The 53,249-nt window shown below is 69.9% G+C and carries 60 protein-coding genes and 2 tRNA genes (2 of these 62 running past the window's edge); 28 read left to right on the top strand and 34 right to left on the bottom strand.

Going from position 1 to position 53,249, the window contains the following annotated elements:
* The 6 genes from A2790_RS14975 to A2790_RS14950 form a co-directional block, all read right to left on the bottom strand.
* On the bottom strand, positions 1-1,187 hold the 5' portion of the coding sequence (locus A2790_RS14975) for an amidohydrolase family protein (RefSeq protein ID WP_293393200.1). Its footprint begins 184 nt before the window's first position; the window shows 1,187 of its 1,371 coding nt (coding positions 1-1,187); it begins with the start codon at positions 1,185-1,187; its stop codon lies beyond the left edge, outside the window.
* Complete coding sequence (locus A2790_RS14970) at positions 1,184-2,203, bottom strand: CoA transferase (RefSeq protein WP_293393198.1); 1,020 nt, start codon at positions 2,201-2,203, stop codon at positions 1,184-1,186. Before A2790_RS14970 ends, A2790_RS14975 begins: the two co-directional genes overlap by 4 nt.
* Entirely contained in the window at positions 2,200-3,177 is a 978-nt protein-coding gene (locus tag A2790_RS14965) for an enoyl-CoA hydratase/isomerase family protein (protein WP_293393196.1), read from the bottom strand. Before A2790_RS14965 ends, A2790_RS14970 begins: the two co-directional genes overlap by 4 nt.
* A gap of 4 nt (positions 3,178-3,181) precedes the next feature.
* Positions 3,182-4,678, bottom strand: a complete 1,497-nt coding sequence (locus tag A2790_RS14960; protein WP_293393194.1) for a fatty acid--CoA ligase family protein — start codon at positions 4,676-4,678, stop codon at positions 3,182-3,184.
* A 4-nt stretch (positions 4,679-4,682) separates the two neighbouring features.
* The gene (locus A2790_RS14955; protein WP_293393192.1) at positions 4,683-4,991 is read right to left on the bottom strand and encodes a hypothetical protein; all 309 of its coding nucleotides are present in this window, start codon (positions 4,989-4,991) and stop codon (positions 4,683-4,685) included.
* A gap of 75 nt (positions 4,992-5,066) precedes the next feature.
* A complete protein-coding gene (locus A2790_RS14950) occupies positions 5,067-5,417 on the bottom strand; it encodes a metalloregulator ArsR/SmtB family transcription factor (RefSeq protein ID WP_293393190.1) in 351 nt (116 codons plus the stop codon).
* Positions 5,418-5,678: 261 nt separating this feature from the next.
* Here A2790_RS14950 and A2790_RS14945 point away from each other — a divergent pair, with 261 nt between their 5' ends.
* From A2790_RS14945 to A2790_RS14935, 3 genes are all read left to right on the top strand, one after another.
* Entirely contained in the window at positions 5,679-6,293 is a 615-nt protein-coding gene (locus A2790_RS14945) for a PEPxxWA-CTERM sorting domain-containing protein (protein WP_293393188.1), read from the top strand.
* A gap of 262 nt (positions 6,294-6,555) precedes the next feature.
* Positions 6,556-7,215 carry a PEPxxWA-CTERM sorting domain-containing protein gene (locus tag A2790_RS14940; RefSeq protein WP_293393187.1) on the top strand — a complete coding sequence of 220 codons (660 nt, stop codon included), beginning with the start codon at positions 6,556-6,558 and terminating at the stop codon, positions 7,213-7,215.
* Positions 7,216-7,385: 170 nt separating this feature from the next.
* On the top strand, positions 7,386-7,775 hold the full coding sequence (locus A2790_RS14935; RefSeq protein ID WP_293393186.1) for a hypothetical protein: 390 nt from the start codon (positions 7,386-7,388) through the stop codon (positions 7,773-7,775).
* A gap of 28 nt (positions 7,776-7,803) precedes the next feature.
* Here the strand turns inward: A2790_RS14935 and A2790_RS14930 are convergent, their stop codons facing one another.
* Positions 7,804-8,232 (bottom strand): hypothetical protein, encoded by a 429-nt coding sequence (locus tag A2790_RS14930; protein ID WP_293393185.1) that lies wholly within the window; start codon positions 8,230-8,232, stop codon positions 7,804-7,806.
* 199 nt (positions 8,233-8,431) lie between these two features.
* A tRNA-Gly gene (locus A2790_RS14925) sits at positions 8,432-8,506 on the bottom strand.
* Positions 8,507-8,614: 108 nt separating this feature from the next.
* On the opposite strand from A2790_RS14925, the gene A2790_RS14920 reads away from it, so the two are divergent.
* On the top strand, positions 8,615-9,208 hold the full coding sequence (locus A2790_RS14920) for an HD domain-containing protein (protein WP_293393183.1): 594 nt from the start codon (positions 8,615-8,617) through the stop codon (positions 9,206-9,208).
* A 21-nt stretch (positions 9,209-9,229) separates the two neighbouring features.
* Here A2790_RS14920 and A2790_RS14915 read toward each other — a convergent pair whose 3' ends face one another.
* The 5 genes from A2790_RS14915 to A2790_RS14895 all read right to left on the bottom strand — a co-directional run bounded on the left by A2790_RS14915 (position 9,230) and on the right by A2790_RS14895 (position 13,338).
* Positions 9,230-10,150 carry a glycosyltransferase family 2 protein gene (locus A2790_RS14915; RefSeq protein WP_293393181.1) on the bottom strand — a complete coding sequence of 307 codons (921 nt, stop codon included), beginning with the start codon at positions 10,148-10,150 and terminating at the stop codon, positions 9,230-9,232.
* Positions 10,147-12,123 carry a threonine--tRNA ligase gene (gene thrS, locus A2790_RS14910; protein WP_293393179.1) on the bottom strand — a complete coding sequence of 659 codons (1,977 nt, stop codon included), beginning with the start codon at positions 12,121-12,123 and terminating at the stop codon, positions 10,147-10,149. The genes A2790_RS14915 and thrS overlap by 4 nt, the downstream gene beginning before the upstream one ends.
* Positions 12,120-12,389 (bottom strand): membrane protein insertion efficiency factor YidD, encoded by a 270-nt coding sequence (gene yidD / locus A2790_RS14905; protein ID WP_293393177.1) that lies wholly within the window; start codon positions 12,387-12,389, stop codon positions 12,120-12,122. The genes thrS and yidD overlap by 4 nt, the downstream gene beginning before the upstream one ends.
* A 224-nt stretch (positions 12,390-12,613) precedes the next feature.
* Positions 12,614-12,904, bottom strand: a complete 291-nt coding sequence (locus A2790_RS14900; protein ID WP_293393175.1) for a hypothetical protein — start codon at positions 12,902-12,904, stop codon at positions 12,614-12,616.
* Entirely contained in the window at positions 12,904-13,338 is a 435-nt protein-coding gene (locus tag A2790_RS14895; RefSeq protein ID WP_293393173.1) for an iron-sulfur cluster assembly scaffold protein, read from the bottom strand. The genes A2790_RS14900 and A2790_RS14895 overlap by 1 nt, the downstream gene beginning before the upstream one ends.
* A gap of 93 nt (positions 13,339-13,431) precedes the next feature.
* On the opposite strand from A2790_RS14895, the gene A2790_RS14890 reads away from it, so the two are divergent.
* Positions 13,432-14,334 (top strand): alpha/beta hydrolase, encoded by a 903-nt coding sequence (locus A2790_RS14890; protein ID WP_293393171.1) that lies wholly within the window; start codon positions 13,432-13,434, stop codon positions 14,332-14,334.
* Positions 14,331-14,921, top strand: a complete 591-nt coding sequence (locus A2790_RS14885; RefSeq protein ID WP_293393169.1) for a TetR/AcrR family transcriptional regulator — start codon at positions 14,331-14,333, stop codon at positions 14,919-14,921. Before A2790_RS14890 ends, A2790_RS14885 begins: the two co-directional genes overlap by 4 nt.
* Here the strand turns inward: A2790_RS14885 and A2790_RS14880 are convergent.
* The 5 genes from A2790_RS14880 to cysS form a co-directional block, all read right to left on the bottom strand.
* Positions 14,918-16,150: a cytochrome P450 gene (locus tag A2790_RS14880; protein WP_293393167.1), complete on the bottom strand. Its 1,233-nt coding sequence runs from the start codon at positions 16,148-16,150 to the stop codon at positions 14,918-14,920. The genes A2790_RS14885 and A2790_RS14880 overlap by 4 nt on opposite strands.
* Positions 16,151-16,247: 97 nt before the next feature.
* Entirely contained in the window at positions 16,248-17,492 is a 1,245-nt protein-coding gene (locus A2790_RS14875; protein WP_293393165.1) for an aminotransferase class V-fold PLP-dependent enzyme, read from the bottom strand.
* 13 nt (positions 17,493-17,505) lie between these two features.
* Positions 17,506-19,740, bottom strand: a complete 2,235-nt coding sequence (locus A2790_RS14870) for an arylsulfatase (RefSeq protein WP_293393163.1) — start codon at positions 19,738-19,740, stop codon at positions 17,506-17,508.
* A gap of 100 nt (positions 19,741-19,840) precedes the next feature.
* Positions 19,841-20,413: an SRPBCC domain-containing protein gene (locus A2790_RS14865; RefSeq protein ID WP_293393161.1), complete on the bottom strand. Its 573-nt coding sequence runs from the start codon at positions 20,411-20,413 to the stop codon at positions 19,841-19,843.
* Positions 20,413-21,840 (bottom strand): cysteine--tRNA ligase, encoded by a 1,428-nt coding sequence (cysS, locus tag A2790_RS14860; RefSeq protein ID WP_293393159.1) that lies wholly within the window; start codon positions 21,838-21,840, stop codon positions 20,413-20,415. Before cysS ends, A2790_RS14865 begins: the two co-directional genes overlap by 1 nt.
* 167 nt (positions 21,841-22,007) lie before the next feature.
* Between cysS and folE the strand changes: the two genes are divergently transcribed.
* From folE to A2790_RS14840, 4 genes are all read left to right on the top strand, one after another.
* A complete protein-coding gene (folE, locus tag A2790_RS14855) occupies positions 22,008-22,637 on the top strand; it encodes a GTP cyclohydrolase I FolE (RefSeq protein ID WP_068874424.1) in 630 nt (209 codons plus the stop codon).
* 83 nt (positions 22,638-22,720) lie between these two features.
* Positions 22,721-23,113 carry a phosphoribosyl-AMP cyclohydrolase gene (hisI, locus tag A2790_RS14850; protein WP_293393156.1) on the top strand — a complete coding sequence of 131 codons (393 nt, stop codon included), beginning with the start codon at positions 22,721-22,723 and terminating at the stop codon, positions 23,111-23,113.
* Positions 23,110-23,739: a LysE family translocator gene (locus A2790_RS14845; RefSeq protein ID WP_293393155.1), complete on the top strand. Its 630-nt coding sequence runs from the start codon at positions 23,110-23,112 to the stop codon at positions 23,737-23,739. The genes hisI and A2790_RS14845 overlap by 4 nt, the downstream gene beginning before the upstream one ends.
* A 111-nt stretch (positions 23,740-23,850) precedes the next feature.
* Entirely contained in the window at positions 23,851-24,216 is a 366-nt protein-coding gene (locus A2790_RS14840; protein WP_293393153.1) for a hypothetical protein, read from the top strand.
* Positions 24,217-24,222: 6 nt separating this feature from the next.
* On the opposite strand, the gene A2790_RS14835 is transcribed toward A2790_RS14840, so the two are convergent.
* Entirely contained in the window at positions 24,223-25,884 is a 1,662-nt protein-coding gene (locus tag A2790_RS14835) for an alkaline phosphatase D family protein (protein ID WP_293393151.1), read from the bottom strand.
* A 64-nt stretch (positions 25,885-25,948) separates the two neighbouring features.
* Between A2790_RS14835 and A2790_RS14830 the strand changes: the two genes are divergently transcribed.
* Together A2790_RS14830 and A2790_RS14825 are read left to right on the top strand one after the other, a co-directional pair.
* Positions 25,949-26,266, top strand: a complete 318-nt coding sequence (locus tag A2790_RS14830; RefSeq protein WP_293393149.1) for a ferritin family protein — start codon at positions 25,949-25,951, stop codon at positions 26,264-26,266.
* Positions 26,256-27,257 (top strand): RluA family pseudouridine synthase, encoded by a 1,002-nt coding sequence (locus A2790_RS14825; RefSeq protein WP_293393147.1) that lies wholly within the window; start codon positions 26,256-26,258, stop codon positions 27,255-27,257. The genes A2790_RS14830 and A2790_RS14825 overlap by 11 nt, the downstream gene beginning before the upstream one ends.
* Here A2790_RS14825 and A2790_RS14820 read toward each other — a convergent pair.
* Positions 27,252-27,986, bottom strand: a complete 735-nt coding sequence (locus A2790_RS14820; protein ID WP_293393145.1) for a CPBP family intramembrane glutamic endopeptidase — start codon at positions 27,984-27,986, stop codon at positions 27,252-27,254. The genes A2790_RS14825 and A2790_RS14820 overlap by 6 nt on opposite strands.
* Positions 27,987-28,027: 41 nt before the next feature.
* A complete protein-coding gene (locus A2790_RS14815; RefSeq protein WP_293393143.1) occupies positions 28,028-28,504 on the bottom strand; it encodes a VOC family protein in 477 nt (158 codons plus the stop codon).
* Between the two features lie 301 nt (positions 28,505-28,805).
* Here A2790_RS14815 and rpoH point away from each other — a divergent pair, with 301 nt between their 5' ends.
* Together rpoH and A2790_RS14805 are read left to right on the top strand one after the other, a co-directional pair.
* Positions 28,806-29,693, top strand: a complete 888-nt coding sequence (rpoH, locus tag A2790_RS14810; protein ID WP_293393142.1) for an RNA polymerase sigma factor RpoH — start codon at positions 28,806-28,808, stop codon at positions 29,691-29,693.
* A 255-nt stretch (positions 29,694-29,948) separates the two neighbouring features.
* Entirely contained in the window at positions 29,949-31,514 is a 1,566-nt protein-coding gene (locus tag A2790_RS14805) for a family 43 glycosylhydrolase (RefSeq protein WP_293393140.1), read from the top strand.
* Positions 31,515-31,530: 16 nt separating this feature from the next.
* On the opposite strand, the gene A2790_RS14800 is transcribed toward A2790_RS14805, so the two are convergent.
* Positions 31,531-33,336, bottom strand: a complete 1,806-nt coding sequence (locus tag A2790_RS14800) for a DUF885 domain-containing protein (protein WP_293393138.1) — start codon at positions 33,334-33,336, stop codon at positions 31,531-31,533.
* A gap of 123 nt (positions 33,337-33,459) precedes the next feature.
* On the opposite strand from A2790_RS14800, the gene A2790_RS14795 reads away from it, so the two are divergent.
* Entirely contained in the window at positions 33,460-34,398 is a 939-nt protein-coding gene (locus A2790_RS14795; protein WP_293393136.1) for a DUF808 domain-containing protein, read from the top strand.
* Positions 34,399-34,403: 5 nt separating this feature from the next.
* Here the strand turns inward: A2790_RS14795 and A2790_RS14790 are convergent, their stop codons facing one another.
* Together A2790_RS14790 and A2790_RS14785 are read right to left on the bottom strand one after the other, a co-directional pair.
* Positions 34,404-35,708 (bottom strand): amidohydrolase family protein, encoded by a 1,305-nt coding sequence (locus tag A2790_RS14790; protein ID WP_293393134.1) that lies wholly within the window; start codon positions 35,706-35,708, stop codon positions 34,404-34,406.
* A gap of 32 nt (positions 35,709-35,740) precedes the next feature.
* A complete protein-coding gene (locus A2790_RS14785) occupies positions 35,741-36,319 on the bottom strand; it encodes a TetR family transcriptional regulator (RefSeq protein WP_293393133.1) in 579 nt (192 codons plus the stop codon).
* An 83-nt stretch (positions 36,320-36,402) separates the two neighbouring features.
* Between A2790_RS14785 and A2790_RS14780 the strand changes: the two genes are divergently transcribed.
* Positions 36,403-36,840, top strand: coding sequence for a tautomerase family protein (locus tag A2790_RS14780; RefSeq protein ID WP_293393131.1), 438 nt, complete (start codon positions 36,403-36,405; stop codon positions 36,838-36,840).
* A gap of 39 nt (positions 36,841-36,879) precedes the next feature.
* On the opposite strand, the gene A2790_RS14775 is transcribed toward A2790_RS14780, so the two are convergent.
* Positions 36,880-37,074, bottom strand: a complete 195-nt coding sequence (locus A2790_RS14775; protein ID WP_293393129.1) for a hypothetical protein — start codon at positions 37,072-37,074, stop codon at positions 36,880-36,882.
* A gap of 120 nt (positions 37,075-37,194) precedes the next feature.
* Between A2790_RS14775 and A2790_RS14770 the strand changes: the two genes are divergently transcribed.
* From A2790_RS14770 to A2790_RS14745, 6 genes are all read left to right on the top strand, one after another.
* Positions 37,195-37,665, top strand: coding sequence for a DUF5615 family PIN-like protein (locus A2790_RS14770; RefSeq protein WP_293393127.1), 471 nt, complete (start codon positions 37,195-37,197; stop codon positions 37,663-37,665).
* Positions 37,666-37,718: 53 nt separating this feature from the next.
* The gene (locus tag A2790_RS14765) at positions 37,719-37,856 is read left to right on the top strand and encodes an entericidin A/B family lipoprotein (RefSeq protein WP_068877573.1); all 138 of its coding nucleotides are present in this window, start codon (positions 37,719-37,721) and stop codon (positions 37,854-37,856) included.
* Between the two features lie 64 nt (positions 37,857-37,920).
* Positions 37,921-38,316, top strand: a complete 396-nt coding sequence (locus A2790_RS14760) for a DUF983 domain-containing protein (protein WP_293393124.1) — start codon at positions 37,921-37,923, stop codon at positions 38,314-38,316.
* Positions 38,317-38,394: 78 nt separating this feature from the next.
* A complete protein-coding gene (locus tag A2790_RS14755) occupies positions 38,395-38,553 on the top strand; it encodes a DUF3309 family protein (RefSeq protein WP_082765605.1) in 159 nt (52 codons plus the stop codon).
* A gap of 62 nt (positions 38,554-38,615) precedes the next feature.
* Positions 38,616-39,950, top strand: a complete 1,335-nt coding sequence (locus tag A2790_RS14750) for an MFS transporter (RefSeq protein ID WP_293393121.1) — start codon at positions 38,616-38,618, stop codon at positions 39,948-39,950.
* Between the two features lies 1 nt (position 39,951).
* Positions 39,952-40,671, top strand: coding sequence for a DUF599 family protein (locus A2790_RS14745; RefSeq protein WP_293393119.1), 720 nt, complete (start codon positions 39,952-39,954; stop codon positions 40,669-40,671).
* Here A2790_RS14745 and A2790_RS14740 read toward each other — a convergent pair.
* Together A2790_RS14740 and msrA are read right to left on the bottom strand one after the other, a co-directional pair.
* A complete protein-coding gene (locus A2790_RS14740) occupies positions 40,637-40,972 on the bottom strand; it encodes an MmcQ/YjbR family DNA-binding protein (protein ID WP_293393117.1) in 336 nt (111 codons plus the stop codon). The two genes, A2790_RS14745 and A2790_RS14740, sit on opposite strands and share 35 nt — an antisense overlap.
* An 11-nt stretch (positions 40,973-40,983) precedes the next feature.
* Positions 40,984-41,634 carry a peptide-methionine (S)-S-oxide reductase MsrA gene (gene msrA, locus A2790_RS14735; RefSeq protein ID WP_293393115.1) on the bottom strand — a complete coding sequence of 217 codons (651 nt, stop codon included), beginning with the start codon at positions 41,632-41,634 and terminating at the stop codon, positions 40,984-40,986.
* Positions 41,635-41,765: 131 nt separating this feature from the next.
* On the opposite strand from msrA, the gene A2790_RS14730 reads away from it, so the two are divergent.
* From A2790_RS14730 to A2790_RS14720, 3 genes are all read left to right on the top strand, one after another.
* Positions 41,766-42,692: a tetratricopeptide repeat protein gene (locus A2790_RS14730; RefSeq protein WP_293393113.1), complete on the top strand. Its 927-nt coding sequence runs from the start codon at positions 41,766-41,768 to the stop codon at positions 42,690-42,692.
* Positions 42,659-43,627 carry a hypothetical protein gene (locus A2790_RS14725; protein ID WP_293393111.1) on the top strand — a complete coding sequence of 323 codons (969 nt, stop codon included), beginning with the start codon at positions 42,659-42,661 and terminating at the stop codon, positions 43,625-43,627. Before A2790_RS14730 ends, A2790_RS14725 begins: the two co-directional genes overlap by 34 nt.
* A gap of 49 nt (positions 43,628-43,676) precedes the next feature.
* Positions 43,677-43,766 (top strand) — tRNA-Ser (locus tag A2790_RS14720).
* A 631-nt stretch (positions 43,767-44,397) separates the two neighbouring features.
* Here the strand turns inward: A2790_RS14720 and A2790_RS14715 are convergent.
* A complete protein-coding gene (locus A2790_RS14715; RefSeq protein ID WP_293393109.1) occupies positions 44,398-45,378 on the bottom strand; it encodes a FecR domain-containing protein in 981 nt (326 codons plus the stop codon).
* A 97-nt stretch (positions 45,379-45,475) separates the two neighbouring features.
* On the bottom strand, positions 45,476-46,021 hold the full coding sequence (locus A2790_RS14710; protein ID WP_293393107.1) for an RNA polymerase sigma factor: 546 nt from the start codon (positions 46,019-46,021) through the stop codon (positions 45,476-45,478).
* Positions 46,022-46,273: 252 nt separating this feature from the next.
* On the opposite strand from A2790_RS14710, the gene A2790_RS14705 reads away from it, so the two are divergent.
* The gene (locus A2790_RS14705; protein WP_293393105.1) at positions 46,274-46,840 is read left to right on the top strand and encodes an outer membrane beta-barrel protein; all 567 of its coding nucleotides are present in this window, start codon (positions 46,274-46,276) and stop codon (positions 46,838-46,840) included.
* Between the two features lie 121 nt (positions 46,841-46,961).
* Here A2790_RS14705 and A2790_RS14700 read toward each other — a convergent pair whose 3' ends face one another.
* Complete coding sequence (locus tag A2790_RS14700; protein WP_293393103.1) at positions 46,962-47,822, bottom strand: AraC family transcriptional regulator; 861 nt, start codon at positions 47,820-47,822, stop codon at positions 46,962-46,964.
* Positions 47,823-47,940: 118 nt separating this feature from the next.
* Between A2790_RS14700 and A2790_RS14695 the strand changes: the two genes are divergently transcribed.
* Entirely contained in the window at positions 47,941-49,521 is a 1,581-nt protein-coding gene (locus A2790_RS14695; RefSeq protein WP_293393101.1) for a GMC family oxidoreductase N-terminal domain-containing protein, read from the top strand.
* 128 nt (positions 49,522-49,649) lie between these two features.
* Positions 49,650-50,021 carry a response regulator gene (locus tag A2790_RS14690; RefSeq protein WP_293393099.1) on the top strand — a complete coding sequence of 124 codons (372 nt, stop codon included), beginning with the start codon at positions 49,650-49,652 and terminating at the stop codon, positions 50,019-50,021.
* Here A2790_RS14690 and fixJ read toward each other — a convergent pair.
* From fixJ to A2790_RS14670, 4 genes are all read right to left on the bottom strand, one after another.
* Positions 50,018-50,632, bottom strand: a complete 615-nt coding sequence (gene fixJ, locus A2790_RS14685) for a response regulator FixJ (protein ID WP_293393097.1) — start codon at positions 50,630-50,632, stop codon at positions 50,018-50,020. The two genes, A2790_RS14690 and fixJ, sit on opposite strands and share 4 nt — an antisense overlap.
* A 1-nt stretch (position 50,633) precedes the next feature.
* A complete protein-coding gene (locus A2790_RS14680) occupies positions 50,634-51,725 on the bottom strand; it encodes an ATP-binding protein (RefSeq protein WP_293393095.1) in 1,092 nt (363 codons plus the stop codon).
* Between the two features lie 108 nt (positions 51,726-51,833).
* Entirely contained in the window at positions 51,834-52,943 is a 1,110-nt protein-coding gene (locus A2790_RS14675; protein WP_293393093.1) for an S-(hydroxymethyl)glutathione dehydrogenase/class III alcohol dehydrogenase, read from the bottom strand.
* An 83-nt stretch (positions 52,944-53,026) separates the two neighbouring features.
* A protein-coding gene (locus tag A2790_RS14670) for a cytochrome P450 (RefSeq protein WP_293393091.1) crosses the window boundary here: on the bottom strand, positions 53,027-53,249 show its 3' portion. The gene runs 1,025 nt beyond the window's last position; 223 of the gene's 1,248 nt are visible here — the last part of the coding sequence; the start codon falls outside the window, past its right edge; its stop codon occupies positions 53,027-53,029.

Here is a 53,249-nt window from a genome sequence, read left to right as displayed (position 1 = left end):
GCGTCCACGCGCTCGGCCAGCCCGAGGTCCACCCCGCCCCGGCTGCGACGCGCGACGGCGGCGGCGATCCCGGCCCAGGGGTCGGGCGTGGCGTAGGGCGCGTCCGAGCTGGCCGCGACCGGCACGCCCGCGTCCAGCAGGCTCTTGAGGCGATAGAGATCCGGCCGGTCCTGCGGCGCGACCTCGGCGGCATAGCGGTCGCCGCGTTCGTGGATGAAGGCGGGCTGGGTGACGACGGCGAGCTCCAGGCGCCTCAGCACCGCGATGGCATCGGCCGGGATGACGCCGCCGTGCTCGATCCGGTCGCCGACGCGGCTTCCGGCGGTCTCGAAAGCGGCCAGGGTCAGGGCCAGCTCGCCCGCCGTGACGCAGTGGACGGCGACCGGCCGCCGCTGGACGCGGGCGGCGGCGATGCGGGCCACGAAGTCGTCCAGATCGGGCAGGCTGTGGTCGTCCAGCAGCACCTTCACGGGCCCGACCGCAAAGGCCCCGTCGGCCGGCGCGTCCAGCGCCCCGCCGCCCATCAGGGTCAGGCGCTGGGGCAGATGACCGGCGCGGTGGGCCTCGGCCAGCCGCTCCGCGCTCTCGGCGTCCATGGTGACGCTGGCGTCGGTGAGCGCAGTGATCCCGCAAGCGGCCAGGCGACTTCCGATCGGCGCGAGCGGCGGCGGGGACTCGCGGACGCGGCTCCGCAGCCAAGCGTCAGCGCGCCAGAGGCGCCCGGTCTCCCGGTCCAGGCCCGGCGGGTCCTCGCCCTCGCCCAGGGCCGCGAGCGCGAGGCTGTTGAGAATCCAGAGCGCGCCGGTCTGGTGCTGGATGCGCAGGGGGTGGCGCGGGGCAAGGCGATCAAGGTCGGCGCGGGTCAGATCGCCCGCCAGGGTTTCATGGTAGCCGGTGGCGCGGATCCAGGCTCCCGGCGGGCGCGCGGCGGCGGCCTGGGCGATGCGCGCAGCGAAGGCGGCTGTCGTTGCGGCGTCTTCGACCGGGACCGAGGCGGCCTGGGCGGCCAGACCGAAGAGGTGGATGTGATGGTCGCAGAGGCCGGGGATCAGCGCCCCGCCGCGCCCGTCCAGCACGTCCCCGACGCGTGGCAGCCGCGGGCCGATTTCCTCGATGCGGCCGTCCGCGATGCGCACGTCCAGGCCGGGCCGGCCGGCCACCTCCACGTCGCGGAGGGTCAGCGTCACGCGGCCCGCCGCAGGTGGCAGAGGTTTGCGGCCCGGGCGGCCGAACCCGCGAGGGAGACATCGACCAGCACGCCGCCGCCGGCTTCCAGGCCGTGCAGCGCCCCGGCCGCCGCGGCCAGGCCTGTGACGGGATCGGCCAGGGCGTCGCCCAGGAATCGGGGCCCGTCGCCCGTCCAATCGACCAGGCCGCCCGCCGCCGCCGCATCGTCGCCGAACGCCACCCGCTGGGCCGCGGGATCGGTCCAGCCGTGGCCGGTGACCGCCACCCAGACCAGGCCGGGATTGGCGGCGAACAGGGCGGCGGGGTCTAGGCCCAGCGACGGCAGGGCGCGGGGCCGGGCGCTGGTGACCAGGATGTCCGCGGCGGCGATGGCCCGGACCAGCCGGGCCTGGCCCTTCGGGGCCGAGAGGTCGAGCGGCAGGTCGGCCTTGGCGCCGTTGAGGGCGGCGAAAAAGGCGGGCGTGGACAGGCGCGTCAGGTCGGGGCGGCGGACGCTCTCGACCTTGAGCACCTCGGCGCCCATGGCCGCCAGGATCGCGCCGCACATCGGCCCGGCCCAGAGGGCGGAGAGGTCGACGACCCGGAGGGCGCCGCGCCGGGGCGCGCCGGAAGCCATGCGGATCAGGGCTGGGCCGGCGCCTTCGGCCGCGCGTTCGCCCACGGCCGCGGCGGGCAGGCCCAGCAGGGCGGCGCCTGCGACCAGCTCGCCGCAGGTCCGGTCCGCCGCGTGCGCCTCCACGAGGTCCCAGGGGTCGGCGCCGACGTCGCAGCCCAGCCAGGCCGGGATCAGGTCGCGGTCCTCCCCGCGGGCGAGGTTCAAGGCCATCCAGCCGTCGGCGGCGCGGAGGAGGCGGCAGGATCTGTTCGGGGAGACGAGCCCCGGCGGGGCGAGCGGCAGGTGGCCGGCGCGGTCCAGCACCCCCAGGGCCTGCGGCTCCACCCGGCGGCCGAACCGGGCCGTGAGCTCCGCAACCTCGGCGCCCAAAGCGTACAGGGCCGGCTGGATCGGGCTCACACCGCCACCTCGTCCACCAGGCCCCACGCGAGGGCCGTCGCCAGGTCCACCTCGGCGCCCGAAATGGCCATCCAGCAGGCGCGGCGGCGGCCGATGCGTCGGGGAATGGTCGCCGTGCCGCCCGCGCCGGGGATCAGGCCCATGGACACCTCGGGCAGCCGGAAATGCGCGCCCGGCCGCGCGGCGATGCGGGCCGCTGCGGCAGGTACCTCGATCCCCGCGCCGATGCAGGCGCCGTGGACCTCGACCGTCAGCCGATCGCCCAGGGCCTGCGCCAGGCGCGCGCTCGAGCGCAGGATGCGGACCAGGTGCGCCTGCCCCGGGTCCGGCGCGCGGCCGAACTCGTCCAGGTCGCCGCCGGCGCTGAACGCGGGGCCGGCGCCGGACAGGCGGACCGGAGGGGCGTCCGGGTGCTCCAGGGCGAAGGCCAGGGCCTCGCACAGCTCGTCGCGCATCCGGGCGTCGAAGGCGTTGCGGGCCGCGGGGCGGTCGAGCCGGATCGACAGGGTCCGGCCGGCGTCGATCCGCACGCGTGGGCCGGGTTCATCGTGGCGCTCGCGAGCCGGGTTGGCCGCCCGCCAGGCTCGGAAGCCCTCGGACGCCAGCAGCATGGAATAGGCCAGGGACTCGTTGACCACGGCCTGCTCGAAGGAGACCTCCAGGGACGTCCGAAAGACCTGGGCGGCGACGGCGGCGGCCACGGGCTGGCGAGCCACGGCTGCCTGCAGCTGCGCCAACGCCGCGTCCAGCCGCGCGGGCGGCACGCCCACCCAGGGGCCAGGGGCCGCAGGGTCGGCGCAGAGCAGGATGTCGAAGGGGTCCAGCGCCCCGCCCGGGACCGGCCCGCCGCGATGCACGCCCACCTGCACCACGCCGGGCGTGTGCGCGAGCGGCGGCGGGTCGACGCCGATCTCGGTGACCACCAGGCCGGCACCGGAGAGTTGCGTCAGGTCGGCGACGAGGCCGGTTCCCATCACGTCACGCCGCAGCGGGCTTGGCGGTCATCTCGGCCTTGAGCTGGCGGCGCAGCAGCTTGCCCGTGTCGTTGTAGGGCAGCGCCTCGCGGAAGGCCCAGACCTCGGGCGTCTTGGTGGAGCGCAGCCGCGCCCGGACCCAGGCGGCCAGGTCCTCGGGGCTCGGCGCCGGATCGCGCGCCACCACCACCGCGGCGACCTTCTCGCCCCAGTGGTCGTCGGGCACGCCCAGGACGGCGACATCGGCCACCCCCGGATGGGCGCGGAGCACGTCCTCGATCTCGCCGGGGCTCATGTTCTCGCCGCCGCGCACGATCACGTCGTCCAGACGGCCCTCCACGAAGAGGTAGCCCTCCTCGTCCAGCCAGCCGCCGTCGTTGGTGGCGAACCAGCCGTCGTCGCAGAGCATTTTCTTGTGCGCGTATTCGCCCGAGACCTGCTCGCCGCGCACGTAGATCTCGCCGGGCTGGTTGGGGCCCAGGACCCGGCCCTCCGGGTCGCGGATCTCGAGTTCGAGCGAGGGCAGGGGGCGGCCAACCGACCCCAACCGGCGCTGGGCCGCCTCGTCGTCGGAATAGATCGCCATGCGGTGGTCGTCCGGCCCCAGCACCGCGATGGTCGAGGAGGTCTCAGTCAGGCCATAGGCGTTGACGAAGTCCACGTGCGGCAGCATCGCCAGGGCCCGCTCGATCACCGGCAGCGGCATGCGGCCGCCGCCGTAGCTCAGCGCCTTCAGGGCCGGCAGGCTCTCACCTCGGGCCTCCAGGATGTCGAGGATCGCCCCCAGCATGGTGGGCACGACCATGGCGTGGCTGATCTCTTCGCGGGCCGCCGCCTCCACCCAGTCCTCGGCGGTGAACGCCTCGAGGTAGACGATCCGCCGACCGCCGTAGACGCCGGTCAGGACGGCCGAGATCCCGGCGATGTGGTAGGGCGGCACGGAGACCAGGGCCGCCTCGCCCTCCTCCGCACCGAGGAATTCGACGGTGGAAATCACATAGCTGGTGAGATTGGCGTGGCGCAGGATGGCGGCCTTGGGCTCGCCCGTGGTGCCGCTGGTGAAGAGAAGGACCGCGATGTCGGGCTGGGCGTCGGGCAGGTCGTCCGACCCAGGGCTGGCGCAGGCCGCCTCGAAGGCCGAGCGGGCGACCACGGTCACCCCGGCGTGCGGCTCCAGCCGCCCCAGCATGTCGTCGTCGACGATGGCCACCGAGGGCGCCGTGCGGGCCAGTAGCCGGTTCAGGTCGGCGTTCGGCAGGCGGTAGTTCAGCGGCGCGAACGGCCTGCCCAACAGGCCGGCGGCGAACACGGCGATGGGCAGGGCCGGCCCGTTAAGGCCGAGGAAGGCGACCGTCCCGTCGCCCTGCCCCGCCAGCCAGGCGGCGCCGGCCCGGGCCCGGCGGCGCGTCTCGTCGAAGGTGAGGCCATCGGCGCGGCCTCCCAGAGCCAGCCGGTCCGGCGCGGCGTCGGCCGCCATGTCGAGGAGGAGGGCGGTGTGCATCGCCTCAGTCCGACGACGGCAGCTTCTTGGCCTCCTGCGCGCCGATGGCGCGGCCGTCGACGCTGAGCGAGCCCTGACCGGCCTTGGAGCACAGCACCTCGAGGCCGCTCTCCGGATCGCTGTACCGCTTGCCGGCGGCGCTGCCGGCGGCGTGGGCGTCGGAGAGGGTCAGGTCGCCGCTCCGGGCTTCGGCGTGGGGGATCACCGGATGGCCGCCGCATTCCAGGCTGACCGGGGACTTGGGCGCCCGCACCACCACCAGCTCCGCGTCGCACACCGCGCTCTTCCAGCGCGACCCCGGTTTCAGGTCCATCGTCTGTTTGCTCCCTTTATGCCGGGAAGCTTAGCGCCCGCCCCCGCCCGCGTCGACGCGGACGCAAGGGGAGGGTCAGGCTTCGACAGGCGCGCGGGTGGGTGGGAGCACCGCGAAGAACGGCTCGCCGCAGCGAGAGGGATCGCCGCCGCAGCAGTCGTGGACGAGGAAGCCCAGCAGGTCGTTGATGTGGCGATAGTCGGCGCTGTAGATGATCGACCGCCCCTCGCGCCGCGACCGGACGACGCCTGCGTGCGCCATCACCGCCAGGCTGCTGGAGAGGGTGTTCTGCAGCATGTCGAGGCGCCTGGCGATCTCGCCGGCGGCGATCCCCTCGGGGCCGGCCTCGACCAGCATCCTGAAGATCGTCAGCCGGCGCTCGTTCCCCAGGGCGGACAGGGCGATGGCGGCGCGCGACACTTCCATGGTTCGAAATAACTCAGAGTTGCGAGACGATCCATCGCCGACCTCATCGCGTATTTGCGATTGAGAGCGACTATTAACGACGACCTTACCGCCGGTCAGCGGACCGCGTCGAGTGTCAGGCGGCCGAAAGTTCGCCGAAAGCCGTTGGCGACAGCCCTACTCGCGCGGTGAGCGAACCGCGTTGTTCCGCTAACCTTTCCGAGATAGGTGGCGTCTACGCTTCAGCGTGATGTGATCGAGGCAAGGGCCGAAGTTATGAAAATGCGTTCCGCCAGCAAGTTCGCGCTGGCCCTCTCCGCGGTCGCCGTGATGGCCGCCACTCCGGCTCTCGCCAAGAACGATAAGGACAAGGGTCCGCCTCCGCCCTCCGGCGGCACGACCTTCCTGCCGGTCTCCTGCGCGGCGGCGGGCGTGCAGCTGAACGCCCTGGACTGCAGCGGCTGGCTTCAGGACAACCTGAATATCGACAGCCTTGGCAACGGCACGCTGGACAAGCGGACCGCGCGGGCGGACGCCCTGAACGAGCTGGGCGCCGGCACGTTCGATGCAGCCACCCTGGTTCCGCTGGCGAAGTACAACACCAGCGGCCCGACCATCGACTTCGGCCAGACGCTGTACGGGATCACCATCGTGGGCTTCCACGTGGGTGGCGCGAACGGCGCGGGCGGCATCGGCTACAGTGGCACCGCCTTCTTCAAGTTCGACGCCGGCGCGGGCATGGACAGCTTCACGTTCGATATGCCGGGCCTGTCGAACGCGGCCCTCTACAGCACGGGCGTCGCTGTGCCGGAGCCGGCCACCTGGGCGATGATGATCATGGGCTTCGGCGCCGCCGGCGCGCTGCTCCGCCGTCGCCGCAGCAGCGCCTTCGCCTGAGAAATTCATCGCGTTTTGATCAAAGCCCCGGTTCGCCGGGGCTTTTTTCTTGCCTGCTTTGCTGGTCGGACACGGTAAATTTCGGACGCAATTTCAGATAGTTAAATACTCGTTACCCCCTGCAGGCGAAGCCCGGCCGCCCCCGGACACCCCTCGGTTGTTTGACGTATCATAGTTATTCGATGCAACGTTCAAGGGCACGGGGACGGTTGGTTCTAATGGCGTCCGTACGGACGACGGGAGTGGGGTACAGAAGATGCGAATGAAATCGGTTCTAGCCGCGGGCGCCGCGGCGATGGTCCTGGGTGCGGCCGGCACGGCCTCCGCCGCGGTCATCATCACGGACGGCAACCTCCCGGGCAACCTCGACACCATCCTCATCGATGGCGCGGACGACGGGACGGACAACGAGATCCTCGGGCTGAGCAACGACGGCTGGACCGTCAAGATCCTCGGCAACGAAGATATCTCGCCCAGCAACCAGGGCGGTGGCCAAGTCTGGGTCGTGGGCAGCGATGGCGGGCTGACCTTCCTCGACATCTACACGCCCGGCGGCACCTTCACCGAGGCCGAACTCAACATCAACGCGCCGCGGCAGACCGTCTGGTCGATCACCCTGCGGGGCTATGACGCCGCCGGCGTTGAGTTCACCCAGTACGTCGACAAGAACCTCGACCCGTACGACCCGGGTCCGGTGACCTTCGACGACATGACCAACAACAGCTTCTTCAACTTCAAGGCGACGGACGGCGATGTGTTCACGCACATCAGCTTCACGACCTCCGGCGACGTGGCGCTCGGCCAGCTTCGCCTCGGCGATGTCACGGCCGTCGTTCCCGAGCCCTCGACCTGGGCGATGATGATCATCGGTTTCGGCGGCGTCGGCGCTCTCATGCGCCGGCGGCGGACCGCGCTCGCCTGAGGGATCCCCGTACCCTGAGCGAGAAAAGCCCCAGCTCCTCAAGGCTGGGGCTTCGTCGTTCCTGAGCCGCCCCCGTTTCAGCGGCGCGCGCGGGGGCTGTCACGCTGCCCAGGCGGAACCTGGGCGCGTAGGGACGGTTTCCTCTGCCTAGAGGAACAAGGAAACGTCCCATGCGCATTCCGCTCTATGCGGCCAGCCTCAGTCTGGCGCTCGCTTGCGCCGCCCAGGCCCAGACGGCCGCCGGCCAGCCTGGCGCCGTGAACCCCACGCCCCCGACCTCCGCCGCGCCGACGGCGCCGGCGTCCCCGCCCGCCGTCGACACCAGCGCCACGACCTCGCCCTACAAGACTGGCATGCCGATCAAGGACGCCCAGGGCGCGACCATCGGGACCATCGCCCGGGTGATCCGCACGCCCGACGGCGCGACGACGATCTCGGCCAGCGTCGATGGCCGCAACGTGAACCTGCCGGCCTCGGCCCTGACCCCCAGCGCCGACGGCGGCGCCGTCAGCTCGATGAGCAAGGCCGACATCACCGCCTCGACCGTGCCGCCGACCTGAGCCGGCGGCGCGGCCGGAGCCCGGCGCCCTAGAACAGGTCGCCGTACTGGTATTCGGCCCCGCCGCCATAGCCGGCGTACTCGCGGGCCTGGACCAGGCCGCCGGTCGGGGCGGAGTCGAAGTCCGTGCTGTCGCCGTCGAGGTCGTAGTAGAATTCGCCGCCGCTTCCCGACTTGCCGCTGCCAAACTTGATGGCCGCGCCGACCAGTTCGCCGTCGGCCAGTTCCGGATTGCGCGCCAGGATCTCGGCCAGGGCGTCCTCGTACCAGGCGTCGAGGTCGTCGCTCACCGCGTCGGGCGTCTCGACCTTGACGAACGAGAACTCGTCGTCCTCCAGGTCGTCCGGCGTCAGGTCGAAGTAGAAGGTCACGTGCGAGATGTCCTTGGGCATCGTCGCGAAGCTGCCCCCATCCTTCTCGTCGTCGACGGGCGCATCGGTGATGATGTTCTTGGGCATGGCGTGTCTCCCTGCGAAACTTGAGGCCGCCACAAAGCCGCGAGCGCGGTGAAGAACGCTGGAACGATCAGGCTTAAATTGGGAGCAAGGTTACCGGCGCCGGTCTCGCCGACGCCGGGCGCGGCTCAACACAGGCGAGGTCATGGCCACGGCGCACGCGCGCGGCCGACACCCTTCATCGCGACAACTGTTGGAGATTTGGAGCGGGTGAGGGGAATCGAACCCCTGACATTCAGCTTGGGAAGCTGACGTTCTACCTCTGAACTACACCCGCACGCGGCGGCCTTCATAGCGGCGACGGGCGCGCGGGCCAAGGCTTTGAATTGACCTCGCTGTCGCAGGGCCGCACCATTTGGCGGAACACGATAGGCGGAGGATCATCATGGCCGACGGCACTACGCACGACCGGGCGACGTTCACGGCGATGACCGAGGGGACCGAGGCCGACTGGCAGGCCATCGTACGGGCGGGCCAAGCCCACCGGGGCGAGCATGTCGACAGGATCCTGGCGCACCTAAAGCTGCTGGACAACGACTATGGCGGCTTCAACGTCGACCGGCTGGAGCACAGCCTCCAGACCGCCACGCGGGCGTTCCGGGCCGGGCAGGACGAGGAATACGTCGTCTGCGCCCTGCTGCACGACATCGGCGACATCCTGCTCCCAGCCAGCCACGCCGAACTGGGGGCGGCGATCCTGAAGCCGTACATCTCGGAGCAGAACCACTGGATGCTGGAGAAGCACGGCATCTTCCAGGGCTACTACTTCTTCCACCACCTGGGCCTGGATCGCGACATGCGCGAGGAATGGCGTGGGCATCCGTGGTTCGAGTACACGGCCCAGTTCTGTCACCTGTACGACCAGAACTCGTTCGATCCGGCCTACGACAGCATGCCGCTGGAGGCGTTCGCGCCGATGATGCGGCGGGTCATGGAAACCCCGAAGTCGTCGATCTATCGCAAGCCGCAGGCGGCCTGAGCGCCGGGCGGCCGTTGGGGCTCAGCGCCGCAGCAGCGGGCGGGCCACGGCGGCCAGGATGACCAGGGGCGAGAGCGCCCAGGCCGCGGCCTTCTGGCCCGGGCTCTCGGCGCGCTTGCGGAAGTAGCGGGCGAGGCCGACGCCCTTGTGGAACTCGACCTTCAGAGGGCTGGTCTGGCTGGTGCCGCCGATATGGACCACCTCAGCCTTGGGGTGGAACAGCACCTCGCCGCCGGCCTGGCGCACCCGCCAGCACAGGTCGACATCCTCCACGTGAAGGAAGTAGCCCTCGTCGAAGCCGCCGACCTGGTCGAAGTCCTCGCGGCGCATGCAGAAGCAGGCGCCGGAAATGGTCGGCGCGGCGACGGCCGCGTCCGGCAGGCTCTCGCCTTCCCAGTGCACCTCGTAGCGGGCCCAGGCGGGCGCCAGGCGGGCTAGCCCGCTCATGGACATCACGGCGCTGAGCGGGGTGATCTCACCCCGCCGGGCGCCGCGCTGCTCGGTCCCGTCCGCGTTCAGCACCCGCCCGCCCACGAGGCAGGGCGACGCCCGCCCCTCGATCTCGCGCGCCAGGGCGGCGACGCATCCCGGCTGCAGGAAGGCGTCGGGGTTCAGGAAGACCAGCAGCTCGCCGCTCGCACTGGCCGCGCCCAGGTTGGCCCCGCGGGCGAACCCGATGTTGCCATGGCCGGTCTTCAGCACCACGCGGCGGTCGCCGGCGGCCAGGGCGCGCAAGCGTTCCGCCTCGACCGGCGTCGAACCGTTGTCGACCACCACGAGCTGGTCCACCAAGGGATCGGCCAGGACGCAGGCGAGGCTCCGCTCCAGAGCCTCGCCGGTCATGTAAACCACCATGACGACGGAGACGGTGCGCCGCGCCGACAGGAACTCGGGGGCGGCCACGGCTTCGGCGGCGAGGACCGGCGCGGCGATGCTGTTCATCCAGCCTCCAACCCGCCAGCCCCCTGGCTGGCGTTCGCGACGCTCCCCGAGCGGGCAAGATCGGGCGGAGTCGCCTCGCTGGCAAGAAGCTTCGCGGCCTCGGCCAGCGTCAGGATCTGCTGGCCGTCCGAGCCGAGGCGCCGGAGAGCGACCTTGCCCTCTTCCGCCTCACGCCGCCCGACCACGGCGATCACCGGCGTCTTGGCCAGGCTGTGCTCGCGGACCTTGTAGTTGATCTTCTCGTTCCGCAGGTCGGTCTCGACGCGCAGGCCCGCGGCGCGAAGCTGCGCGGCCGCCTTCAGCGCGAAATCGTCGGCGTCGGACGTGATCGTGGCCACCACGACCTGGGTCGGGGCCAGCCACAGGGGGAAGGCGCCGGCGTAGTTCTCGATCATCACGCCGATGAACCGCTCCATCGAGCCGCAGATCGCCCGGTGCAGCATCACCGGCCGCTGCTTGGAGCCGTCCTCGGCCACGTATTCGGCGTCGAGGCGCTGGGGCAGCACATAGTCCAGCTGCAGCGTGCCGCACTGCCAGGTGCGGCCGATGGCGTCCTTCAGGTGGAATTCCAGCTTGGGGCCATAGAAGGCGCCCTCGCCCGGCAGCATCTCGACCTGGGCGATCCCGGCGTTCAGCGCGGCCCGCTCCAGCTTCTTCTCGGCGGCGTCCCAGACCTCGTCCGTACCGAACCGCTCGTCGGGCCGCAGGGCCAGCTTCACCGCATGCAGTTCCAGGCCGCAGTCGCGGTAGACGCTCTCCAGCAGGTGGATGAACTTCGTGGATTCCGCCTCGATCTGGTCCTCGCGGCAGAAGATGTGGGCGTCGTCCTGGGTGAACGCCCGCACCCGGAAGATGCCGTGCAGGGCGCCCGACGGCTCGTAACGGTGGCAGGCGCCGAACTCGGCCATGCGCAGCGGCAGGTCGCGGTAGCTCTTCTGGCCGTGGTTGAAGATCTGCACGTGGCCGGGGCAATTCATCGGCTTCACGGCCAGGGACTCGCCCTCCTCCGTCTCGCAGGTGAACATGTTCTTCCCGAACTTCTGCCAGTGGCCGGAGCGCTCCCACAGCTCGCGGTCCATGATCTGGGGCGCCTTGACCTCCAGATAGCCGTCGTCGTCCAGCCGGCGGCGCATGTAGGCCTCGACCGAGCGGTAGAGCTGCCAGCCCTTGGGGTGCCAGAAGATCATGCCCTTGGCCTCTTCCTGCATGTGGAAGAGGTCCATGGCCTTGCCGATCTTGCGGTGGTCGCGCTTCTCGGCCTCCTCAAGGCGGTGGAGGTGCTCCTCAAGGTCCTTCTCGCTGGCCCAGGCCGTCCCGTAGATGCGCTGGAGCATCGGGTTGCGGTGGTCGCCGCGCCAGTAGGCGCCGGCCAGCTTCGTCAGCTTGAACGCCTTGCCCGCCGCCTTGGTGGACGGCAGGTGCGGGCCGCGGCACAGGTCCTTCCAGTTCCCCTGGCGATAGACGCTCACCTGCTCGCCGGCGGGGATGCCCTCGATGATCTGGGCCTTGTACTCCTCGCCGATCGAGCGGAAGTGGGCGATGGCCTCGTCCCGGTCCCAGACCTCGCGCTTGATGGGCTCGTCGCGGTCGACGATCTCCTTCATGCGCTGCTCGATCTTGGCGAGGTCGTCCAGGCTGAACGGCTCGTCGCGGGCGAAGTCGTAGTAGAAGCCGTCCTCGATCGCCGGGCCGATGGTCACCTGCGTGCCGGGGAACAGCTCCTGCACCGCCTCGGCCAGGATGTGGCTGACGTCGTGGCGGATCGTTTCGAGGGCCTCGGGGCTCTCCCGGGACAAGATCTCGAACTTGCCGCCCGCCTCGAGCGGCCGGTCCACGTCCAGCAGTTCGCCGTCGAGTTTGATCAGGATGGCCTTCTTGGCCAGCGACGGGGCGATGGAGGCCGCAACCTCCTTGCCCGTGACGCCGGGCTCGTACTGGCGTTTCGAGCCGTCGGGGAAAATCAGATCGATCATGTTTCACACTTCCAGTCGCGCGCCCGGCGCTCGGCCTTTGGACGCGGGGGCGGCGGCGGGTCGTATCCCGCGCCACCCCAGGGATGACATCGACACAGCCTGCGCACCGCGAGGGCTGAGCCGCGCACAGGGCCGTGGCCGATCAGGGCTTCGGCGGCGTACTCCGAACAGGTCGGGGCAAACCGGCACTGCCGCCCGATCAGCGGCGAAAGCGTCAGCTTGTAGGCGCGTAAGAGCCCCCTGACGCATCTCTCGTAGAAGCTCATGCCGGCTGCGGTTTGCGATTTGCAGGCCCCTGGTGGGACCCCGAGAGGTTCAAGCCGCGCCGGCGGGAGTAGTTCGCGCAGACGCGGTCGTCACCGGCCGCGGGACCGGGGCGAAGGGATCGGCGATGTCCGTCGGGCGAACCATGGCGAACCAGCGTGGAAACGAGGCGCGCCCTGTATCACAGGCGACCCGCGAACGGAACCTTGTCGAGGGCTCGAGCGCCCTAACCCAGGGGCAGTTCGCGGATCTCGACGGTTCCACCGGCTTCGAAGACGGGATTGCCGGACAGGAGGCCGCAGGCCTCGTCGAGGTCCTTGGCGGTGACGCGGACGAAGCTCGAAATGTGGGCGGTGGGTTCGGGCGCGGCGCCCGACTTCTTCACGCAATGACCCTGGCCGATGGCGCTGCCGCCCTGGAACACACCCGCCTCGCGCAGCCGGGTCAGGTAGGGGTCCCAGTCCAGCCCGCCGTCGCCCGAGGCGTCGTCGTGATGGAGGAAGATGAAGTCCGGCATCAGGTTCTCCGCTCGACCGCGTTGCGCACCGCCTCCGCCGCCGCCTCGAAGGCGAGCAGGGTGGAGGTGTGGCGAGCGGGATAATCCTTCACCGGCGCCAGCAACGCCAGATCGCCGAAGCGCCCCTCCGGCGCCGGGCCGCCCGCCTTCAGCATGGAGCGGAACGCATCACGGGTGGCTTCGAGTTCCTCCAGGCTGGCGCCGATCACGTGCGCGCCCAGCACGGACGCCGCCGCCTGGCCCAGGGCGCAGGCCTTCACGTCCTGGGCGAAGTCGGCCACGCGGCCGTCCTCGACCTTCACGTCGACGACAATACGGCTGCCGCAGAGCTTGGAGACCTTCTCCGACGTGGCGTCCGGCGCAGCCAGCCGGCCAGCGCGCGGCATCTCCGCCGCCAGCCGCAGAAGCTTCGCCGAATAGAGGTCGTCGATCATGCCTCCTAGGTCGGCATGGCAGGGGGTCTTGTCAAACGCTGCGCATCGACCATTTTCGATACATACATGCATTGTAATTCGCGAGGCGAGGAGATGAGAGAGCGTGTGGAGTTCGGCTCCGCCGCCGAGCGATGCGTCGGATACCTCTACCGGCCCTCCAACGCGGCCGATTGCTGCGTGGTCATGGCCCACGGGTTCGGCGGCACCCAGGAAGGCTCCATCGCCCGCAACGCCGCCGACATGGCGGCCGCCGGACTGCCGGTTCTCACCTTCGACTATCGATCCTTCGGCGAGAGCGGCGGCGAGCCGCGCCAGGTGATCGACATCGGAATGCAGCACCAGGACTGGCGCGCCGCCATAGCCTTCGCCCGCGCGCTGCCTGGCGTACGCGCCAATCGGGTGGCGCTGTGGGGCAGTTCCTTGGGCGGCGGCCATGTGCTGGCGCTCGCCGCCCAGGATTCCGCCATCGCCGCGGTGGTGGCGCAGGTCCCCTTCAACGGCTTTCCGAGGAAGGTGGAGGGTCGAAGCCGCCGCGACGGGCTGCGCCTGCTGCGCATCGCCTTGGCGGACTGGATAGCCGGCAAGCGCGGACGCCCGCCCGTCTACATCAAGGCAGTCGGCGAGCCCGGCGAGCTTGCGGTCATGGCCACGGCTGAAGCGGCTCGCACGATCGCGGCGATGGACAACCCCACCTGGCGCAACGAGGTGGCGCCACGAGCGCTGATCGACATGGCGTTCTGGTACCGTCCAGGCCGGCGCGCCCGCCGACTGGCCATGCCGGTGCTATTGTCGCTGGCCGAGCGCGACAAGGAGACGCCTGCGTCGCTGACGCGTCCCATCGCGCTGCGGGCGCCCCGAGGCGAGCTGCGCTGCTATCCGTGTTCCCATTTCCAGTTCTACGACGACGCCGTGCGGCCGACCGTGATCGCCGACCAGATCAGCTTCCTGCGCAGCCATCTGATCGGCTTCGGCCTGCCGGACAGCGCGACCCGGTGAGCGGCCGGGGCCGCCGCCGGAGCCCTGTCGCGGACAAGGCGATCATCGCCGCCGCGCTGGAGCTCTTCGCCGAGCGCGGGCTGGAGGGGTCGAGCATCGAGGAGATCGCCCGACGCGCCGGGGTGACGCGCGCCACCGTCTATCGCCGCTGGACGGACAAGGCGGCGCTGATCGCCCATGCCCTGTGCAAGGCGCGGGAGGGCGACGCCCCGGAGGTCCACGACTGGGGTCACGTCGGGGCCGACGCCTTCGTCCGCATCATGCTTGAGGATGTTCCCGAGACCCTGGCCAAGCCGGAGCTGGCGCCCCTCACCGCGCGCCTGCTGGGGTCGGCCCAGGCCCATCCCGAGTTGGTCCGCGCCTATTGGGACGGGTATCTGGTTCCGCGCCGGGCCGCATTCTCGCGCGCCATTGTCGCCATGCAAGCTGACGGTCGCCTCGCCGCAGATGTGGACCCGGAGGTCCTCCAGGACATGATTTCGGGCGCGCTCGTCTACCGGCTGCTGCTGTCTTCCGAACCGCGCTCCGTCGATGACTGGCGCGCCTACTGTCGGGCCCTGCTGCGAACCCTAGGCCTCACGGCCTAGGTCCGAACCGGCAGCCGCTCCATGCCGCGGAAGAACGGGAGGGTGCGCCAGGCGGGGGTCTCGTCCGGGTCGGCGAGCTGGAGGTCGGGGAACCGTTCAAACAGCTTCACCAGGGCGACCTGGGCCTCCAGGCGGGCCAGGGGTGCGCCGATGCAGATGTGGGCGCCGCCGCCGAAAGCCACGTGGGGCTTGTGCTTGCGGCTGACGTCGAACCGGTGCGGGTCCTCGTAGGCTTCGGGATCGCGGTTGGCGGCGCGCAGCGACACGGTCATCGCCTGGCCGGCGTGCAGCGGGCAGCCGCCCACCTCCATGTCGCCCGAGGCGATCCGGCCGGTGATGTCCACGGGCGGCTCGAAGCGCAGCACCTCCTCGACCACCGCATTGATGATCGACGGGTCGGCCTTCAGCTTGGCCAGCTCCGACGGGTTGATCAGCAGCAGACGCACGGCATTGCCGATCAGGTCCGTGGTGGTGAGGTTGCCGCCCACCAGCAGGGCCGTCAGGTTGATGCGGAGTTCGTCGTCCGACAGGTCGGCGCCGCTCATCTGGAGCTGGACCATGTCGCTGATCAGGTCGTCGCCAGCCGCCGCCCGCCTCGCCTCGATGGCCTCGCTGAAATAGGCGTTCAGCGCCACGCTGGCGGTCTCCATGGCGGCGGTCTGTTCGGGCGTGCGGAAGGGGTTCAGCCCCTGGATGATGCCTTCCGACCATTCGCGGAATTCGCGCAGCCGGTCGTGGTCGACGCCGAGGATCGAGGCGATCACGTCGATGGGGATCGGGACGCAGAAGCGGTCCATCAGGTCGAACGCCCGCTCGCCTTCCAGCCGGTCCAGGGTTTCGTCGACGATCCGCTCCACCCCGGGCCGGAACTTCGCGACGCGGGCATAGAGAGCCTGGGCCAGGGGCTGGCGCACGCGGGCATGGTCGGGGTCGTCGAGCATGAGGATGCTGGTGGTCGAGGTCCGCGGCAGGCTGGGATCGGTTTCGGCCAGCAGGCGGCGCTGCAGATGGGCGCCCTCCTCGGCCCGGGCGGGATCGCGCCAGAGCTCACGGTTGTTCACCACGGCGCGCACGTCGGCGTAGCGGCTGAGCACCAGGCTGCCCGAGACCGCGTCGCGGTGCGCAGGGCAGCGGCTGCGCAGGTCGTCCAGCATGGCGTGCGGATCGACGCGGTAGGTCTCGTTGAGCGGGGTCAGCTCGAAGATCGACGGGATGGGACGTTCGGTCATGGCCTGTTTCCTCGCGCCGGAGCGGTTCGCCCGCCTCTCGAAAATGACGCCTCCGTCACCTTCCGCCCGAACGCCGGGCGGCGCAACCCTTCCGCCCTCAGACCCTGGAGATCTCCCGCAGGGCGGCGGCCAGGGCATCCATCTGGGCGGGCGTGTTCACGAAGGACGGCGAGATGCGGATACAGGCGCCCTTGGCGACGCCGACCCGCTCCACGGTGAAGATGCGGTGGCGGTCGAACAGGAGCTTCTTGAGGGCCAGGTTGTCCTCGCGGCTGGTGCGGCCGGCGATGCGGAAGGACGTGATGCCGGCGTGCAGCGCCGGATCGTTGGGCGTCAGCACCTGGATGCGCGGCTCGTCCCGCAACGCCTCGGCCCAGCGGTCCCGCAGGTAGCGCAGGCGCCGCGCCTTGGCCGGCAGGCCCACCGCCTCGTGGGCGTGGATGGCGTCGGGCACGGACAGCACGGCGGCGAAGTTCAGCGTGCCCGTATGCACCCGCGGATCGATCCGGGGGCTGGGCCCCTCCAGGATCGAGACGTCGATGTCCGGGATCCGGTCCTTGCGGATGTAGACCAGGCCCACGCCCACGGGCGCGCCGATCCACTTGTGCAGGCCGAACCCTGCGAACTCCACGCCAAGGTCGCGCAGAGTGAATTCCGTCTGGCCCAGGGCATGGCCGCTGTCGAGCAGCACGTCCACGCCGCGAGCGCGGGCCAGAGTCACGATCTCCTTCACCGGCGGGATCAGGCCCGTGCGGTTGCTGAGGTGGGTGAGCAGCATCATCCGCACGTCGGGATTGGCCTTCAGCGCCGCCTCGTAGGCGTCGATGACGTTCTGGCGGTCCGCCGGCTCCGGCAGGTCGATCCGCACGACGCGGACCCCGCGCAGCTTGCCCAGGGCCGCCATGCTGGTCTTCATGCTGTCGTAGTCGAGGTCGGCGTAGAGCACCGCATCGCCCGGCTTCAGGCGGTTGTACCCCCCGATCAGGGTGACCATGGATTCGGTGCCGCCCCGGGTGAAGGCGATCTCGTCGGGGTCCACCTGCAGCAGCTTCGCGCACCGCGCCCGCACGGCGGCCATGTCGGCGTTGAAGGCGTCGCGGGCATAGATCGAGGTCTCGCGGTTCACCCGCGCGGTGTGGCGCTCGTAGGCCGCGCGGGTCGAGCGGGCCATGGCGCCGAAATAGCCGTTCTCCAGCTGGATCATGCCGGTCGGGGGGGCGTCGTACAGGGCTGCGACCTTGCTCCAGTGCGCCTCGTCGTCGGCGCGGACCTCGGCGGCCAGGGCGCCGCCGGCGGGCGCGGCGGCCCCGGCGGCAAGGATGGCGCGGCGCGACAGATCCATGGGCGAACTCCGGCTACTGGCGCGCCATCTCGGCCTCTCCGACGGCGTCGCCGTCAAGCGTCTGATCGGCGTCCATGACAACCGTTACCTTGCGCAGCGTCCCGGTGAACGAAAACGGGGCGGCGTAGTTCGCCACGGGGCTCCCGCGGTCGAGGCCGATGTCCAGGCCGGACCAGGAGATCAGGGTCAGGAAACCGGTGGTGGCCAGCCCTTCGCCCGCCGGCTCGCCGTCGATGGTGAGGGTGAAGGTGCGGTTCAGCCCCTCGCCCGTGGCGCGCGAGACGACGCCCAGGCGAGTGGCCGTGGCAGGAATGGGCCGGTCCGAGGTCACCGTGGTCTTCTGGCCGCCGATGTTGAGCGTGTGATGCAGCCGCCCGTCTTGGACGTAGAGGCTGTAGCCGCTGGTGGCGTCGCCGTGGGCCAGCAGCACCCCCTCCTCGCCGCCCTGGAGCCGCACGTCGGCCTCGATGCGATAGGTCCGGGCGCGGACGTCCGGCGCCACGTCGGTGGGCAGGTGCCCCATGCCGGCGTGGAACACGAACTTCCGCCGCGCCCCATGGAAGCGGGCCGAGTTCTCGGCGAAACGGGGGCCGAACCGGTCGTCCAGCGGCAGCACCTTGTTCGCCTCGGCCTGGGCCCACCATTCGTCGACGAGCGCCTTCAGCGTCTCCGGCTCCGTCTCGGCCAGGTCGTCGGTCTCGGAGAAGTCGCGGTCCAGGTGGAACAGCTCCCAGCGGTCGTCGTCGAACGGGGCGCCCGGCGGGTGAAACGCCACCGCCTTCCAGCCGTCCTTCCAGAGGCCGCGGTGGCCGAACATCTCGAAATACTGGGCGTTCTTGCGCGGCGGGGCGGCCGGATCGGTCAGGCTGGCGGCGAAGCTCTCTCCTTCTAGCGGCATCTGCGGCACGCCGTTTACGCTCGGCGGCGGCTCGATCCCGATCAGGTCCAGCAGGGTCGGGACCAGATCGCACGCGTGGGCGAAGTGCGGCCGCACCTCGCCGCGGGCCGGAAGCCGGTTCGGCCAGGAGATCACCAGGGGGTCGCGGATGCCGCCGCCGTGGGTGTTCTGCTTGTAGCGCCGCAACGGCGTGTTCGACGCCATCGCCCAGCCGTGCGGGAAGTTGGAGTGGGTGTCCGGCCCGCCGATGTCGTCGATCCGGGCCAGCTTCTCCGCCATCGGCTCGCCGCGGAAGTTGAAGGGTCCCATGGCGTTGACGAAGCCCAGCGGGCCGCCCTCCTGCGAGGCGCCGTTGTCCGACATCACGATGATCAGGGTGTCGTCGCGCACGCCGGCGCGCTCCAGGAAATCCACCAGCCGGCCGATGTTCTGGTCGGTGTGGTCCAGCATGGCGGCGAAGGCGCTCTGCAGGCGGGTGAAGACCCGGCGGTCGTCGTCGGAATAGCTGTCCCAGGCGCGCACGCCGTCGTTGCGGGGCGGCAGCTTCGTGTCGGGCGGCACGATCCCTAGGGCCTTCTGGCGCGCCAGCCGCTGCTCGCGCTCCACATCCCAGCCGTGCGCGAAGATCGGATCGTAGCTGCGGATCAAGTCGGCGGGCGCCTGGTGCGGCGCATGGCAGGCGCCGGGCGCGAACCACAGCAGCCAGGGCGTGTCCGGCGCGTCGGCGGTGTGGTCGGCGATATAGCGGATCGCCTGGTCGGTCAGGTCCTCGGTGAGGTGGTAGCCGGTCTGGAACGTACCCGGAGGCGTGATCGGCGTGTTGTCGCGGACCAGCTCGGGGGCGTACTGGTCCGTCTCGGCGTCCATGAAGCCATAGAAGCGGTCGAACCCGCGGCCCAGCGGCCAGCCGTCGAACGGCCCCGACGGGCCGGTCTCGGTCAGGTTGGTGACGTGCCACTTGCCCAGCATGTAGTTCCGGTAGCCGTGCGGCCGCAGCATCTCGGGCAGGGTCCCGGCCTCCTTGGCGATCTTGCCGCGATAGCCGGGGTAGCCGCTGTCGAAGTTGGCGAGGCAGCCCACGCCCACCGAGTGGTGGTTGCGGCCGGTCAGCAGGGCTGCCCGGGTGGTCGAGCACATGGCCGTGGTGTGGAAGCCGGCGTAGCGCACGCCCTCGGCGGCCAGCCGGTCGATGTTGGGGGTGCGGATCGGCGAGCCGTAGCAGCCGAAATCTGAGAAGCCGACGTCGTCGAACAGGATGACGAGGATGTTCGGCGCGCCCTTCGGCGGCCTCGGCGGATCGGGCCACTCTGGGATCGAGTCCGCCACGGTCCGCCCGATCCTGCCTGCCATCCGCCTCGCTCCCCGCTTGTGACAGGCGGCACCATGGCGAGGTGGGCGCGGCGCGCCAAGCCGCCGATCACTCAGTTTGCGTTGTGACGGGCGGAAGCGCTCAGCCTTTCCGCCTGGCCCACTCGGCCTCGGCGCGGGCCTTGAGCGCCTCGTTCATGGCCAGGAAGCCGCGGCGGACCGGGCCGCGCATGCGCTTGCCCAGGGACGGGCCCATGAGCCCCCCGAAGATCTCGCCGTTGTCGACTACGCAGCCGCTTTCGGCCAGCGGGGTGATCTCGATGTAGCGCAGGGTCTTGATCAGCCCGCCCAGGAACCTGAGCTCCCAGTGGAGCTGCTCGTTCGGCACCCAGTCGAGAATCCGGGGTTTGATCTCCTGGCGGTCTTGGCCGGGCAGCACCAGGTCCATGTTGAGGACGTTGCCGATCCGGATCTCGCCCTCGGCGCGCGGATAGGTCGGGTTCCACTCCGACCATCGAGGCAGGTCCTGGACGATCTCCCAGATCAGCTCGGCGGGAGCCTGGACGCCGATGCGGTCCTCGATCCGGTAGCCGCTGGGTCCCTTGGGCGGCGGCGGCTTGCCCTCGGTCTTGAGGTTCAGGGTCTTGGGTCCCAGCGCGCCGCCCTTGCGCTGGAAGGGGGCCGCCTTGAGCTCGGGGCCGGGCTTGAAAGGCATCAGGCCTGCTCCTTGATCCGCCAGGTGGCCCCGCTGGGGCCGTCCATCACCTCGACGTTCAACGCCGCGAGCTCGCCGCGGATGCGGTCGGCCTCGGGCCAGTTCTTCGCCGCCCGCGCGGCCTGGCGCTCGGCCAGCAGGCCCTCGACCCGGGTCTTCAGGTCGTCATCCGCTCCGCTCTGGAACCAGCTCTGCGGGTCGACCGTGAGGAAGCCCATGAGCTGACCCGCTTCGAGCAGCAGGCCGCGTGCGCTGGCGACGGCGCGCGCGTCCTTGGCCGTCACCGCCGCCCGAACCTTGTCGGCCAGCTGGAACATGGCGGCGAAGGCGCTGGGCGTGTTGAGGTCGTCGTGCAGGGCGTGGCGCACGTTGGCGTGCTCGGCCGCGGCCGCCGCGTTCTGCCAGCCGTCGGCCGCCGGCTCGCCCGCCAGGAACCGGCCGGCGTCGTCCAGCACGCGGTACAGCCGGTCGAGCGCGCTCTTGGCGCTTTCGATCAGGCCGTCGTTCCACTCCAGCGGCTGGCGGTAGTGGCCGCTGAGAAGGGCCCAGCGGATCGCCTCGCCGGGGTAGAGCTTCAGGAGGTCGTGGGCCAGGGCGACGTTGCCGACGCTCTTGCTCATCTTCTCCTCGCCCATGTTCAGGAAGCCATTGTGCATCCAGACGTGGGCGTACTCGCGGCCGTGGCCGGCGCAGACGCCCTGGGCCAGCTCGTTCTCGTGGTGCGGGAAGACCAGGTCGATGCCGCCGCCGTGGATGTCGATCGGCAGGCCCAGCGCCTGCTCGATCATCGCCGAGCATTCGATGTGCCAGCCGGGCCGGCCGGGGCCCCAGGGGCTCTGCCACTCGGGCTCGCCGGGCTTGGAGGGCTTCCAGAGCACGAAGTCGGCGGGGTGGTGCTTGTAGGGCGCCACGTCCACGCGGGCGCCGGCGATCATCTCGTCCATCGGCCGCCCGGAGAGCTTGCCGTAGTCGCTGAACGCCTGCGTGTCGAAGAGCACGTGGCCCTCGGCGGCATAGGCGCTGTTCTGATGGATCAGGTCGCCGATCATCTTCACGATGGCGTCCATGGTCTCGGTGACCCGGGGCTGGAACGTCGGCCGAAGGGCGCCCAGCGCCGCGGCGTCGGCGTTGTAGGCGTCGAGGTAGCGGTCGGTGATGACGGAGATCGGCACGCCCTCCTCGACGGCCTTCCTGTTGATCTTGTCGTCCACGTCCGTGACGTTGGCGGCATAGAGCACCGCGTCCTCGCCGTAGACGTCGCGCAGCACCCGGAACAGCAGGTCGAAGACCACCACGGGCCGGAAATTGCCGATGTGGGCGAAGTTGTAGACCGTCGGCCCGCACACATACATCGTCACCCGGCCGGGATCCTGGGGTGCGAAGGGCCGCTTCGAACGGCTCATGGTGTCGTAAAGGCTAAGGGTCATTGCTCACGGTGACGCTGCGGAACGGTTGCCCAGGCGGGCCTTGCGCCCATATACAGATCGCCCGGACGTGAGGCCACTCAAGCCCCGTCCGAAGTGAAAGGGTGGCACGCGTAATCTCCGGAACCCTCGTTCCGGCGCAACTCAGCCCTGGAAAGAAACGCTCTCTCATGGACGCTCCTGCCCGCGACCGAACCCTGATCGGGTCCGACGATGGTAACCTTGAGCCCTTCAAGCGCCCGACCCGCGAAGAAGCGATGGAAGCGGTGCGCACCCTGATCGCATGGGCCGGCGACGATCCGCGCCGCGAAGGCGTGATCGACACGCCCAAGCGCGTGGTCGACGCCTATGGCGAATGGTTCGAGGGCTACAACCTCGACCCGGCCAAGGAGCTGTCGCGCACCTTCGAGGACGTCCAGGGCTATGACGATATCGTCATGCTCCGCGACATCGAGGTCGAGAGCCACTGCGAGCACCACATGGCCCCGTTCCTGGGCAAGGCGTACGTCGCCTACATGCCGACGAACCGGGTGGTGGGGATCTCCAAGCTGGCCAAGGTGGTCGAGATCTTCGCGCGCCGTCTCCAGACCCAGGAGACCATGACCCAGCAGATCGCCGACGCCATCACCGACAGCCTGCGTCCCGCCGGCGTCGCCGTCCTCATCGACGCGGCGCACCAGTGCATGACCACCCGCGGCGTGCACCACCGCCACGTCTCCACGATCACCACCCAGTTCACCGGCGTCTTCAAGACCGACCCGACGCTGCGCCAGCGCTTCCTGGACTTCGTGAACCGGTAAATTCCGATCCCGCCACCCCCGTTGCGCCCGCGACGGGGGCAGGCGAGGTGACGCCGGCGGCTAGCGGCGCCATATGGTGTGCCATGACAGTGCCGCCAGCTTCCCCCGCCAACAATCCCCTCGAGACCGGCACGCGGCTGACGCCCCGCTATGACGCCGCCGGGCTGATCGCGGCCGTGGCGACCCACGCCGGCACGGGCGAGGTGCTGATGCTGGCCTGGATGAACGCCGAGGCGCTGGACAAGACCATGTCCACCGGCGAGGCACACTATTTCAGCCGCTCGCGCCAGGAGCTCTGGCACAAGGGCGCCACGAGCGGCCAGGTCCAGGTGATCGAGGAACTACGCATCGACTGCGACCAGGACGCGGTCTGGCTCAAGGTCTGGCCCCAGGGCGACGGCGGCGCCTGCCACACGGGCGCGCGTTCGTGCTTCTACCGCGCCATCGAAAACGGCAAGCTGGTGAAACGCCCATGACCATCGTCCAGGCCCTGTTGGCCTTCGGCGTCGCCGCGGCCCTCCTGACCATCACGCCCGGGCTCGACACCGCCTTGGTCCTGCGCACCGCGGCCGTCGAGGGCGCCCGCCGCGCCGCGCTGGCCGCCGTCGGCATCGTCAGCGGCTGCCTGGCCTGGGGCGCGGCGGTGGCGCTGGGCCTGGGGGCCCTGCTGGACGCCTCGACCCTAGCGTTCAACCTGCTGAAATGGGCGGGCGCGGCCTACCTCGTCTGGTTGGGCATCGGCCTGATCCTGAAACCGCGCGAGCGCTTCGATCTTTCCGCGCCGGCCGTCACCCACGCCGGTACCGATTCCGCCTGGATGCGGCGCGGCTTCCTGACCAACCTGCTGAACCCAAAGGTCGGGGTCTTCTACGTCTCGTTCCTGCCGCAGTTCCTGCCGCAGGGCGCGCCGGCCGGGCCGTTCATCTTCCTGCTCGCGGCCCTGCACGGGGTGATGGGCCTTGTCTGGTTTGCGGCCCTCATCGCGGCCACCCGGCCCCTGGCCGGCGTGCTGCAACGCGCGCCCGTCGTCCGCTGGCTGGACCGGCTGACCGGCGGCGTGTTCCTGGCGTTCGGCCTCAAGCTGGCCCTCGAGCGCCGCTGATCGCGAAAACACCTGTGGATCAACCCTCCTCGGAAAGACACCGCTAACCGCACCTGGGGTCAAATGCCGCCAGCACCGGCGAGAGAGGCGCCGGCAACGGCAGGGATCAGTATGCTTTTCCTACTCAACGCGGTGGTCGTCAGGGTCCCCCTGAAACTGGAGTTGCCCCGGGGCCTGGAGCCGCTCGTCTCGGCGCCGCCCGGCAGCGTCCTGACCGCCGGGGTCGAGCTCTACGCCAAGCATCCGCGCCTGGAGTACGATCGGCTGGATATCGCGCGCTGGTACTGCTGCCTGCTTCAGCTTCGCTTCCCCGACGCAGGCGCCGCGCGCTTTCGGCCCACGCCGCGAGGCTACGTGGGCGAATTGGCCAACGTGGCCCTGCCCGATCTCGTGCAACTGCTGAGCCTGCAGGACCGCGGAGTCTCGATCGCGCCCCAGGTCGACGAGATCTGGGCTCGCGTCAGCCAGCCCGCCTGAGCCGTCCTAGACTTCCTTCAGCGCCGACACGCCGGCGCCGTCCGGCACGGCGACAAAGGTCTTCACCACCTTGGTCGTGAAATCGCGGGCCACGATCGTGGAGACCGCCACCATCTCGCCCTTGGCCTGCTCGCGGGTCAGGGTGAGCAGGACGAAGCCCTTCGACACCTGGTCGTTGAACACGACTTCGGGATTGGCGTCGGCGATCAGGTCGCCGGCGTTGATGCCTGGGCTGATCTCACCCGCCCCGGGGCTGGTGATCCCGGTCGTGCCGAACTCGCAGGCCACCCGCTTGCCGGTCGCGTCATGCAGTTCGTTGGCCCAGAAGGAATGGCTGTCGCCGCTGAGGACGATCGGCCGGGCCTTGGCGGCCTTGAACCGGTCGTACAGCCGCTCGCGATCGGCGGGGTAGCCGTCCCACATGTCGAGGCCGACCGGCAACCCCAGGCCGGCGGCGGCCTCGTAGCGGGCGACGCGGCGCTTCGACGCTTCCGGGATCGCGGCGTACTGCGCGGGGGTCAGCTGCTTGCTGGGGACCGCCGGCATGACGCGGGCCATCACCACTTCGTTGCCGATCACCTGCCAGGCGTGGCCCGCCTGCACCGAGCGGGCGAGCTCGGCGCCGATCCAGGCCTCCTGCTTCGGCCCCATCATGCGGCGCTGCGGGTCGGTCAGCTTGGCCTTCAGCTTGGTCAGGTCGCGCTGGCCGTCGACTTCCGGCGCGTCGGCGTCGAGGCTGACCTGCTGGTCGCGGGCCGTCAGCCGGGTCTCGATCATGATCAGGCTGGCCAGGTCGCCGAAGTGGAAGCTGCGCATGGCCGCATCGGCCAGGGCGCCGCCCGAGGCGGGCTCGCGGATCGGCATCCATTCGAAGTAGGCCTTCAGAGCGGCGGCCTTGCGCACCGTCCAGTCGCCCTCGGCGCCGGGCGTGTGGTTCTGGGCGCCGTGCAGGAAGCTGTCGTTGGCCGTCTCGTGATCGTCCCACACCACCACCCAGGGGGCCTTGGCATGGGCGGCCTGCAGGCCCGGGTCCGACTTGTACTGCGCGTGGCGACGCCGGTAGTCGTCGAGGCTGACGATCTCGCGCGGCGGGTCGTGCGGCCGCTCGCCGGCCACGGTCGAGTCCATCCCGTAGCTGCCCGGCCCGCCGTACTCGTAGATGTAGTCGCCCAGGTGCAGCACCGCGTCCACGCGCGGCAGGTCGGCGATCGCCTGGTAGGCGTTGAAATAGCCGTTCGGGTAGAGCGAGCAGGAGGCCACAGCCAGAACTACGTCGTCGACCTTGCCCGCGGGCAGGGTGCGCGTGCGGCCCATGGGCGACTTCACACCCAGCACCTCGAACTCGAAGGTGTAGGCGCGGCCGGCGTCCAGGCCGGTCGCGTCGACCTTGATCGTGTAGTCGCGCGCGGGCCCGGTCACGCCCTGACCGCTTTTGGCGCCGCCGGCGCGGCGGTCGACGGGGTTGAGGGTCCAGGTGAACGGAACGTCCGCGCCGGGCTTGGACGGCGTCACCCGCGTCCACAGCACCACGCGGTCCTGGGTCGGATCGCCCGACGCCACGCCGTGGTTGAACGCCACGGTGAAGGCCATGGCGGAGCCTTGGGCCGCCGCAGGCGTTGCCGCTCCGAGGCCAAGCAGGGCCAGGGCCTTGCGCCGGTCGATCTTCATGGTCGTTGCTCCCCGCTTCCCGGCCCCGATATGACTGAGCCATACCACAGGAGCATGACAACCGATGTCCAGCGAAGTCCTCCACGTCGCCCGCGAGAAGCTGAGCCGCAAGACTATCGAGATGCACTATGCGATCACCTCGCTGATGGAGGAGTTCGAAGCCGTCGACTGGTATCGCCAGCGGGCCGACGACACCGAGGACCCGGAGCTGAAGGCCATCCTGCTGCACAACGCCCGCGAGGAACTGGAGCACGCCGCCATGGTGCTGGAATGGATGCGCCGAAACGACGCCGAGGTGGGCGAGCAGCTCAAGGAATACCTGTTCAAGGAAGGTTCGATCACCGGGCACGAGGAAGGCGCCAGCGAGAAGCATGGCCTCTGAGCCCGACGACCTCGAACTGGACGGCGAGGCGGACCAGGCGGCCGATGTCCGCCTGGTGACGCTGGAGGCCGGCGGGCGCTTCGACAAGGCGCTGGCCGCCGCCCTGCCCGAGTTCAGCCGCGCGCGGCTGCAGGCGCTGATCGCGGGCGGTCGCGTCAGCCGCGACGGGGCCGCCGTGACCGATGGCTCCGCCAAGGCCCAGGCCGGCGACTACCGGCTGGAGATACCGCCGCCGGTGGCCGCCGAGCCGCAGCCCGAGGACATCCCGCTCAGAGTGCTGTTCGAGGATGCGCACCTGATCGTGGTCGACAAGCCCCCGGGCATGGCCATGCACCCGGCGCCCGGCAGCGAGACCGGCACCCTGGTCAACGCCCTGCTGCACCACTGCGGCGCCAGCCTGTCCGGCATCGGCGGGGTGGCGCGGCTAGGGATCGTCCACCGTATCGACAAGGAGACCTCGGGCGTTGTGGTGGCCGCCAAGACGGATGCGGCGCACCAGGGGCTGTCCGCTCTGTTCGCCGCCCACGATATCGACCGCATGTACGTGGCGCTGACCCGCGGCGCGCCATCGCCGATCAAGGGGACCATCGAGGGCGCCATCGCCCGCTCCACCGCCGACCGCAAGAAGATGGCGCTGGTGAAGACCGGCGGCCGCCACGCGATCACTCACTACACCGTCGCCCGGGTGTTCGGCCCGTCGGAGAAGCCGCTGGCCGCGCGCGTCGCCTGCCGCCTGGAGACGGGGCGCACGCACCAGATCCGTGTCCACCTGGCCAGCAAGGGCGCCCCCTGCCTGGGCGACCCGGTCTATGGCTCCGGCAGCCCGTCCCAGCCCGTGAAGGAGGCCATCGCCGCAGCGGGTCTGAAGCGCCAGGCGCTGCACGCGGCCGTCCTGGGCTTCGCGCATCCGATCACGGGCGAGACCGTGCGCTTCGAAAGTCCCCTGCCCGCCGACATGGCGCGGCTGGAGGCGTTGCTGGAAAAGCTATGACGCGGGGCGGCGAACCGCGACGGCGAGCCACAGGGCCACCGCGACGACGATGACGGCCACGGCCGTGAACCGCGGATCGTAGGTCCCGCCGTACATGGGCAGGCCGAAGAACCCGACGTTGCAGAAGGCGTGGAATAGGGCCGTGGCGAAGACGCTGCGGCCGGCGCCGAAGTAGAGCCGGACCGTCACGACGCGCAGGGCGATTGTCATCGCCATGTGCCAGGCGATCCAGTCGGCCGCCCGGCCGGCCTGCAGGAACGGCACCAGGTGCCACATCGCCCAGACGACGCCGATCACCAGCGCCGCGGCCAGCTCGCCCCAGCGACGCGCCAACGGCTCCAGCAGGTACCCGCACCAGCCCAATTCCTCCCCGACGCCTGCGGCGAAGAAGGCCAGCAGCATGACTGCGAGTATCCAGAGCGCGGCGCCCGGCGAGGCGGGATCGTGGCCCTGGATCGCCCACGAAGCCGCCGCCGCGGCCGGGATGAGCAGCAGGAGCGGCGTCCAAAGCGCGTGTCCGCGCATCCGACCCCAGTCGAACGCGCGGGCGAGGAAGGCGCGCAAGCCGGCTCGCCCCTGGGCCCGCGCCACCAGGATGGCGGCCGCCACGGCGGGCATGAACGCCATGAGCCCGCTGAGCGGGAGGCCCGGCAGGGGTTCAACCTGGACCAGCTCCGCGAGCGCCCAGAACGGCAGCGTCAGGACCAGCAGGAGCAGGACGAAGCGCATGGCGCCTACGGTGACGCTCCGGCGGACGGCGCGCCAGAGGTTTATCCCTTCGCCGCAGCCTCCAGTTGGGCGATGTCCAGCTTGACCATCTGCATCATCGCGGCGGCCACGCGGTTCGCCGCATTCCGATCGGGGCTGGTCATCAGCTTGGCGAGTTGCGTCGGCACGACCTGCCACGACAGGCCGAAGCGGTCCTTAAGCCAGCCGCACTGGCTCTCCTGGCCGCCGTCGGCGAGGAGGGCGTTCCAATAGCGGTCCAGCTCGGCTTGGTTATCCACCTCAATCTGGAACGAGACCGCCTCGCTGAGGGTGAATTGCGGCCCGCCGTTGAGCCCGGTGAAGGACTTACCGTCCAGTTCGAACGCCACGGTCAGCACCTCGCCGGCGCGGTCGCCCGGCAGGTTCTCAGGATAGCGGGAGACGTCCGTGATCTTCGAGTTCGGGAAGATGGCGCAATAGAACTTGGCGGCGTCTTCGGCCTGGCGGTCGAACCAGAGGCAAGGGGTGATGCTCGGCATGGAACAATCCTTTTCGGATGCAGGTTTCCTGGGCCAAGGACGCGCCAGCCCCCTCGGCCCCGACACGTCCGGACGAACTTTCGTATGCAGCTCCGCTATCGAACGTATGAGAAACGGCGCCTTGTTGGCGCCACGCTCGGGGCGTAGAAAGCCCCACTAGAGAAGTCGGACATTCGAGCCGTCCTCCCAGCGTCTTTCGCAAGCGCCACCGCATACCTATCTAGGTCATAAGGGGGCGACGAAAGTCGAAGCGCGGAGCCGCGCGGCAGCTCGAAGTCCCGGAGAGTAAAGGGGATTTTTCATGGCCGTGAACGCGCTCGCCGTGATGTCGCCGGAAGGCGGCCTCAGCCGGTACCTCAGTGAAATTCGCAAGTTCCCCATGCTGCCGAAGGACGAGGAGTTCATGCTGGCCAAGCGCTGGCAGGAGCACCAGGACGCCGAGGCGGCCCACAAGATGGTCACCAGCCACCTGCGCCTCGTGGCGAAGATCGCCATGGGCTATCGCGGCTACGGCCTGCCGATCGGCGAGGTGATCTCCGAGGGCAACGTGGGCCTGATGCAGGCGGTGAAGAAGTTCGACCCGGACAAGGGCTTCCGCCTGGCGACCTATGCCATGTGGTGGATCCGCGCCTCGATCCAGGAATACATCCTGCGGTCCTGGTCGCTGGTGAAGATGGGCACGACCGCCGCGCAGAAGAAGCTGTTCTTCAACCTGCGCAAGGCCAAGTCCGAGATCGAGGCCTTGCAGGAAGGCGACCTCCGCCCCGACCAAGTGAGCCAGATCGCCACCAAGCTGGGCGTGCTGGACGAGGAAGTCATCTCGATGAACCGGCGGCTGGCGGGCGGCGACGCCTCGCTGAACTCGCCGATGCGCGCCGACAGCGAGAGCGAGTGGCAGGACTGGCTGGTCGACACCGACACGCCCTCCCAGGAATCGGTCGTGGCCGACACCCAGGAGATGAACGTCCGCATGAGCCTGCTCGAGGCGGCGATGACGGAGCTCTCGGACCGGGAGCGCCACATCCTGACCGAGCGCCGGCTGAAGGACGAGCCGACGACCCTGGAAGAGCTCGCCTCGGAATACGGCGTCAGCCGCGAGCGGGTGCGCCAGATCGAGGTCCGCGCCTTCGAGAAGCTGCAGAAGTCCATGCGGGCGGCGGCGATGGAAAAGAACTTGGTCGACGCCTGAGGCGCCTGGCCCTTCCTTAAGAATGCGGCGGCCGGGGCGACCCGGCCGCCCTTTTTCGTGGGCGAAACCGCGCCTTGACACCGGTGTCAGAGCCGGAAATGTTAGCGGTAGCAGGGGCCGAAGAGCCCTTCCGGGGAGGAGGACCGGGCGCGGGCGCGACGTGCGATTCCGGCCCGCCCGACATGCGCCGCGGAAGGCTTCACGCTCAGCAACAATGTCCGCCGCGCGCCGGCCCTTGAGACAGGTTCTGAAACCATGCAGGTCCCCACCCGCCGATGGACGCTCGGCGCAATGGCGGCAGCGGCGGGATCGCCCGCGCTCGCCGCGCCGCTGTCCTGGAAGCCCGGCGTGGAAGGCCAGCGGCAGGCCGACCTGGGCGACGGGACGTTCCTGAATCCCATCGTCGCCGGCGACCGGCCGGACCCGACCATCCTGAAGGACGGGGCCGACTATTACATGACCTTCTCGTCGTTCGAGGCCTATCCCGGCGTGGTGATCTGGCATTCCCGGGACCTGGTGAACTGGACGCCGATCACGGCCGCGCTGAAGACCCCCATCGGCTCGGTCTGGGCCTGCGAGCTGATCAAGCACAAGGGCCGCTACTACATCTACATCCCGGCCCGCTATCCGGACCGCCGCTCCACCTACGTGATCTGGGCCGACGACATCCGCGGCCCCTGGAGCGAGCCGGTCGACCTGAACCTGCCCGACCACATCGACCCCGGCCACGCGGTGGGCGAGGACGGCAAGCGCTACCTGTTTCTCTCCGGCGGCGATCGGGTGCGGCTCACCGACGATGGGATGGCCACCGACGGGCCGGTGGAGCACGTATACGATCCCTGGCGCTATCCGGTGGAGTGGGACGTGGAGGGCTTCGCGCCCGAGGGGCCCAAGATCACGCGGCGGGGCGACTGGTTCTATCTGATCACCGCCGTCGGCGGCACGGCGGGGCCGCCCACCGGCCACATGGTCATCGCCGCCCGCTCGAAGTCGATCCATGGGCCGTGGGAGCACTGCCCCCACAACCCCATCGTGCGCACCACGTCGAAGGACGAGAAATGGTGGTCGCGCGGCCACGCAACGCTCGTGGAGGGGCCGGCCGGCGACTGGTGGATGGTCTACCACGGCTATGAGAACGGCTACTGGACCCTGGGCCGCCAGTGCTTGCTGGACCCGATCACCTGGACGTCCGACGGATGGTTCAAGGCGAATGGCGGCGACCTTTCCAAGCCGCTCCGCAAGCCTCGGGGCGGCCAAGCCGGCCCCAACGGCCTGGCGCTGTCCGACGACTTTTCGACCTCGAAGCTGGGCGTCCAATGGGCCTTCGCCGATCCTGCGCCGGGGGAACTCGATCGGGTGCGGTACGACCGCGGCCTGGTCCTGACGGCGCGCGGGACCGCGCCCAAGGACTCGCCGCCGCTGACGTTCGTGGCGGGCGACCAAGCCTACGAGATCGAGGTGGACGTGGAGATCCCGGCCGACGGCACGGCGGGGATCCTGCTGTTCTACGACAAGCAGCTCTACTGCGGCCTGTCGTTCGACGCCCGCACCTTCATCACCCACCAGTACGGCCTGGAGCGCGGCCGGCCCGCCAACCCGAACGGGCGGCGGATGCGGATTCGGATACGCAACGACCGCCACATCGTCACCTTCCACACCAGTCCCGACAGGCGGACCTGGACCAAGTTCGACCGCCAGATGGAGGTCTCCGGCTACCACCATAACGTCCGCGGCGGCTTCATGGCCCTGCGGCCCGGGCTGTTCGCGGCCGGGCGTGGCGAGGCGCGGTTCAACAACCTCACCTACCGCGCGTTGCCCTGAGCCGGACGCGGTGGGCCTAAGCCTTCTGGCGGGCGATCCAGCGGTCCGTCCGCGCCTCCAGCACCGGCAGCGGCAGGGCGCCTGCGCCGACGAGCATGTCGTTGAAGGCGCGGATGTCGAACTTCGGCCCCAGCGCCTCCCGAGCCCGGGCCCTGAGCGCCAGGATCTTCACCACCCCGACCTTGTAGGACGTCGCCTGACCGGGATTGACGAAGTAGCGGCGGATCTCGGAGCGGATCTTGCCCGGCGGCTGGGGCGAGTTGGCGGTGTAGAACGCCACCGCCTGCGCCTCGCTCCAGCCCTTGGCGTGAATGCCGGTGTCGACCACCAGCCGGATCGCGCGCCAGATCTCGCGGCCCAGCCGGCCGAAGTCGCTGTAGGGGTCGACGTAGAAGCCCATCTCCTTGGCGAGCAGCTCCGAATAGAGTCCCCAGCCCTCGACGTAGGCGCCGTAGTTGTACTGGCCGCGGAACACCGGCAGGCCGGTCATCTCCTGAGCCAGCATGATCTGCATGTGATGTCCGGGCCACCCCTCGTGATACGCCGTGCCCTCCAGTTCGAAGGTCGGCGTCGCCGCCGTGTCGGCCAGGTGGACATAGAACACGCCGGGCCGTGAGCCATCGGGCGCGCCCGAGGAATAGTGCGCCGCGCCGCCAGGCTCCTCGCGGAAGCTCTCCACCCGCTTCACCACCAGGTCCGACTTGGGCAGCCGCCCGAAGACGGTCGGCAGCTTGGCCTTCATGCCGGCCAGGTAGCCCTCGGCCAGCTTGAGGTACTGCGCGCGGCCCGCGTCGTCGTTGGGCAGGAAGAACCGCTTGTCGGTGCGCATGAAGACGAAGAAGTCCTCCAGCGATCCCGCAAAGCCGATCTTCGCCTTCAGGGTCTCCATCTCGGCGCGGATGCGCTTCACCTCATCGAGGCCGAGTTGGTGGATCTGATCCGCGGTCATGTCGGTGGTGGTCTGGTCGCGCAGCATGGCGGCGTAGAAGGCCGCGCCGTCCGGCAGGGCGCCTGCGCCCTTGGGATCGGCCGCCGCATTGGCGCGGTCGGCCGCCAGCCAAGCCGCGAGACGGTCGTATGCGGGCTTCATCTCGCCCGTCATGGCGGCCGTCACAGCGCCCAGCATGCGGCCCTGGGTCGCCGCGTCGATCTTGCCCGCGGTCCGCAGCCCGGCGAGCTTGGCCGTCGCATCGGCGAACAGCGCCGAGTCGCCGTCGGTGGTGAGGGGCGCTCCGGTGGTTATGCGGCGCACCTCGTCCAGCGACTGGTCGTAGGAGAAGCGTGGCATCCGAACGCCGGCCGCAGCCGAGGCCTTGGCCCGCTCCAGCGACTGGTCCAGCGCCCGGCCGATGGCCGCGACACGGGCGATGTAGGCCTCCATGTCGGCGGGCGTCTCCACCCGGTGCTGATTGATCATGAAGTTGGGCAGGCTGGTGTGCGGACCGCTGCGGTCGAACACATAGCGGTGTCCGCGCCATCGATGCGCCGCCTCGGCGCGGTCCAGCTCAAGCGCCCAGATGTCGTAGGAAGTGCGGGCGTCCTCCGAGAGGCGGGCCGGGTCGAACTTCGCCTTCATCTGCGCCACGCTGGCGCGCCGCCAGCCAATGGCCCGCTCGGCGGCGGCGTCGCTGCGATCGGTAAGCTGGTCGTAGGCAGCCTTGCGACCCAGCCGCGTCAGGCGCTCAGGGCTCATCGCCAGCTCCTGCTCGAACTGGGCGTCCAGGTAGGCGGTCAGCTCGGCGCTGGCGTCGGCCGCGGTGGCGCTCGACGCAACAGCGGCGCCAGCCAGGCCCAGTCCGAAATCGCGGCGGGAAAGGCGCATGGGGTACTCCAACGGTTGCCGTCGAAGGCCTATCCGGGTTCGAGCCGTCTCGCCAGCGGCCCGCGCTTTACGTCACCGGCGACAGCCCGTAGGCAGGACGCTCAGACACAGGGACGTTCATCCATGGCTTCGGGCCTAGTCGCGCTGCTCGACGACGTCGCGGCGATCGCCAAGATCGCGGCCACCTCGCTGGACGACGTCGCCGGCGCCGCCAGCAAGGCCGGCACCAAGGCCGTGGGCGTGGTGATCGACGACGCGGCCGTGACCCCGGGATACGCGGTGGGCTTCACGCCGGACCGCGAGCTGCCCATCGTCTGGAAGATCGCGCTGGGCTCCCTGCGCAACAAGTTCGTCTTCCTGCTGCCCGGCGCCCTGCTTCTGAGCGCCTTCGCCCCCTGGGCCGTGACGCCGATCCTGATGGTCGGCGCGGCCTTCCTCTGCTTCGAGGCGACCGAGAAGATCATCGAGGCGGTCACGCATCACGAGGGGGCCAACAAGGTTGAAGAGCTGGCGCTCAGTTCCGCCGAGCTCGAGAAGGAGAAGGTCTCCGGCGCCATCCGCACCGATCTGATCCTGTCGGCCGAGATCATGGCCATCGCGCTGAACGACGTCACGGAGCGGCCGCTGATGATCCAGGCCGCGGCCCTGGCCCTGGTGGGCCTGGGGATCACGATCGGGGTCTATGGCGTCGTCGCCCTGATCGTGAAGATGGATGACATCGGCCTGCACATGAGCCAGCGCCGCCGCCCGTCGAGCCAGGCGCTGGGCCGCGGACTGGTGAAGGCGATGCCGGTGATCCTGGACGTCCTGACCAAGGTGGGCACCGCCGCGATGCTGTGGGTCGGCGGCGGCATCGTCATCCACGGGCTGGAGCACTTCCACCTGCCGCAGATCCCGCACCTGGCCCACGCGGCGTCCGAATGGGCGGCGCAGGTTCCGGGCGTCGGCGCGGTCACGGGCTGGCTCGCCTATGCCCTGGCCTCGGCGGTGGTGGGCCTGATCGTGGGCGCGATCATCGTCGGCGTCGTCCACCTGATCCCGAAGCGCAAGAAGGCCGCCTGAGGCCTTCAGCGCCCGACGAGACGCCCCGCCTTCACGACCCCTTGGACCTGCGTCAGGGTGGAGACGTCCGCCAACGGGTCGCCCGAAACCGCGATGAGGTCGCCCGCGAAACCCGGCGCGGCCTGGCCGAGCTCGCGCTCCAACCCCAGCGCGGCGGCCGCCTCGGTGGTGGCGGACCGGATCGCCTGGGCCGAGCTCATGCCGTAGCGGACCATGTAGGCAAATTGCCTTGCACCCAGGCCATAGGGATAGACGGCCGCATCGGTGCCGAACGTCAGCTTCACCCCGGCGCTGACCGCCCTGCGGAAGCCTTCGCGCTGTGCGTCCGTCGTTTCGCGGTTCTTGCGCAGGTACTCGGCCGGCCACCCCTCGCGGGTCCCGACCTCCTCGATCCAGTCACCGTTGTAGATGTCCATGTCCAACCAGACGCCTCGCGCCCTCGCCAGGGCGATCCCCTCGTCGTCGACCAGGCTGGCGTGCTCGATGGTGCGGGCGCCGGCTCGGATCGCAGCCTTTATCCCTTCCGCCCCGTGGGCGTGGGCGATGCAATAGCGGCCAAGCGCTCGAGCCTCGTCGCAGACCGCGGCGATTTCCACCTCGCTCAGTTCCAGGGCGCCCGGCTCGCTGCCGACGGCCAGCACGGCGCCGGTGGCGATCACCTTGATGAAGTCGGCGCCCTGGCCGATCAGGTATCGCGCCCGCCGGCGCGCTTCGTCCGGCCCCCGCGCCTCGCCGAGGCGAAAGGCCACGGGGATCTCGACGCCGGCCGGCGCGCCCGTCACCGCCCCGCCACCTCCGGGCTTGGTGATGTAAGCGCCCGCCACGATCATCCGCGGCCCTTCCACCTGGCCCGCCGCGATCGCATCGCGAAGGGCGACATCGGTCAGGCCACGATAAGCGCCTACGTCCCGCACGGTGGTGAACCCGGCCCGCAGCATGATGCGGGCGGCCTCGGCGCCCTTGAGGATCGTTTCAGCCTCGGAATGCTTCAGCGCCTCGGCCGGATCGTCCGTCTGACCGAACCCGTCCGCCACGTGGGTGTGCATGTCGATCAGGCCGGGCAACACCGTGTAGCGCGACCAGTCGAGAACCCGTCCGTCCCTGGGTGGGTGCGTCCAGGGCGTGACGGATGTGATCCGGCCGTCCACGATCGTGATCAGCCGCTCGCCCACGGCCTCGCCGCGCACGGGGTCGATGAGCCGGCCGGCGCGGACATGCAGTGTCTCGGCGGAAGCGGCCGGCACGATGACGGCCAGGGCCAGCGCCGCCGCGGCGTGCGCGACAAGCCGAACCGCTGCAAGAAAACCCACGCGCCACCCCGCCGCCAGACCTCAGGCGGCGATCATGCCCCCGCGTCGTCGCCGCCGACAACCTCGGCCAGGGCGGCGCGCAGATTGGCGTCCAGCATCTCGTTCGCCAGCGGATGGTCGTCCGGCACGGCGCGCGACAGCATCAGGGCGCCGACCATCCGGGCGACCAGGGCCACCGCGAGTGCACGCCGGGCAGGGCCTTCGCCCTCGAGGCCCGCCTCGACCGACGCGATCATTCCCTCCAGGCCCTCGGCGAACACGCCCCTCAAGGCGTCCGGCTGGCGGCCGATATCGCCGGCCAGGGCGGCCGCGGGACAGCTCTTGCCCGGCGCGTTGCGCGCCGCCCGGGAAAGGTAGTGCGGCAGGAGGCCTGCGACGCCGTCCGCCCGCGCCCGTTCCGCCGCCATCTGCGCCCAGGCGTTCTCCAGCGCCTCGGCGGCCAGGTCCTGCTTCGAGGCGAAGTGGTTGTAGAAGCCGCCGTGCGTGAACCCGGCGGCCTTCATCAGGTCCCCGACCGGAACCTCGTCGAAGCCGCGCGCGCGGAAGAGCTCCGACGCCACCTCCACCACCCGCTGCCGGTTCTCCTGGGCCTGGGCCTTGCTGATCTTCATCCCGATCCTGCCGCTTGACGCGCTTCGATCCAGCAACAATGATGATCATCATCATTGATGTCAACGGCGCAGGGAGCCGATCGATGCCGCTCTGGAAAATCTATCACCCGGTGGGAGCCTTCTCGGCCGACGACAAGCGCGAGCTGTCCCAGCGCATCACGGCGCTCTACAGCCGCCTGCCGAAATTCTACGTCGGCGTCGTGTTCCAGGAGGTCGCCCCGGACTCGTTCTTCGTCGGCGGCGAGCCGGCCACGAAGTTCGTCCGCATCTGGGTCGACCACATCGCCCGCACCCTACCCTCGGCCGAGGCGCGGACATGGTGGATCGGCGAGTGCGACGAGGCGCTGGCGCCGTACATCCGGGATCGCGGTTTCGACTGGGAGTTCCACATCGACGAGACGTCGTTCGAACTGTGGTCCATCCAGGGCATCCGTCCGCCCTTGCCCAACAGCGAGGACGAGAAGCGCTGGATCCGCGAGAACAAGCCAAGCCCGCTCGTCGGCGAGACCCAGCCCGCCTGACGCGGGGCGCGGAGGCGGGGCTGCGGCCCCGCCGTCAGCCTAGAGCTGGTTGAATTCCCCGCAGCGGCACTTGACCACCACGTCGTTGAAGAACGAGCGGTCGACACGGGCCAGCTCCTGGCGGCAGGCACCGCAGGCATAGGCGGAACCCTGCTGGTCGCGGGGAGCCTCGTCGGCCTGCACAAGGGTGCGACGGCCCACGAAGAGGCCCGGGAAGGTACGCAACTCAATCATCACTCTGCTCCAAGATGAGCCAGGGGGAGCTGGCCGCTCTTCGCAATGCAAAATCCATTCTACGAAATCATGTTGCAGCGCAATGACGGAACGGCGCCGGTGCACACGGATTTCACCGATATGCGCTTTCTTTGCGACGAGATGCTCGTTCGGTTGGCGCGCCTGCTGCGCGCGGCGGGCTACGACACCTATCTGGCCTCGGACGGGGAACCCGATTCCGATCTCATCAAGACGGCGCGCCGAGAGGGCCGGATCCTGCTGACGCGGGACAAGCGGCTGGCCGCCGCGGCCCACGAGTCGGTGCTGATCCGCGGCTTCGGGGTCGACGCCGAGGCGCACCATCTTTCGCGCGAGGTGGTGCTCGACTGGGAGTTCGCGCCGTTCACCCGCTGCGTCATGGACAATGCGCACCTCCGCGACGCCGGGGACGAGGAGGTCGCCGCGATGCCCGGCGCAGCGCCGGAAAGAGGCCGCCCGTTTCGCATCTGCCCGGCCTGCGGCCGCAGCTACTGGCCCGGCAGTCACGTGCGGCGGATGGAGGCCCGGCTCGGCCGCCTGGCCCGCGACGCCGCAATCCCGCCGCAAGCTTGACTAGATAGGCGGCGCAAGAGACCTAAGGCTCATCTTCGAGAGGGGTTCTTCCCATGCGCAAGCTGATCGTTCTGACCGCCGCCGCCGCCGCCCTCCTGGTATCGGCCTGCAACACCGTCTCCGGGATCGGCAAGGACGCCTCCGCCGCCGGCCGTGCGGTGACCGGCGCGGCCGAGGACGCCAAGAAGTAGAACGGGTGCGACGGAAGGCCCCCGGGCCTTCCCCCTCGGTCGGCGGAGGCGCATATGGGGCGCCATGGCCGAATTCCATCACCCGCTGTTCCGCTCGATCGGTCGGGGCCTGTCGCAGCACTGCCCGTGCTGCGGCAAGGGCCGCCTATTCGGTCGCTACCTGAAGGTCCAGCCGGCTTGCGAGGCCTGCGGCCATGATCTCGCCCGCTACCCGGCCGACGACGGCCCGGCCTATCTGACGATCCTGCTGGTGGGCCACTTGATCGTCGCCCCGATGCTGTTCTTCCCCGTCGTCTGGGAATCCTCGCCGCTCTACTCCCTGCCGATCATCCTGGGCGCCCTGACCGTGCTGACGCTCCTGGCGCTGCCCCGTGTGAAGGGCGGGTGGATCGGGATGATGTACGCCTTGCAGTCCACCGACCGCGAGCATCGCCTGCACACGGCCGACGCGGCGGACTAGCGGTCCGCCCTCCGGGGAACCCGACCTTCACCATTCGCGTTCGGTGCGGTCGAGGTCGGGGGACCGGAGGAGAGCGCCATGTCCCTAGGGACCATTCTGATCATCATACTGATCCTGCTCCTGCTGGGCGCGCTGCCCTCGTGGGGCTATTCGCGCAGCTGGGGCTACTTCCCGAGCGGCGGCCTGGGCCTGGTCCTCGTGATCGTCATCATCCTCGTGGTGATGGGACGGATCTGACGTTGGCGTAGTCCGCGGCTACCCCTAGCATCGGCCTCAAAAGTCGAGCTGGGGGAGACTGCATGACCGCGACGGAGACCGGGGCCGAAGCCCAGATTCCGCCCGGGATCACGGTCCCAGGCCTTACGGCCGCCCAGCGCTTCAGGGCCATCCTCGGCGGCTCTGCCGGCAACCTGGTCGAGTGGTACGACTGGTTCGTCTATTCGGCGTTCGCGGTCTATTTTTCCAACCACTTCTTCCCGGGCGACGACGACCTCGCCGGTCTTCTGAAGACCATGGCCGTGTTTGCCGTGGGCTTTTTCGCCCGTCCGCTGGGCGCCTGGCTGATGGGCCTCTATGCCGACCACGCCGGCCGCAAGACCGCCCTGACGGCCGCGGTCAGCCTGATGTGCGGCGGCTCGCTCATTATCGCGGTCCTGCCCAGCTACGAGACCATCGGGGTGGCCGCCCCGATCCTGCTGGTGGTGGCGCGCATCCTTCAGGGCCTGTCGGTGGGGGGCGAGTACGGCGCCAGCGCCACCTACCTGTCCGAGATGGCCGGCCGCCGCCGACGCGGCTTCTGGTCCAGCTTCCAGTTCGTGACCATGGTCATGGGCCAGCTCATCGCCCTGGGCATCCTCAGCCTGCTGCAGACGACGATGGCCCCGGAGGACCTGGAAAGCTGGGGCTGGCGCATTCCGTTCTTCATCGGCGCGGCCATGGCGGTGGTGGTGTTCTGGATCCGCAGCCGGATGGACGAGAGCCAGTCCTACGAGGTCTCCAAGGCCTCCGGCGCCGAGCGGGCGCGGACGATGATGCTGTTCATGCGCTATCCAAAGCAGACCCTGACCATCTTCGGCTTTACCGCCGGCGGCTCGCTCGCCTTCTACGCCTTCACCACCTACATGCCGAAGTTCCTGACCGGCACCGCAGGCTTCGCCGGTCCCACCGCGACGGGCATCACCGCCGCGGCCCTGGTGGTGTATCTCTTCGCCCTGCCGTTCTTCGGCTGGCTCAGCGACCACTGGGGGCGCAAGGCCACCCTGTTCATCGCGTTCGGCGGCGGCGCCCTCGCGGCCTATCCGGCCCTGTCGACCATCGCCGGAACCCAGTCCCCGTTCGTCGCCTTCGCGCTTGTCGCCACCCTCGTGTTCCTGATGTCGGGCTACAACGCCGTCAGCGCGGTGGTGAAGGCCGAGCTGTTCCCCGCCAACGTCCGCGCCCTGGGCGTCGCCCTGCCCTATGGCATGGGCACCGCCATTTTCGGCGGCACGGCCGAGCCGATCGCGCTCGCCTTCAAGCGGGCAGGGGTCGAAAGCGGGTTCTACGTCTATGTCGCCTTGGGGATGGCGGTGGCGTTCCTCATGATCTTCCTGCTGCCCGACAACCGGAAGCACAGTCTGATCCTCGAGGACTGACATGGACCTTCTGGACATCATCGCCCTCGGCGTGTTCGCCCTGGCCTGGTTCTTCTACGAGCCCCTGCTGACGATGTTCGGCAAGCGGCGGGGCGGCGTCCTCAACACCGACATGACCGTCATCCGCACGGCCTGGATGACCCAGATGACCGGGCGCGAGGTGCGCCTGATGGACGGCCAGCTGCTGGGCCACGCCCTCAACTCGGCGTCGTTCTTCGCCTCGTCCAACCTGCTGCTGATCGCCGCCGCGGCGGGCGCGCTGTTCGGAGGCGATTCCACCTTTCGCTCGGTCTCGGCGCTGGAAGTGGTGAAGACCTCGACGCGGCTGCTCTTCGAGGTGCAGTTGGCCCTGGTGGTAGTCGCCCTGGCCCGCGGGCTGCTGGACTTCATCTGGTCGATCCGCCAGCTCAACTACTGCCTCGCCGCAGTGGGCGCGACGCCGGAGCCGCTGGCCGAGGACCAGCGCTCCACCTACGGCGTGCTCCTGGCGCGGCTGCTGAATCCGGCGCTGGGCTCGTTCAACTCAGGCGTCCGAGGCTACTACTTCGCCCTGGCGGCCGCGGCCTGGCTATTCGGTCCCTGGTCGTTCATGGCCGCCACCCTGGGCGCAGTGGCCCTGCTATTCTGGCGCCAGCGCAGTTCGCCCGCAGCCGTCGCCATCCACGAATTCCGCCAGCTGCTGGAAACTAAAGCCCCAGCTCCGCCCGCGTCGCCTTCGTGAGCTTTGCCGCGATCAGGCTGTGGGCGGTCTCGATCCAGCCGATCGCGTCGGACGGCTCCAGATCCTCCAGATCCACGATCACCCAATGCCCCTTGGCCAGGTAGGGCGCCTGGCGCGCCGGCCCGCCGCGGGTGAGCACCTCGAACCCGATCGGCGAGACCTTGAACGACAGCCCGCCGCGGAGGCCGCAGATGGCAAAGACCTTGCCGCCTACCTTGTAGACGTCGGACCCGCCCCACTGGACCACATGCGTCGCCGCCGGCAGGGCCATCGCACAGGCCTGGACCTCCTCCCGCGTCATCGTCGCCGGCTCTAGGCGCCGACGCCGACACCGACTGGGCACGAGACCCCGGTGCCGCCGATGCCGCAGTAGCCGTTCGGGTTCTTGGCCAAGTACTGCTGGTGGTAGTCCTCGGCGAAATAGAACGGCCCCGCCGGCGCGATCTCGGACGTGATCCGGCCGAGCCCGCCGCTCGACAGGGCCGCCTGGTAGGCCTCGCGCGAGGCTTCGGCCTCAGCCGCCTGGGCGTCGTTGGTGACGTAGATGCCGGAGCGATACTGCGTGCCCACGTCGTTCCCCTGGCGCATGCCCTGGGTCGGGTCGTGGTTTTCCCAGAAAACCTTCAGCAGGGCCGCATAGCTCACGGCCCGCGGGTCGTAGACAACCAGCACCGACTCCGCGTGGCCGGTGCGGCCCGAGCAGACTTCCTCGTAGGTGGGATTGGGCGTTATCCCCTGCTGGTAGCCCACCGCGGTCACGTGAACGCCAGGGATTTGCCAGAAGACCCGCTCCACGCCCCAGAAGCAGCCCATGGCGAAGTAGGCGCTCTCCAGGCCCTCGGGATACGGTCCCTTCAGGTCCCGGCCGTTCACGAAGTGCGTGCCGGCCGTGGGAATCGCGTGGGCGCGTCCCGGCAGGGCGGTCTCGGCCGTCGGCAGATCCATGGGCTTCTTGAAGAGCATGCGCGTCTCCGCAGGGTCGGTGGGCGACCAGATAGGGCGCCGAACGCCGTTTTGCACCTTGCCAAGCTCGCCTGAACGGCGGCGACATAGCCCGGCATACACGCAAACCAGACCTGGGAGGAGGACGCGCGATGCGGTCGCTCAGGATCATGCTGCTCGCCGGCGCGCTCGCCGGCCTGACCACCGCCGGAGCGCTCGCGGCCGGCAGCGGCGGCGGGACCGGAATGGCCATGCCCTCGGCCTCGGCCCCCGCCTACGACCCGGCAGAGGAGTACGCCAAGGCCGTCGCCTCGATCCAGGCCAAGGACTACAAGGCCGCCGCCCGCGCCGCCCAGCGGGTGACCGACGCCGCGCCCACCAATGTCGACGGCTGGCGGCTGCTCGGCGTGGCCCAGGCGGGCGCCCAGAACTGGAAGGGGGCGCGCAAAGCCTACGAACGGGCGGTCAAGCTGTCGCCCGACGACCTGCCCAGCCGCGCCGGCCTCGGCATGGCGCTGGCCAACCTCAAGGATCCCAAGGCGCAGGAGCAACTCGCCTGGCTGAGGGCCAAGGCCGCCGATTGCGGCGCCGGCTGCGATGCGGCGGCGCTTCAATCGCTCACCGCGGAGGTCGAGAAGGCGTTGGCGGGCGGAACCGCCGCGGGCCAGCCCAGCGCGGCGCTGGAGGGCGGCTCCCTGCTGTTCGCCGCCGCCGGGGACCGGGCCTACGTCCAGGCTGTCGGCCTGATCAACGAGAAGCGCTACGACGAGGCCCTGGCCTCGCTGGACGCGGCCCGGGCCGCCTTCGGCCCGCACCCCGACATCCTGACATACCAGGGCTATGCCTGGCGCAAGAAGGGCCGGTTCGACCGGGCCGAGGGCTACTACCGGCAGGCGCTCGCCATCGCCCCGGCTCATCGCGGCGCCACCGAATACTATGGCGAGCTGAAGGTGGAGCGGGGCGATGTCGCCGGCGCGCGCCTGATGCTGGCGGCCCTGGACCGCATCTGCGCGTATGGCTGCGCCGAGGCCGAGGAGTTGCGCCGTTGGATCGACGCCGGCGGCGAGCCCGGGCTCTAGGGCTCGCGATCGCATTCACCGGCGCGGCGACGGCGCTGGCCGCCGATTCCCGCCCACCGCTGCAGGCCCTGTCGTGGGTTCCGCCGACGACCGACCCTGTGCGTGTCTTCGCCACCCAGCCGACCGAATGCCTGAAGGTCCCGACCGACCCGGCCTCGGCGCGGTCGGTGGAAATCGGCCGCGCGGCGTTCCGTACGCCGCTGCTGCTGGGCGGTCAGGCGGCGCGCGCCGGCCTGTCGTGCGAGAGCTGCCACCGCGCCGGCCGCGACAATCCCGACTTCCAGTTCCCCGGCGCCTCGGGCGAGCCCGGCACCGCCGATGTGACCCTTTCCCTGTTCTCCAGCCGCCGCGGGAACGGCGTCCACGACCCCAGGCCCATCCCTGACCTTTCGGGCCCACGCTCGGCGCTGAAGATCACAGCCGGCGACCTGCCGGCCTTCATCCGGGGGCTCGTGGTCGAGGAGTTCGACGGCCGCGAGCCGCCCGGCGCTGTGCTGCAGGGCTTAGCCGACTATGTCCAGGCGCTGGATCCGGCGGCCTGCCCGGCCACGCCCAGCGAGCCCATGTCCCCCGGCCGGCTGCTGGACGACGCCCGCCGCGCGGTGGCCAGCGCCGAAGCCGCGCTTGCCGCGGGCGACCGACCGACCGCCGTGCTGATGATCGCCGCCGCGCGCGCCCGGCTGTTCCTGATCGACGAGCGCTATGTCGGCCAGCCCGCCGAGATCGCCCGTTTGCGCGGGGCCGACCGGACGCTCCGGGACCTCCAGGCGGCAGTCCGCGGGGGCCGCCCTGACGCTGCCCGCGGCCTCGCCCGCTGGCGCGCCGACTCCCGGCGGCTCGAAGCCCGCCTGGTCGTGGCCCAGGGCCTGTCGCTGTTCGATCCGGCCCGCCTGCGACAGGCGATGAACCGCCGCTTGCCCCGGAAGACCTCCTGACGGTATATGCCCGCCTTCCGCCGGGGCCCCACTCCCCCGCGCGGCGTGTGGTGAGGTGGCCGAGTGGTTGAAGGCGCACGCCTGGAACGCGTGTATAGGGGAAACTCTATCGAGGGTTCGAATCCCTCTCTCACCGCCATCTCGTTCCTTGTGAACCGAGGTCTTCCGTCGCTGTCGCACTGACGCGCGAGATTGGCGCACGCGCATCCGGACGCCAGAGAGATCCTTCAGCGGAGCGCCTGTGACCTACACAACTGGGCTCATCGCATCGGCAGGGGCGTCATTCTGCCGATCGTCGGAAGGGGCGTGAGCCGCTCGACGTCACCCTTGGGAGCAGAAACAAGAAGCCCCGACCGAGGTGTGACGTCCTCAGGCCGGGGCGGTGGTCTCGTGCGCGAAACCGGACTGGAGAACCAGCACGCGCCTTTGCGCGCGGCCCGAGCCGGCCGCGACAACAAGGACACGTTAACATCCTTGGCTGTTCCGGCCAAATCCACATTGTGACGCATGGAGAGGCGCGGCCCTGGACGCTCTCCCGCCAGGGCCGCGCTCAGTCTTACCCGGCGCGACCGTGGGCTCGGAACGCGCGCCGCATCTGACTGTTGCGCCGGGTCACGGCGCGATTTTCCGACCTTGCTTCTCCAGAAAGCCGTAGGTCGCGGGGGAGACGTCACGCCGCGCCACCATCCCTAGGTCGACCCTAAAAAAATTCTCATCGCGGGTGAAAGCATGGGCTCGGCGACGCTCAGCGTCCCCTTGAGCCCCTGACCTTACTTGCGAAGAAGCAGCAGGCCCCGCTGGGACGGCACCGATCTTATGGGCAGCATCAAGGTCAGGCGCGCCATGACCGCCGCCTGATCGTCGACGACGATGACCCCGGTGATGGGCATCTTGCCCAGCTCGGGGTCCGAGATCTCGATCTGGTGCTCGAACTGGCGGTTTAGGTCGGCGACGACGTTCGCCAGGGGTTCGCCCCGATAGACGAGACGGCCGATGCGCCAGCCCAGGGTTTCCTCGGGATCGACGGCCTTCAGCTGTTCCACGCCGGCGCGGTCCACCTCGAGCCGCTGCCCCGGTGTGAGCAGGAAGGCGCGACCCGGCGCCGTCGAGGTCGCCGGAGCCACCCGGACCTTGCCACCCGCCACGGTGACGGCCAGCTCGCCCTGCCGGCTGCGGACGTCGAACCGGGTGCCGACGACGCGGACGATACGGCCCGCAGCCGCCACGGTGAACGGCCGTGCGGGATCGTGGGTCACGTCGAAGATGGCTTGGCCGTCCGCGAGGGTCACCTCGCGCGCCGATCGGGTCAGCCGCACGCTGAGGCTCGTCTCGGCGTTGAGATCGATCATCGAACCGTCGGCGAGCGTGATCTTGCGCCGTTCGCCCTTGCCGGTGGCGAAGGTCTGGGCGGCGGGTTCGGTCACGAGGCCCGGCACGACAGCCACGGCGAGAGCCGCGGCTAGGGCCGCGCCGCCGGCCCCAACCATCCATCCGCGCCGGGTCGGCGTCCGCCGGAGCGTTTCGTGACGCGCCTGGGTCGTCAGTTCGGTCAGGACCTCGTCGGTGCAGCTCTCGAACTCGTGCCACATCGCCAGCGTCCGCCGGTAGGCCGTCTTGTGGGCTGGCGCGGCGGCGAGCCAGGCCTCGAACTCGAGGCCGTCGCGCTCGCTGACGTCGGCGCGTTGCAGGCGCGCGAGCCAAGCGGCGGCATCGGCCATCGCCCGTTCCTCCTGCGTCGCCATGCTGCTCATCGGCCCGTCCATCAAATCCACGCGAACGGCGCTGGACAGCCGATGAGACGGCGCCGCTCGGCCGCGCCCCTAGGCGTGCCGGAAAATTCTCTGCCGGTCATGTCCGCAGCCTTTGCGAGAGGTTGCGGATCGCCGCCTGGATATGCTGCTCGATCATCTTGACCGAAACGCCCATCGCCTGGGCGGTCTCAGCCTGGCTCATCCCCTCGAGCTTATGGAGCCGGAACGCCCGACCCATCTGCGGCGGCAGGGCGGCCACGGCCTCGGCCAGCTGGCGGACCCGTTCCTTGGCGACCACGACCTCGTCCGCGGCAGGTTCGTCCACGATGTCCTCGCCCGAGAGCAGGGCGCGCGTCTCCATCCGCCATTGGCCGGCGCGCCGCGACGAGCGCTGGGTGCTACGCACATGGTCGATCATGAGGTTGGCGGCCATGCGATAGAGCAGGGCCGAGGGGGCGCGAACGTCGGTCCCGGCGTCCATGGCGGCGAGCTTCAGGTAGAGATCCTGGATCAGGTCTTCGGCGGTGGCCATGCAGCGCGTTCGCGAGGCGAGGAACAGCAGAAGGCTCTCGCGCTTCTCGAAGAAGGCCTGGACCAGCGCGCCGTCGTCCGCAGCTTTCCTGGACGGCCCGGAAGGCGCCAAGGGATCTCCTCCTCAATTATCGCGGGCTGAACGCGCGTCTCTCTTCCCGCGGCATGGCGAAAGATGGGGGATTAGCCAAGCTGTTTCACCTGAAATCGAAGGCACGGCGCGCGATCGCGGGCGGGGCCGACGCCCGCGCAGCGCTTTTCCGCACAGCTTTGAAAGTGCGCGCGTTGCGTGGAAGCGACCCAGCCCCGGCGGCCCCAACTCCTTCCCGTCAATCCCGGGCGAACCGGGGAAGGAGAAAACCACATGAAGTCTCTCACTCTGGCGGCTGTGGCCGTCGCGACCACCTTCGCCGCCGGCGCCGCTTCGGCGCAGGACGCCAACTGGTATGTCCAGGGTAACGCCGGCGCGACCTTCGAGAGCCGTCTCGACGCCACGCCTGACCGCAAGGGCGACACCGGCTGGGCCGTGAGCGGCGCCGTCGGGCGCGAATTCGCCAACAACCTGCGGGCCGAGGCCGAGATCGCCTATCTCAGCGCCGACAACAAGGGCTCCGTTCCCGGCAAGACCTCCACCGTCGGCGGCTTCGTCAACGGCTACTACGATTTCAACCGCGGCGGCGCGTGGCAGCCGTTCGTCGGCGCCGGCATCGGCCTGGCGCAGGTCAAGTCGCGCGGCGAGGACGACACCGGTTTCGCTTATCAGTTGAAGGCCGGCGTGGCCCATCCGTTCAGCGACCGCCTCACCGGCGAGATCGCCTACCGCTACCTGGCGGTGACGGACGTGAAGGCCGGCGCTGGCCCGACCCGTTTCGACGGCGACTATCACACCAACGCGGTGACCGTGGGTTTCCGCTACAAGCTCGGCCTCTAGCGCTCCCCCAGCCTGAGGCCCGCTCCGGCGCCTCGCCCTTCCCCCACCCGGGCGGGGCGTCGGAGCCTTCATCGGATTCAGCACGCCAGCGTCCGGAGCACGCTCCGGGCGCGTCGGCGTTTCAGGAGGCGGGCAGCGCCCGGGGTCTGCTGGCTGCCAGGCCGCGCCGATAGCTGGACGGCGTCGCGCCATAGGCGGCGCGGAAGGCCGACGACATGTGCGCGTGGCTGGAGAAGCCGTAGCGGACGGCGAGGGGCGACAGATCGTCCGCGGTCGCCTCCAGCGCCGATCGAACCTCCTCCAGGCGGCGGGAGAGCACGAAGCGATGGGGCGTCTGGCCGACCGCGCTCTGGAACGCGCGCGTGAAATGGGCGCGGCTGAGACCGACCACCGCCGCAAGTTCCGCCACCTGCAGCGGTCGATCCAGGTTGGCGTCGATGAAGGCGGTCAGGCGCCGCAGCTTGTGCGGCGTCAGCGCGCGGGTGGCGGCGGCGGACTGGGGCGAGGCCGCGACGGCGGCCGCTCGCACTAGCAGACTCTCGGCAAGGGTCTCTACATAGCGGGGGTCCGAAGCGTCCTCTTCGCGCAGGACCCGGCGGATCTCCTGGGCCAGCAGGCGGACGCCGGGGTCGCTCGCGCCGGGTGGAGCATCCTCCAGGTCCCCCAGTACGAGGTCCCGATCGCCATCGTAGGCGACGGCCAGCACCTCCATAGGCTCGGGATGATGGATCTCCAGCGACGTGCCGGGCTTCAGCAGGGCGAAGGCGCCCGGCCGGCACCCCTGTTCCGCCGCCGACCTCGGCGCCTGGAAGACGTAGAGCAGCATCGGCCGGTCGCCCGCGTAGGACAGGTCGAACGACATTGCGGCCTGGTGTCGAACCCTGACGGCGCCGGCGCGGACGGTGAGGATGGGATGGGCGCCCTGGGCGTCGCGCCCGGCGCGTGGCGCACGGGCGAAGGGAACGATCTCGGCGACTGACACTGAAGCTCTCCGGCGCCCCTAGATGGGCGCCCGGCGCGACCTCCGCTAGAACGCCCGCCAAGCCAACCGAACGAGGAGCCGGGCCCTGGCCATCTCCACCTCCGCCGACGTCATCGTAGTGGGCGCCGGTTCCGCCGGCTGCGTGCTGGCCGACCGGCTGTCGGCAGACCCCACGCGCCGGGTCCTGGTGCTGGAGGCCGGGGGCAAGGACGACTGGATCTGGTTCCACATCCCCGTCGGCTATCTCTTTTCGATCGGCAATCCGCGCGCGGACTGGATGTTCGAGACCGATCCGATCCCGGGCCTGGACGGGCGCAGCCTGCGCTATCCGCGTGGCAAGGTGATCGGCGGCTGCTCGGCCATCAACGCCATGATCTACATGCGCGGCCAGGCCGCGGACTACGACGGCTGGCGGCAGCGAGGACTGTTGGGTTGGGGCTGGGACGACGTCCTGCCGCTGTTCCTCGACCAGGAAGACCACATCGCGCCGCCCAACGAGCACCACCGCCAGGGCGGCGCCTGGCGGGTGGAGCATCCGCGGATGCGCTGGCGGGTGCTGGACGCCTTCGCCGAGGCGGCCGAGATGGCTGGGGTGGCGCGGGTGGTCGACTTCAACACCGGCGACAACGCCGGCAGCGGCTATTTCCAGGTGAACCAGCGCGCAGGCCGGCGGTGGAGCGCGGCGGCCGGCTTCCTGAAGCCTGCCCTTCGGCGTCCGAACCTGCGGTTGGAGACCGCTGCCCATGTCGAGAAGGTCCTGATCGAGGGCGGTCGGGCGGTCGGCGTGCGCTGGCGGCGGGGCGGCGAGACGTTCGAGACCCGGGCGCGCGACGGGGTCGTGCTGGCGGGCGGCGCGGTCGGAACCCCGCACCTGCTGGAACTGTCGGGCATCGGCGATGGCTCACGGCTGGCCGGCCTGGGGATCGAAACCCTCCGCCATCTGCCCGGCGTCGGCGAGAACCTCCAGGACCACCTGCAAATCCGGCCGATCTTCGAGGTGTCGGGCGTGCCCACCATGAACGCGCTCTACAGGTCCTGGTGGCGGCGGCCGCTCATGGCGCTGGAGTACGCGGCCTTCCGCAAGGGGCCGATGTCCATGGCGCCGTCCCAGATGGGCGCCTTCGCCCGGTCCTCGCCGGAGCACGCGACGCCGAACCTGCAGTTCCACGTCCAGCCGCTGTCGCTGGAGAAGTTCGGCGATCCGCTGCACGCCTTCCCGGCCATCACCATCAGCGTCTGCAACTTGCGGCCCACCAGCCGGGGCGGCATCCATGCCCGCAATCCCGACCCGGCGGCAGCCCCGGCGATCCAGCCCAACTACCTCGCCACGCTCGAGGACCAACGCGTCGCGGTGGAATCGCTGCGGCTCGTGCGGACGATCGCCGGCCAGCAGCCGCTGCGGCGCTATGGGGCCCGGGAGCGGGGACAGAGTTCGGCGGCCACAAGCGACGAAGAGATCCTGGCGGCGGCGCGGCAGCTCGGCACGACGATCTTCCATCCGGCGGGAACCGCGAGGATGGGCTTGGCCACCGACCCGCTCGCGGTCGTCGACGCCCGCCTGAAAGCGCACGGGATTGGGGGGCTGCGGATTGCCGATGCTTCCGTGATGCCCGCGATCACCTCCGGAAACACCAACTCGCCAACGATGATGATCGCGGAGAAGGGGGCCAGGATGATCGTCGAGGACGGCGCCGTATAAGCCGCCCGCGGCTACCGTAGAATCCCGTAGGTGACCGCCCGGGATTTCGGCGACCGGCGTTTGGCGTCACGATCCCGGTCCCTCGCCTGAACGGCGTTCACCCAGCCAGGAAAGCCGATCGCGACGCCATGGCGCCCCCGGCTGTGCATGTCATCGACGACGATGAGGCGGTGCGCGACTCGCTCGCCATCATGCTGGAGACGCGCGGCTTCGACGTCACCACCTACGCCACGGCGCAGGCGTTCCTGTCCCAGGCCGAGCGCGGCTTGGCGGGATGCGTGATCACCGACATCCAGATGCCCGAGATGAACGGGCTGCAGCTGCTGCGGGCGTTCAACGCCCGGAACATGCATATCCCCGTGCTGGTGGTCACCGCCCGCGCCAGCCGCACCCTGGCCCAGGAGGCCCTGGCCCAAGGGGCCCGGGCGGTGATCGAGAAGCCGTTTGCGCCGGAGTTCCTGGTCGAGGCGGTGCAGGCGGCCCTGGACGCCGCGGCCTAGCGACCCGCGCTCGCCTCGATCGCCATCCGGACCAGGTCGGACAGGCTGTCGGCGCCCATCTTCATCATCAGGTTGGCGCGGTAGGCCTCGACGGTGCGGGGGCTGATGCCGAGCTCGCGGGCGATCTCCTTGTTCGACAGGCCCCGGACGACGCCGTCCAAGACCTCGCGCTCGCGCGCCGACAGCGCCGCCAGCCGCTCCGCCGCTTCATTGCGGCGGCTGTCCAAGTCGCTGCGAACTTCGAGCTGGGTCAGCGCCTGACGCACGGCCGCCACGATGGTTTCGGCCGAATACGGCTTTTCAATCAGGTCCAACGCCCCGTTCTTGAGCGCCTCCACCGCCGTCGGCACGTCCGCCTCCCCGGTCAGCACGATCACCGGGAACTGCGGCAGGCGGTCGCTCAGCCGCCGGAGCAGTTCGAGACCGCTGATCTCGGGCATGCACACATCGGTGACGACGCAGCCGCTGACCGCCGTCTCGATGCCGTCGAGGAAGGCGGCGGCCGACGCATAAGCGCTGACCGCAAACCCCGACGCATCCAGCAAGGTGGCGAGCGAGTCCCGCACCGCATCGTCGTCGTCGATGATGTGGACCGTCCCCCCCAGCGTCATGTCAGGCCTCCCGCCCCGCACGCTTCAACGTGAAATGGAAGGTCGCGCCACCGTCGGCATTGCCTTCGACCCACATCCGTCCCCCGTGACTTTCGACGATGTTCCGCGAGATCGACAAGCCCACGCCCATACCGTCCGGCTTGCCGGTCACGAACGGTTGGAACAGGCGGTCGGCCACCTCGGGTGAAATGCCGGGGCCCGTGTCGGCGACGCTGAGCTGGACGAGGCCCGGCTCCGCGGCGCGAGCGGCGATCTTCAGTTCCCGCCGGGTGCGTTCGGCCATCGCCTCCACGGCGTTGCGCACCAGGTTCAGGATCACCTGCTGGACCTGAAGCCGGTCCGCCAGCACGCGATCGGCGGCCCGGTCGAACTCGTAGCGGATGACCACGCTGTCGCGGGCGATCCCAGCCCGCGCGACCTCGACGGCCTCCTGCACCAGGTCGGGGACCGATTCTTCCACGGCGACGATCTCGCCGCGGTCCAGGCTGGCCCGCGCCCGCGCCACGATCCGCCCCGCCCGGACGGCCTGGTCGCCCGCCTTGCGGACCAACTCGCTCACGCGCGGCGCCGGCACATCCTCGCGGCCCAGCAGTTGCTCGGCGGCATTGAGGTAGTTGGCGATCGCGGTCAGCGGCTGGTTCAGCTCGTGGGCGAGGGAGCCGGCCATCTCACCCATGGCGTTCAGCCGCGAGACCCGCACCATCTGCCGCTGCAGTTCCGCCATGCGCTGCGCCTGGGCCTGCGCGCGCCTCAGCCCCCGCTGGCGGGCGCCGCCTGCGATGGCGAACACGAGCGCGAAGGCCCCGTAGACGATGATGGCGCCGGGGCCCATGGGGCGTGCCTCCGCGGTCTCCAGGACCCACTGCCCCACCAGGAAGCCGACGCCCGCGACGAAGATCGTCGGCCAGAAGCCGCCGATGAAGGCCGCCAGCATCATGCCGGGCCAGGCGAGGAGGAAAGGTGCGTTGGGGCCGAAGGCCGTCTGGAGGGAAATCCGAGTGAGCGCGATCAGGCTGCCGAGACCCGCGGCAAGTGCGAACGTCCGTATTCGCGTCCACCCGAAGACGGACGAGATCGCCGTCGAAACTCGCACCGGCGTGCGTCCCCCATCAACTCCAGCCGGACAACCTTACCTTTCCAGAGACGACTGACAATCCAAGATTGATCCAACATTCACTTCCCGCGGGGCGGGCAGAGAACCTCAGTAGACGACCACGGTTCGAATACTTTCGCCCGCATGCATGAGATCGAAGGCCTCGTTGATCCGATCCAGCGGCAGCTTGTGGGTGATCATGGGATCGATCTCGATCTTCCCGTCCATGTACCAGTCGACGATCTTCGGCGTATCGGTTCGCCCGCGGGCGCCCCCGAACGCCGTGCCCTTCCACACCCGACCGGTGACCAGCTGGAACGGCCGCGTGGCGATCTCCTTGCCGGCCTCGGCGACGCCGATGATCACGCTTTCGCCCCAGCCGCGGTGGCAGGCCTCCAGCGCCTGGCGCATGACCGTCGTATTGCCCGTAGCGTCGAAGGTGTAGTCCGCGCCGCCGTCGGTGAGCGCGACCAGGTGCGCCACGAGATCGCCCTCGACGTCCTTCGGATTGACGAAATGGGTCATGCCGAAGCGGCGGCCCCATTCCTCGCGCGCGGGGTTGAGGTCGACGCCCACGATCATGCCGGCGCCCACCAGCCGAAGCCCCTGAATCACGTTGAGGCCGATGCCCCCCAGGCCGAACACGATGCAGTTGGCGCCGGCTTCCACGTCCGCGGTGTTGACCACCGCCCCCACCCCGGTCGTGACGCCGCAGCCCACGTAGCAGGCGGTCTCGAACGGCGCGTCCTTGCGGATCTTGGCCACCGCGATCTCGGGCAGGACCGTGTAGTTCGAGAAGGTCGAGCAGCCCATGTAGTGGAAGACCGTTTGGCCCTTGTACGAAAACCGGCTGGTCCCGTCGGGCATCAGCCCCTTGCCCTGGGTCGCGCGGATCGCCGTGCAGAGGTTGGTCTTGCGCGAAAGGCAGCTTTTGCACTGCCGGCATTCGGGCGTGTAGAGCGGGATCACGTGATCGCCGACGGCCACCGAGGTCACCCCGGGGCCCACCTCGACCACGACACCGGCGCCCTCATGGCCCAGGATCGATGGGAAGATGCCCTCGGAATCCAGTCCGTCGAGGGTGTAGGCGTCGGTGTGGCAGACGCCGGTGGCCTTGATCTCCACCAGCACCTCGCCGGCCCGCGGACCTTCCAGGTCCAGTTCCACGATCTCCAGCGGCTTCTTGGCCTCGAAGGCGACGGCGGCCCGGGTCTTCATCGCTTTTCCCTCGACTCGTTAAGCGGCCGGCAGCATCCCGGAAGCCCGGCAGGAAGGGAAGCGATTGCGCGTACTGCCGCGTCTCAGGCGTGGATGCGCACCGGCAGCGTCTCGTAACCCTTCACGAAGCTCGAGCGCACGCGCTTGGGCTCGCCGACGACCTCGATGTGGCGGAAGCGCTTGAGGATCTCTTCCCAGACGATCTTGAGCTGCAGCTCGGCCAGGCGGTTGCCGACGCAGCGATGGATGCCGAAGCCGAACGACAGGTGCTGGCGCGGGCGTTCCCGGTCGATGATGAAGGCCTCC

Origin of the sequence: Phenylobacterium sp. RIFCSPHIGHO2_01_FULL_69_31 (genome assembly GCF_001824475.1) — a bacterium.
Lineage (GTDB): Bacteria > Pseudomonadota > Alphaproteobacteria > Caulobacterales > Caulobacteraceae > Phenylobacterium.
Note: the sequence above shows the minus strand (reverse complement) of the source record. Positions and strands in the feature narration are given on the sequence as shown.

What these genes read in the sequence shown, in the direction of transcription:
- A2790_RS14965 (WP_293393196.1), bottom strand. Translation starts at nt 3,177, where the DNA reads ATGGGAACCGGCCTCGTCGCCGACCTGACGCAACTCTCCGGTGCCGGC.
- A2790_RS14960 (WP_293393194.1), bottom strand. Translation starts at nt 4,678, where the DNA reads ATGCACACCGCCCTCCTCCTCGACATGGCGGCCGACGCCGCGCCGGAC.
- A2790_RS14955 (WP_293393192.1), bottom strand. Translation starts at nt 4,991, where the DNA reads ATGGACCTGAAACCGGGGTCGCGCTGGAAGAGCGCGGTGTGCGACGCG.
- A2790_RS14950 (WP_293393190.1), bottom strand. Translation starts at nt 5,417, where the DNA reads ATGGAAGTGTCGCGCGCCGCCATCGCCCTGTCCGCCCTGGGGAACGAG.
- A2790_RS14945 (WP_293393188.1), top strand. Translation starts at nt 5,679, where the DNA reads ATGCGTTCCGCCAGCAAGTTCGCGCTGGCCCTCTCCGCGGTCGCCGTG.
- A2790_RS14940 (WP_293393187.1), top strand. Translation starts at nt 6,556, where the DNA reads ATGAAATCGGTTCTAGCCGCGGGCGCCGCGGCGATGGTCCTGGGTGCG.
- A2790_RS14935 (WP_293393186.1), top strand. Translation starts at nt 7,386, where the DNA reads ATGCGCATTCCGCTCTATGCGGCCAGCCTCAGTCTGGCGCTCGCTTGC.
- A2790_RS14930 (WP_293393185.1), bottom strand. Translation starts at nt 8,232, where the DNA reads ATGCCCAAGAACATCATCACCGATGCGCCCGTCGACGACGAGAAGGAT.
- A2790_RS14920 (WP_293393183.1), top strand. Translation starts at nt 8,615, where the DNA reads ATGGCCGACGGCACTACGCACGACCGGGCGACGTTCACGGCGATGACC.
- A2790_RS14915 (WP_293393181.1), bottom strand. Translation starts at nt 10,150, where the DNA reads ATGAACAGCATCGCCGCGCCGGTCCTCGCCGCCGAAGCCGTGGCCGCC.
- thrS (WP_293393179.1), bottom strand. Translation starts at nt 12,123, where the DNA reads ATGATCGATCTGATTTTCCCCGACGGCTCGAAACGCCAGTACGAGCCC.
- yidD (WP_293393177.1), bottom strand. Translation starts at nt 12,389, where the DNA reads ATGAGCTTCTACGAGAGATGCGTCAGGGGGCTCTTACGCGCCTACAAG.
- A2790_RS14900 (WP_293393175.1), bottom strand. Translation starts at nt 12,904, where the DNA reads ATGCCGGACTTCATCTTCCTCCATCACGACGACGCCTCGGGCGACGGC.
- A2790_RS14895 (WP_293393173.1), bottom strand. Translation starts at nt 13,338, where the DNA reads ATGATCGACGACCTCTATTCGGCGAAGCTTCTGCGGCTGGCGGCGGAG.
- A2790_RS14890 (WP_293393171.1), top strand. Translation starts at nt 13,432, where the DNA reads ATGAGAGAGCGTGTGGAGTTCGGCTCCGCCGCCGAGCGATGCGTCGGA.
- A2790_RS14880 (WP_293393167.1), bottom strand. Translation starts at nt 16,150, where the DNA reads ATGACCGAACGTCCCATCCCGTCGATCTTCGAGCTGACCCCGCTCAAC.
- A2790_RS14875 (WP_293393165.1), bottom strand. Translation starts at nt 17,492, where the DNA reads ATGGATCTGTCGCGCCGCGCCATCCTTGCCGCCGGGGCCGCCGCGCCC.
- A2790_RS14870 (WP_293393163.1), bottom strand. Translation starts at nt 19,740, where the DNA reads ATGGCAGGCAGGATCGGGCGGACCGTGGCGGACTCGATCCCAGAGTGG.
- A2790_RS14865 (WP_293393161.1), bottom strand. Translation starts at nt 20,413, where the DNA reads ATGCCTTTCAAGCCCGGCCCCGAGCTCAAGGCGGCCCCCTTCCAGCGC.
- cysS (WP_293393159.1), bottom strand. Translation starts at nt 21,840, where the DNA reads ATGACCCTTAGCCTTTACGACACCATGAGCCGTTCGAAGCGGCCCTTC.
- folE (WP_068874424.1), top strand. Translation starts at nt 22,008, where the DNA reads ATGGACGCTCCTGCCCGCGACCGAACCCTGATCGGGTCCGACGATGGT.
- hisI (WP_293393156.1), top strand. Translation starts at nt 22,721, where the DNA reads ATGACAGTGCCGCCAGCTTCCCCCGCCAACAATCCCCTCGAGACCGGC.
- A2790_RS14845 (WP_293393155.1), top strand. Translation starts at nt 23,110, where the DNA reads ATGACCATCGTCCAGGCCCTGTTGGCCTTCGGCGTCGCCGCGGCCCTC.
- A2790_RS14840 (WP_293393153.1), top strand. Translation starts at nt 23,851, where the DNA reads ATGCTTTTCCTACTCAACGCGGTGGTCGTCAGGGTCCCCCTGAAACTG.
- A2790_RS14835 (WP_293393151.1), bottom strand. Translation starts at nt 25,884, where the DNA reads ATGAAGATCGACCGGCGCAAGGCCCTGGCCCTGCTTGGCCTCGGAGCG.
- A2790_RS14830 (WP_293393149.1), top strand. Translation starts at nt 25,949, where the DNA reads ATGTCCAGCGAAGTCCTCCACGTCGCCCGCGAGAAGCTGAGCCGCAAG.
- A2790_RS14825 (WP_293393147.1), top strand. Translation starts at nt 26,256, where the DNA reads ATGGCCTCTGAGCCCGACGACCTCGAACTGGACGGCGAGGCGGACCAG.
- A2790_RS14820 (WP_293393145.1), bottom strand. Translation starts at nt 27,986, where the DNA reads ATGCGCTTCGTCCTGCTCCTGCTGGTCCTGACGCTGCCGTTCTGGGCG.
- A2790_RS14815 (WP_293393143.1), bottom strand. Translation starts at nt 28,504, where the DNA reads ATGCCGAGCATCACCCCTTGCCTCTGGTTCGACCGCCAGGCCGAAGAC.
- rpoH (WP_293393142.1), top strand. Translation starts at nt 28,806, where the DNA reads ATGGCCGTGAACGCGCTCGCCGTGATGTCGCCGGAAGGCGGCCTCAGC.
- A2790_RS14805 (WP_293393140.1), top strand. Translation starts at nt 29,949, where the DNA reads ATGCAGGTCCCCACCCGCCGATGGACGCTCGGCGCAATGGCGGCAGCG.
- A2790_RS14800 (WP_293393138.1), bottom strand. Translation starts at nt 33,336, where the DNA reads ATGCGCCTTTCCCGCCGCGATTTCGGACTGGGCCTGGCTGGCGCCGCT.
- A2790_RS14795 (WP_293393136.1), top strand. Translation starts at nt 33,460, where the DNA reads ATGGCTTCGGGCCTAGTCGCGCTGCTCGACGACGTCGCGGCGATCGCC.
- A2790_RS14785 (WP_293393133.1), bottom strand. Translation starts at nt 36,319, where the DNA reads ATGAAGATCAGCAAGGCCCAGGCCCAGGAGAACCGGCAGCGGGTGGTG.
- A2790_RS14780 (WP_293393131.1), top strand. Translation starts at nt 36,403, where the DNA reads ATGCCGCTCTGGAAAATCTATCACCCGGTGGGAGCCTTCTCGGCCGAC.
- A2790_RS14775 (WP_293393129.1), bottom strand. Translation starts at nt 37,074, where the DNA reads ATGATTGAGTTGCGTACCTTCCCGGGCCTCTTCGTGGGCCGTCGCACC.
- A2790_RS14770 (WP_293393127.1), top strand. Translation starts at nt 37,195, where the DNA reads ATGCGCTTTCTTTGCGACGAGATGCTCGTTCGGTTGGCGCGCCTGCTG.
- A2790_RS14765 (WP_068877573.1), top strand. Translation starts at nt 37,719, where the DNA reads ATGCGCAAGCTGATCGTTCTGACCGCCGCCGCCGCCGCCCTCCTGGTA.
- A2790_RS14760 (WP_293393124.1), top strand. Translation starts at nt 37,921, where the DNA reads ATGGCCGAATTCCATCACCCGCTGTTCCGCTCGATCGGTCGGGGCCTG.
- A2790_RS14755 (WP_082765605.1), top strand. Translation starts at nt 38,395, where the DNA reads ATGTCCCTAGGGACCATTCTGATCATCATACTGATCCTGCTCCTGCTG.
- A2790_RS14750 (WP_293393121.1), top strand. Translation starts at nt 38,616, where the DNA reads ATGACCGCGACGGAGACCGGGGCCGAAGCCCAGATTCCGCCCGGGATC.
- A2790_RS14745 (WP_293393119.1), top strand. Translation starts at nt 39,952, where the DNA reads ATGGACCTTCTGGACATCATCGCCCTCGGCGTGTTCGCCCTGGCCTGG.
- A2790_RS14740 (WP_293393117.1), bottom strand. Translation starts at nt 40,972, where the DNA reads ATGACGCGGGAGGAGGTCCAGGCCTGTGCGATGGCCCTGCCGGCGGCG.
- msrA (WP_293393115.1), bottom strand. Translation starts at nt 41,634, where the DNA reads ATGCTCTTCAAGAAGCCCATGGATCTGCCGACGGCCGAGACCGCCCTG.
- A2790_RS14730 (WP_293393113.1), top strand. Translation starts at nt 41,766, where the DNA reads ATGCGGTCGCTCAGGATCATGCTGCTCGCCGGCGCGCTCGCCGGCCTG.
- A2790_RS14715 (WP_293393109.1), bottom strand. Translation starts at nt 45,378, where the DNA reads ATGAGCAGCATGGCGACGCAGGAGGAACGGGCGATGGCCGATGCCGCC.
- A2790_RS14705 (WP_293393105.1), top strand. Translation starts at nt 46,274, where the DNA reads ATGAAGTCTCTCACTCTGGCGGCTGTGGCCGTCGCGACCACCTTCGCC.
- A2790_RS14690 (WP_293393099.1), top strand. Translation starts at nt 49,650, where the DNA reads ATGGCGCCCCCGGCTGTGCATGTCATCGACGACGATGAGGCGGTGCGC.
- fixJ (WP_293393097.1), bottom strand. Translation starts at nt 50,632, where the DNA reads ATGACGCTGGGGGGGACGGTCCACATCATCGACGACGACGATGCGGTG.
- A2790_RS14675 (WP_293393093.1), bottom strand. Translation starts at nt 52,943, where the DNA reads ATGAAGACCCGGGCCGCCGTCGCCTTCGAGGCCAAGAAGCCGCTGGAG.